The 57,671-nt window shown below is 64.2% G+C and carries 43 protein-coding genes, 1 tRNA gene and 1 riboswitch (2 of these 45 running past the window's edge); of the genes, 20 read left to right on the forward strand and 24 right to left on the reverse strand.

What is annotated here, in order from left to right; genetic code table 11:
- The 3 genes from ACDK93_RS01855 to ACDK93_RS01865 form a co-directional block, all read left to right on the forward strand.
- A protein-coding gene (locus ACDK93_RS01855) for an AMP-binding protein (protein WP_458070891.1) crosses the window boundary here: on the forward strand, positions 1–1,270 show its 3' portion. It extends 98 nt beyond the left edge of the window; the window shows 1,270 of its 1,368 coding nt (coding positions 99–1,368); the start codon falls outside the window, past its left edge; its stop codon occupies positions 1,268–1,270.
- 133 nt (positions 1,271–1,403) lie between these two features.
- Positions 1,404–2,687, forward strand: a complete 1,284-nt coding sequence (gene purD, locus ACDK93_RS01860; protein ID WP_458070892.1) for a phosphoribosylamine--glycine ligase — start codon at positions 1,404–1,406, stop codon at positions 2,685–2,687.
- Between the two features lie 228 nt (positions 2,688–2,915).
- Positions 2,916–3,788 carry a DUF1481 domain-containing protein gene (locus ACDK93_RS01865; RefSeq protein WP_458070893.1) on the forward strand — a complete coding sequence of 291 codons (873 nt, stop codon included), beginning with the start codon at positions 2,916–2,918 and terminating at the stop codon, positions 3,786–3,788.
- A 115-nt stretch (positions 3,789–3,903) separates the two neighbouring features.
- Here the strand turns inward: ACDK93_RS01865 and ACDK93_RS01870 are convergent, their stop codons facing one another.
- From ACDK93_RS01870 to mnmG, 4 genes are all read right to left on the reverse strand, one after another.
- Complete coding sequence (locus ACDK93_RS01870; RefSeq protein ID WP_458070894.1) at positions 3,904–5,769, reverse strand: autotransporter domain-containing protein; 1,866 nt, start codon at positions 5,767–5,769, stop codon at positions 3,904–3,906.
- Positions 5,770–5,881: 112 nt separating this feature from the next.
- Complete coding sequence (locus ACDK93_RS01875) at positions 5,882–8,218, reverse strand: Tex family protein (protein ID WP_458070895.1); 2,337 nt, start codon at positions 8,216–8,218, stop codon at positions 5,882–5,884.
- A gap of 172 nt (positions 8,219–8,390) precedes the next feature.
- Positions 8,391–9,164, reverse strand: coding sequence for an RDD family protein (locus ACDK93_RS01880; RefSeq protein WP_458070896.1), 774 nt, complete (start codon positions 9,162–9,164; stop codon positions 8,391–8,393).
- 80 nt (positions 9,165–9,244) lie between these two features.
- Positions 9,245–11,122 (reverse strand): tRNA uridine-5-carboxymethylaminomethyl(34) synthesis enzyme MnmG, encoded by a 1,878-nt coding sequence (gene mnmG / locus ACDK93_RS01885; protein WP_458070897.1) that lies wholly within the window; start codon positions 11,120–11,122, stop codon positions 9,245–9,247.
- Positions 11,123–11,729: 607 nt separating this feature from the next.
- Here mnmG and ACDK93_RS01890 point away from each other — a divergent pair.
- On the forward strand, positions 11,730–11,903 hold the full coding sequence (locus ACDK93_RS01890) for a hypothetical protein (RefSeq protein WP_458070898.1): 174 nt from the start codon (positions 11,730–11,732) through the stop codon (positions 11,901–11,903).
- Between the two features lie 105 nt (positions 11,904–12,008).
- Here ACDK93_RS01890 and pepN read toward each other — a convergent pair whose 3' ends face one another.
- Positions 12,009–14,681, reverse strand: a complete 2,673-nt coding sequence (pepN, locus tag ACDK93_RS01895) for an aminopeptidase N (protein WP_458070899.1) — start codon at positions 14,679–14,681, stop codon at positions 12,009–12,011.
- 73 nt (positions 14,682–14,754) lie between these two features.
- On the opposite strand from pepN, the gene ACDK93_RS01900 reads away from it, so the two are divergent.
- Together ACDK93_RS01900 and ACDK93_RS01905 are read left to right on the forward strand one after the other, a co-directional pair.
- A complete protein-coding gene (locus tag ACDK93_RS01900; RefSeq protein ID WP_458070900.1) occupies positions 14,755–15,768 on the forward strand; it encodes an aldose epimerase family protein in 1,014 nt (337 codons plus the stop codon).
- A complete protein-coding gene (locus ACDK93_RS01905; protein ID WP_458070901.1) occupies positions 15,765–16,757 on the forward strand; it encodes a pyridoxal-phosphate dependent enzyme in 993 nt (330 codons plus the stop codon). The genes ACDK93_RS01900 and ACDK93_RS01905 overlap by 4 nt, the downstream gene beginning before the upstream one ends.
- Positions 16,758–16,770: 13 nt before the next feature.
- Here ACDK93_RS01905 and ACDK93_RS01910 read toward each other — a convergent pair whose 3' ends face one another.
- Positions 16,771–17,907, reverse strand: coding sequence for a sterol desaturase family protein (locus ACDK93_RS01910; protein WP_458070902.1), 1,137 nt, complete (start codon positions 17,905–17,907; stop codon positions 16,771–16,773).
- 101 nt (positions 17,908–18,008) lie between these two features.
- Positions 18,009–18,896: a DMT family transporter gene (locus tag ACDK93_RS01915; RefSeq protein ID WP_458070903.1), complete on the reverse strand. Its 888-nt coding sequence runs from the start codon at positions 18,894–18,896 to the stop codon at positions 18,009–18,011.
- A 177-nt stretch (positions 18,897–19,073) separates the two neighbouring features.
- Between ACDK93_RS01915 and ACDK93_RS01920 the strand changes: the two genes are divergently transcribed.
- Entirely contained in the window at positions 19,074–20,789 is a 1,716-nt protein-coding gene (locus ACDK93_RS01920; RefSeq protein ID WP_458070904.1) for a sulfatase-like hydrolase/transferase, read from the forward strand.
- Positions 20,790–20,849: 60 nt separating this feature from the next.
- Here the strand turns inward: ACDK93_RS01920 and ACDK93_RS01925 are convergent, their stop codons facing one another.
- Positions 20,850–21,176: a hypothetical protein gene (locus ACDK93_RS01925; RefSeq protein ID WP_458070905.1), complete on the reverse strand. Its 327-nt coding sequence runs from the start codon at positions 21,174–21,176 to the stop codon at positions 20,850–20,852.
- A 40-nt stretch (positions 21,177–21,216) separates the two neighbouring features.
- Positions 21,217–21,537 carry a hypothetical protein gene (locus ACDK93_RS01930; RefSeq protein ID WP_458070906.1) on the reverse strand — a complete coding sequence of 107 codons (321 nt, stop codon included), beginning with the start codon at positions 21,535–21,537 and terminating at the stop codon, positions 21,217–21,219.
- A 435-nt stretch (positions 21,538–21,972) separates the two neighbouring features.
- On the opposite strand from ACDK93_RS01930, the gene ACDK93_RS01935 reads away from it, so the two are divergent.
- The 3 genes from ACDK93_RS01935 (at position 21,973) to ACDK93_RS01945 (ending at position 27,046) form a co-directional block, all read left to right on the forward strand.
- Positions 21,973–23,037 (forward strand): glycerophosphodiester phosphodiesterase, encoded by a 1,065-nt coding sequence (locus ACDK93_RS01935; protein WP_458070907.1) that lies wholly within the window; start codon positions 21,973–21,975, stop codon positions 23,035–23,037.
- Between the two features lie 100 nt (positions 23,038–23,137).
- The gene (locus ACDK93_RS01940; RefSeq protein ID WP_458070908.1) at positions 23,138–24,493 is read left to right on the forward strand and encodes an alkaline phosphatase family protein; all 1,356 of its coding nucleotides are present in this window, start codon (positions 23,138–23,140) and stop codon (positions 24,491–24,493) included.
- 258 nt (positions 24,494–24,751) lie between these two features.
- Positions 24,752–27,046, forward strand: coding sequence for a TonB-dependent receptor (locus tag ACDK93_RS01945; protein ID WP_458070909.1), 2,295 nt, complete (start codon positions 24,752–24,754; stop codon positions 27,044–27,046).
- A 116-nt stretch (positions 27,047–27,162) separates the two neighbouring features.
- On the opposite strand, the gene ACDK93_RS01950 is transcribed toward ACDK93_RS01945, so the two are convergent.
- The 3 genes from ACDK93_RS01950 to ACDK93_RS01960 form a co-directional block, all read right to left on the reverse strand.
- Complete coding sequence (locus tag ACDK93_RS01950; RefSeq protein WP_458070910.1) at positions 27,163–28,053, reverse strand: bestrophin family protein; 891 nt, start codon at positions 28,051–28,053, stop codon at positions 27,163–27,165.
- Positions 28,050–28,694, reverse strand: a complete 645-nt coding sequence (locus ACDK93_RS01955; RefSeq protein WP_458072319.1) for a carbonic anhydrase — start codon at positions 28,692–28,694, stop codon at positions 28,050–28,052. Before ACDK93_RS01955 ends, ACDK93_RS01950 begins: the two co-directional genes overlap by 4 nt.
- Positions 28,695–28,919: 225 nt before the next feature.
- The gene (locus ACDK93_RS01960) at positions 28,920–30,926 is read right to left on the reverse strand and encodes an alkaline phosphatase family protein (RefSeq protein WP_458070911.1); all 2,007 of its coding nucleotides are present in this window, start codon (positions 30,924–30,926) and stop codon (positions 28,920–28,922) included.
- A gap of 219 nt (positions 30,927–31,145) precedes the next feature.
- Between ACDK93_RS01960 and ACDK93_RS01965 the strand changes: the two genes are divergently transcribed.
- The 4 genes from ACDK93_RS01965 (at position 31,146) to ACDK93_RS01980 (ending at position 36,377) form a co-directional block, all read left to right on the forward strand.
- Positions 31,146–32,411 (forward strand): sterol desaturase family protein, encoded by a 1,266-nt coding sequence (locus ACDK93_RS01965; RefSeq protein ID WP_458070912.1) that lies wholly within the window; start codon positions 31,146–31,148, stop codon positions 32,409–32,411.
- 86 nt (positions 32,412–32,497) lie between these two features.
- Positions 32,498–34,006 carry an amino acid permease gene (locus ACDK93_RS01970; RefSeq protein ID WP_458070913.1) on the forward strand — a complete coding sequence of 503 codons (1,509 nt, stop codon included), beginning with the start codon at positions 32,498–32,500 and terminating at the stop codon, positions 34,004–34,006.
- A 147-nt stretch (positions 34,007–34,153) separates the two neighbouring features.
- Positions 34,154–36,076 carry a M61 family metallopeptidase gene (locus tag ACDK93_RS01975; RefSeq protein WP_458070914.1) on the forward strand — a complete coding sequence of 641 codons (1,923 nt, stop codon included), beginning with the start codon at positions 34,154–34,156 and terminating at the stop codon, positions 36,074–36,076.
- Positions 36,077–36,300: 224 nt separating this feature from the next.
- Positions 36,301–36,377 (forward strand) — tRNA-Arg (locus ACDK93_RS01980).
- Positions 36,378–36,454: 77 nt separating this feature from the next.
- Here ACDK93_RS01980 and ACDK93_RS01985 read toward each other — a convergent pair.
- The 3 genes from ACDK93_RS01985 to ACDK93_RS01995 form a co-directional block, all read right to left on the reverse strand.
- Positions 36,455–37,069 (reverse strand): hypothetical protein, encoded by a 615-nt coding sequence (locus tag ACDK93_RS01985; protein WP_458070915.1) that lies wholly within the window; start codon positions 37,067–37,069, stop codon positions 36,455–36,457.
- Positions 37,070–37,210: 141 nt separating this feature from the next.
- A complete protein-coding gene (gene queF, locus ACDK93_RS01990) occupies positions 37,211–38,035 on the reverse strand; it encodes an NADPH-dependent 7-cyano-7-deazaguanine reductase QueF (protein WP_458070916.1) in 825 nt (274 codons plus the stop codon).
- 75 nt (positions 38,036–38,110) lie between these two features.
- Positions 38,111–39,118, reverse strand: coding sequence for an aldo/keto reductase (locus tag ACDK93_RS01995; RefSeq protein WP_458070917.1), 1,008 nt, complete (start codon positions 39,116–39,118; stop codon positions 38,111–38,113).
- A gap of 162 nt (positions 39,119–39,280) precedes the next feature.
- Between ACDK93_RS01995 and ACDK93_RS02000 the strand changes: the two genes are divergently transcribed.
- The gene (locus ACDK93_RS02000) at positions 39,281–40,177 is read left to right on the forward strand and encodes a LysR family transcriptional regulator (RefSeq protein WP_458070918.1); all 897 of its coding nucleotides are present in this window, start codon (positions 39,281–39,283) and stop codon (positions 40,175–40,177) included.
- Between the two features lie 23 nt (positions 40,178–40,200).
- Here the strand turns inward: ACDK93_RS02000 and ACDK93_RS02005 are convergent, their stop codons facing one another.
- Positions 40,201–40,953, reverse strand: coding sequence for a glutathione S-transferase family protein (locus ACDK93_RS02005; RefSeq protein ID WP_458070919.1), 753 nt, complete (start codon positions 40,951–40,953; stop codon positions 40,201–40,203).
- A 69-nt stretch (positions 40,954–41,022) separates the two neighbouring features.
- Positions 41,023–41,412 (reverse strand): acyl-CoA thioesterase, encoded by a 390-nt coding sequence (locus ACDK93_RS02010; RefSeq protein ID WP_458070920.1) that lies wholly within the window; start codon positions 41,410–41,412, stop codon positions 41,023–41,025.
- Positions 41,413–41,606: 194 nt separating this feature from the next.
- Between ACDK93_RS02010 and ACDK93_RS02015 the strand changes: the two genes are divergently transcribed.
- Positions 41,607–43,943, forward strand: a complete 2,337-nt coding sequence (locus ACDK93_RS02015; RefSeq protein ID WP_458070921.1) for a DPP IV N-terminal domain-containing protein — start codon at positions 41,607–41,609, stop codon at positions 43,941–43,943.
- A 141-nt stretch (positions 43,944–44,084) separates the two neighbouring features.
- Here the strand turns inward: ACDK93_RS02015 and ACDK93_RS02020 are convergent, their stop codons facing one another.
- The 3 genes from ACDK93_RS02020 to glnK all read right to left on the reverse strand — a co-directional run bounded on the left by ACDK93_RS02020 (position 44,085) and on the right by glnK (position 48,616).
- A complete protein-coding gene (locus ACDK93_RS02020) occupies positions 44,085–45,110 on the reverse strand; it encodes a ribonucleotide-diphosphate reductase subunit beta (protein WP_458070922.1) in 1,026 nt (341 codons plus the stop codon).
- A gap of 78 nt (positions 45,111–45,188) precedes the next feature.
- Positions 45,189–47,747, reverse strand: a complete 2,559-nt coding sequence (locus ACDK93_RS02025) for a ribonucleoside-diphosphate reductase subunit alpha (RefSeq protein WP_458070923.1) — start codon at positions 47,745–47,747, stop codon at positions 45,189–45,191.
- Positions 47,748–47,899: 152 nt separating this feature from the next.
- A riboswitch (cobalamin riboswitch) is annotated at positions 47,900–48,090 on the reverse strand.
- A gap of 187 nt (positions 48,091–48,277) precedes the next feature.
- Positions 48,278–48,616: a P-II family nitrogen regulator gene (gene glnK, locus ACDK93_RS02030; protein WP_179478304.1), complete on the reverse strand. Its 339-nt coding sequence runs from the start codon at positions 48,614–48,616 to the stop codon at positions 48,278–48,280.
- A 217-nt stretch (positions 48,617–48,833) separates the two neighbouring features.
- Here glnK and ACDK93_RS02035 point away from each other — a divergent pair, with 217 nt between their 5' ends.
- The 3 genes from ACDK93_RS02035 (at position 48,834) to ACDK93_RS02045 (ending at position 52,660) form a co-directional block, all read left to right on the forward strand.
- Positions 48,834–49,091 (forward strand): accessory factor UbiK family protein, encoded by a 258-nt coding sequence (locus tag ACDK93_RS02035; RefSeq protein WP_458072320.1) that lies wholly within the window; start codon positions 48,834–48,836, stop codon positions 49,089–49,091.
- A gap of 160 nt (positions 49,092–49,251) precedes the next feature.
- Entirely contained in the window at positions 49,252–50,751 is a 1,500-nt protein-coding gene (locus tag ACDK93_RS02040) for a YifB family Mg chelatase-like AAA ATPase (protein ID WP_458070924.1), read from the forward strand.
- Positions 50,752–50,845: 94 nt separating this feature from the next.
- Entirely contained in the window at positions 50,846–52,660 is a 1,815-nt protein-coding gene (locus tag ACDK93_RS02045; RefSeq protein WP_458070925.1) for a cation:proton antiporter, read from the forward strand.
- Positions 52,661–52,750: 90 nt separating this feature from the next.
- Here ACDK93_RS02045 and aceA read toward each other — a convergent pair whose 3' ends face one another.
- The gene (aceA, locus tag ACDK93_RS02050; protein WP_458070926.1) at positions 52,751–54,043 is read right to left on the reverse strand and encodes an isocitrate lyase; all 1,293 of its coding nucleotides are present in this window, start codon (positions 54,041–54,043) and stop codon (positions 52,751–52,753) included.
- A 34-nt stretch (positions 54,044–54,077) separates the two neighbouring features.
- Positions 54,078–55,688, reverse strand: coding sequence for a malate synthase A (gene aceB / locus ACDK93_RS02055; RefSeq protein ID WP_458070927.1), 1,611 nt, complete (start codon positions 55,686–55,688; stop codon positions 54,078–54,080).
- Between the two features lie 122 nt (positions 55,689–55,810).
- Between aceB and ACDK93_RS02060 the strand changes: the two genes are divergently transcribed.
- Complete coding sequence (locus tag ACDK93_RS02060) at positions 55,811–56,851, forward strand: LysR family transcriptional regulator (RefSeq protein ID WP_458070928.1); 1,041 nt, start codon at positions 55,811–55,813, stop codon at positions 56,849–56,851.
- Between the two features lie 3 nt (positions 56,852–56,854).
- Here the strand turns inward: ACDK93_RS02060 and ACDK93_RS02065 are convergent, their stop codons facing one another.
- Both ACDK93_RS02065 and arfB read right to left on the reverse strand, forming a co-directional pair.
- Positions 56,855–57,442, reverse strand: coding sequence for a 1-acyl-sn-glycerol-3-phosphate acyltransferase (locus ACDK93_RS02065; RefSeq protein ID WP_458070929.1), 588 nt, complete (start codon positions 57,440–57,442; stop codon positions 56,855–56,857).
- Positions 57,439–57,671, reverse strand: the 3' portion of a protein-coding gene (gene arfB / locus ACDK93_RS02070) for an alternative ribosome rescue aminoacyl-tRNA hydrolase ArfB (RefSeq protein WP_458070931.1). Its footprint extends 190 nt past the window's final position; only the last 233 of its 423 coding nucleotides appear in the window; its start codon lies off the right edge, out of view; its stop codon occupies positions 57,439–57,441. Before arfB ends, ACDK93_RS02065 begins: the two co-directional genes overlap by 4 nt.

Raw genomic sequence — 57,671 nt, forward strand, 5'->3', positions numbered from 1 at the left:
CCAACTGATCAATGCGACGCGCTTTCTGGCGCACGTGCGCGCGGTGGCGGCGTTACTGCCGTCGGGTTCGGCGGCGGTCAATTTGTGCGAGGACCGCTACGCGTTTCTGGTGGCCTTTTGCGCCGTCGTGACCCGCGGCCAGACAAATCTGCTGCCATCGTCGCGCGCGCCGCAGGCGGTGGACGAGGTGATGCAGGCCTATCCCGGCTGCTACGCCGTGGGCGACATGGATCTCGCGCTTGCGCCGCCGCGCTATCAGCGGCTGCCAGCACTGGATGCGCTTGCATTCGACGCAGAGGGGCTCTGGCCCATGGTTGCGGCGGATCACGTCGTGGCCATTGGTTATACGTCCGGCTCTACCGGCCTGCCCAGCGCCAACAAAAAGACCTGGGCCAGCTTTCGTGCCAGCAACGCGGGCAACCTGGCGATGTTGCAGGGTGTTGTGGGCGAGCGTTTCGGGGTGGTGGCGACGGTGCCGCCGCAGCACATGTACGGCATGGAGCTGTCGGTGGTGATGCCGCTGCTCGGCGGCGCGGGCGTACATGCGGGACGACCGTTTTTCCCTGCGGACGTGGCAGCAGCCCTGGCTGAGGTGCCGGCGTCACGCGTGCTGGTGACCACGCCGGTGCACCTGCGCGCGCTGGTCGATTCGGACATCGCGCTGCCGCCGATCGCGGCGATCGTTTCGGCCACCGCGCCGATGCCGCTGGAGCTGGCGCGCGCGGCCGAGCGGCGCTTTTGCGCGCCGTTGCAGGAAATGTTCGGCTCCACCGAAACCTGCGTGTTTGCCAGCCGTCGCCCCACGGTGGACGAAGACTGGCTGCTCTACGACGGTGTCACCCTGCATCCGCAACCCGACGGTACGACGGTGGATGCGCCGCAGCTGAGTGCACCCATCGCGCTGGCCGATATCGTGAGCCTGTCCGACAACGGCAGACGCTTCCGCCTGCGCGGACGCCACGCCGACATGCTGGAGATTGCCGGCAAGCGCGCCTCGCTGGCTGACCTCACGCGCCGGCTGCTGGCGATTCCCGGTGTGCTGGATGGTGTGGTCATCCAGCTTGCCGATGGCGACACCTTGGGCGTGCATCGTATTGCCGCCCTGGCGGTGGCGCCGGGTCTGGACGAGCACCGGATTCTCGACGCCCTGCGCCACGCGATCGACCCCGTGTTTCTGCCACGACCGCTGCGGCTGGTCGCGGCATTGCCGCGCAACGAAACCGGCAAGCTGCCCCGGGCAGCCTTGCTGGAGCTGCTGCTGCGCGACTGACAACCGGCGAGCGGGCGGGCTTGAACGCCCGCCTGCTCGCAACAGCCGGCGTCCCTTTATCTCCCTGCAACAGCGTGCCCTACAATGCGCGCTCGGCCGTGGCCGGCCATTCACTCGCGTATCGGAATCAGGCATGAAAGTTCTTGTTATCGGCAACGGCGGTCGCGAACATGCGCTGGCGTGGAAGCTCAAACAGTCGCCCCGCGTCACCGAGGTGATCGTGGCGCCGGGCAATGCCGGTACCGCGCACGAGCACGGCGTACGCAACGTCGACGTGGCGGCCGGCGATATCGACGGCCTGCTGGCGCTGGCGAAGCGCGAAAAGGTTGGTTTGACGGTGGTCGGACCGGAAGTGCCGCTGGTCGCCGGCGTGGTCGACCGCTTTCGCGACGCCGGCCTGCGCATCTTCGGGCCACGCGCAATCGCCGCGCAGCTGGAAGGCTCCAAGGCCTTCGCCAAGGATTTCCTGCTCCGCCACAACATCCCGACCTCGCGCTACGCCGTGTTCACCGATGTGAACCGCGCGCTCGCTTACGTGCGCGAGCACGGCGCGCCGATCGTGATCAAGGCCGACGGGCTGGCTGCCGGGAAGGGCGTGGTGGTGGCGCTGACCCTGGCCGACGCCGAGCTGGCGCTGCACGACATGCTCGGCGCGCACAGCTTCGGCGAGGCCTCGGCGCGCGTCGTGATCGAGGAGTTTCTCGAAGGCGAGGAAGCCAGCTATATCGTGATGAGCGACGGCAGCCACGCGCTGCCGATGGCCAGCAGCCAGGACCACAAGCGTCGCGACGACAACGACCTCGGCCCGAACACCGGCGGCATGGGCGCGTATTCGCCGGCACCGGTGGTCACGCCCCAGATCGAGCAGCGCATTCTGAAGGAAGTGATCGAGCCGACCCTGCACGGCATGGCCAGTGAAGGTGCGCCGTTCATCGGCTTTCTCTATGCCGGACTGATGATCGACAAGAACGGCACGCCGAAGGTGATCGAGTTCAACGTGCGCTTTGGCGACCCGGAAACCCAGCCGATCATGCTGCGGCTGAAGTCTGATCTGGTCGATCTGATCGACGCGGCGCTGGACGGGAGGCTGGAAAACACGCAGGCGCGCTGGGACATTCGTCCCGCCATCGGTGTGGTGATGGCGGCGGGCGGCTACCCCGGCCGAGTGCGCAGCGGAGACCTGATCGCGGGCCTGGAGGCGCCGGCCAAGGCTGACGTCAAGATTTTCCACGCCGGTACAACGTTGAATGCCGACGGTCGTGTGGTGACGTCTGGCGGTCGCGTGCTGACCGTCTGCGCGCTGGGCGGTGACATTGCCGATGCCCGCGAGCGGGCCTATGCGGCGATCGACACGATCCGCTACGACGGCGCCTTTTGCCGACGTGACATCGCCTACCGCGCGCTGCACCGCCGTTGATGGTTTCTTCGCGGCGGCTGCGGCAAGGTCTGGCAACGCGTTGAAACACGGTGTAGGCAGGACGCGCGAGCATCCGCATACGCTGGCGAATGGATGCATGGCGCGCAGAATCGATTTTTAGTTGGCCGAGTTTTTCGGCTATGCTCGGAGCTTCCCCCGCGAAAAACCGATGGCGCACGGCGTCTGACGCTCTATTCGCGCCCGTTTTCCTGTTGATGAGGTTTTCCCATGCGCAAGATGGCTTTGTCGCTTATTCCGTTTGTCGCGCTGGCGCTGGCCGGCTGCAATTCCTCGTCGTCGTCGTCCGACGGTGCTCCGGCCTCTGCGAGTACGGCCGGCGCCGCCAAGGTAGCCAACGAGGTGAGCGGTACAGTCAGCCTGCGTGCGCCGGCCCAACCGCTCTCGCCCAAGGCGTCGCTGAGCATCAAGGTCGTCGACGTATCGTCCACCGCCGACGCCAGCGCGCCGCCGCTGGCTTTCAAGCTGATCACGCCGGCGACGCAGTTTCCACTTCCGTTCACGCTCAACTTCGATCCGACGAAGGTCAAGCCGAACGATATCTATGTCGTGCAGGCCGAGCTCAATGACGGTGATCGCCACTACGTCATGAAGATTCAGGCGCTGGTGCTCACCAACGGCAACAAGAACGACGGCGTCGCGATCGAGCTGTCCGCCGAGCCTACCGCCGGTGAGAAAGTGCTGGCCGCGTTTACCGACGTGCAGAAGCAGCTCGGCGCGATGAAGGTGAAGAGCGGTACCAAGCTGGACAAGGACGTGTCGCGCAGCTGGCAGGTGTTTCGCCAGGACAACGATCTGAAGTTCATCCGCGAGCTGGTCGATTACGGCGCCAAGGGTTTCACCAGCACCGACTACGCCTACAAGAACGGCAAGCCGTGGGTGGTCGTGCAGCAGACCAAGCCGAATCAGGCTGCCAAGCCGACGGCCATCGATCGCGCCGGCTGGGACGACAGCGGCAATCTGGTGCTCAAGCAGCACGAGGTCAGCGGCAACGTTCAGCCGCTCGATGACTCGGCCGCATCGAGCCTGCACAAGCAGGCAACCGATATCCTGACGCTGGCGACGGGCAGCAAGGACAAGTAGACGCCGGTTTGCTTCGCCGACGTCTGAATCGTTCGGACGTCTGGCCATCCATGGTAATAGAAGGGCCGCCCTGCAGGGCGGCCCTTTTTATTGCCCGACGAATCCGGGTCCGGGGTCAGAACTTGTAGCGCAGTCCCAGATTGAAAGCATTGTATTTCTGCGCGCTGTCGCTGAAATGCGCGTTGTATGACGCCGTGCCGCTGAGCTTGTCACTAAACTGCGCGGTCAACCCCAGATCGGCACTGCCCCAGGTCTTGTCGGGGATATAGCCGGCGATTGAAAACTCGCCGTTCATCGAGTTGAGCCCGGTGGTGACGTCGCGCGGATCGGCTTTGCTGTCGCGGTTATAGGCCACCTCGGCATACGGGATGAAGGTGGTGGTGGCAGTCTGCCACTGCCCCTGCAGGCGCCAGCCCAGCGTGCTGATCAGCGCCTTTCGGTGCTGGCTGCCGAACCACATCGCCGTGCTGTCGTTGCCGGCCTCGTGGTAACTGTCAATGCGAATGCTTTGATATTCGAGATTGGCAAACGGGCCGTTCTTCAGCGTGCCCTCGCCAAACCACCAGCCACCGGTAATGCCTGCGCCCAGATGCGAGCCGTTGGGTGCGCCGGTTTCGGTACGGTTGAGCGGGCCGAGCTCGATATAGCGTTTGACGTCGGTGAAATTCGAATTGCCCGCTTCGCCGTAGCCACCGAAGTAGCCCCCGCCGACGTGATACGTGGCGTAGGCCAATGCCGAGGTGTCGTTGAGATCGAAATGGCCACCCCCGTCGAAGTTCGCGGTCGTGCGGCTCAAGCCAAGCGCCACGCCCATCGACAGGTTGTCGTTGTGGCGCAGATCCGCGCCGACCGTCAGGTTGGTGTTGTCGCTTGCCGATTGCGGCGAATTGTAGGTGCCGTCGAAACGCTGCTGGCCGAAGTTGACCGTGGCGAACACGCGGCTGTCGGCGCCGGTGTCATCGGACTGCATCTGTGTGCGCACGGCCTTGGTCTGCGCCGTGCTGACGGTCAGTGGCGCCTCGCCGAGCAGCGAAATCTGGCCCGGTGCGCGCAGCTCGGACAGCACGTACTGGCCGAAGATTTCATGCGCGGCGGTGGTCGGGTGCACACCGTCGGCGAACAGATAGTTCTGCGCCGCGGTCGGCGTCACCAGGGTGCTGGCGTTGCAATCGTGCGAGCTCGTTGTGGTGCACGCCTGTACCGTTGTGTTGACGAAACCGAAGGCGGCCGGATTGGCCAGCACCTCGTTGAACAACGCGTAGGTGTTGACCGCGAGAATGTTTGCGCCGGTGGCGGCCAGCCCCGCGTTGAGCGTCTGGTTGTACGACGCCGAGACGTTGCTGAGAAAGGTCTGGATGCCCGGCACCAGCGCCGCGTCGGTGGCGGCGGACGGCGTCTTGCCGATGTCCGGCAGATTGAAAACCACCACGTAGTTGGCGCCCGCCTGCTTCAGCTGGGTGATCAGCGCCAGCTCTTGCGTGGCAGCGGCGTTGATATTGGCGGTGGCCTGGTCGGCCGTTTCACCGGCTCCCGGGAAAAAGGTGCCGACACCGTACTGCGTCGCATGATAGAAAATATCGTTGGCGCCACCCCAGACCATATAAAGGCTGCGCGGGTCGGCCTTGGCGCCGTTGGCCAGATAGCCGTTGACCTGCTGGGTCAGCGTCGGGATGGCCGGATCCGGGCCGTTATCGTCGGTGACCACGCCGGCGCCGCCATAGGCGTAATCGCTGCCGCCCAGGCGCGAGGGCTGCAGGTTGAAACCGTAGCCGGCGGCGATGTACTGGACGGCCACGTCGCCGGGGTTTGTGGTGAATTTCGAATACGCGTTGAGCGAGGTCGAAAAGAACTGGCCGGCGTCGCTCAGGCTGTCGCCGAACACCACGATGTTGTCGACCGGCGGTTGATTGGCCGCCTGCGCGTTGGCGGCAAACAGCATGGCGGCCGCGAGGGCCGTAACCAGATAACGGGTGCGAAGCATGGTTGAGTCCCCTCAATACGCGGCCCGGAGCAGGGCCTTAACGAGGGCGCAACAATATCGGAAACATTCTCCATACGCATGCGCAGGTGCAACATGAAAAACCTGCGCTCCGCTAGTTTTTGCGGGCCCTGGCGAACGCATCGGCAAACGCGCCACTGGCCGGTGGCGCCGCAGGCTTCGCAGGCATGCCGCCGCGCGATGCGGGGCGGGTATCGCCGTTCTTCGAATCCCGCGGCGCGCGTACGTCGTTGCCAGCACCGGGACGTACGCGGCTCTGCCCGGGCTCGTCGTCCAGCCGCATCGACAGGCCGATACGCTGACGCGGCAGGTCGACCTCCATCACCTTGACCTTGACGATGTCGCCGGCCTTGACCGCGTCACGCGGGTCCTTGACGAAGGTGTGCGACAGCGCCGAGACGTGCACCAGCCCGTCCTGATGCACGCCGATGTCGACGAAGGCGCCGAACGCGGCCACGTTGGTGACCCGGCCTTCGAGAATCATGCCGGGCTTGAGATCCTTCACGTCCTCGACGCCGTCGGCAAAGCTCGGCGCGACGAATTCGGGACGCGGATCGCGGCCTGGCTTTTCCAGCTCTTTCAGAATGTCGCGCACGGTCGGTACACCAAAGCGCTCGTCGGTGAACTGCTCGGGTTTGAGGCTGCGTAGAAACGCGCTGTCGCCGATCACGCTTTTCACTTCGCGGCCGCACTGGGCGATGATGCGCTCGACCACCGGATACGCTTCCGGATGCACGGCGCTGGCGTCGAGTGGATTGTCGCCGTGGGTGACGCGCAAGAATCCGGCGCACTGCTCGAACGCCTTGTCACCGAGCCGCGGCACTTTCAGCAGCGCCTTGCGGTTGGGGAACGGGCCGTTGGCATCGCGGTGTTTCACCACGTTTTCCGCCACCGCGGCGGAAAGGCCGGCCACACGCGAAAGCAGCGCCGCGGACGCCGTATTCACATCGACGCCGACCGCGTTGACGCAGTCCTCGACACGGGTTTCCAGCGCGCGCGCCAGCTTGATCTGGTTGACGTCGTGCTGATACTGGCCCACGCCGATCGCCTTCGGCTCGATCTTCACCAGTTCGGCAAGCGGGTCCTGCAGGCGGCGAGCGATGGATACGGCGCCGCGCAGGGTCACGTCGAGTTCCGGGAATTCCTTGGCGGCAATTTCCGACGCCGAATACACCGACGCACCGGCTTCGCTCACAACGATCTTGGCCATGTTGAGATCGGCCTGCTTCTTGATCAGCTCGCCGGCCAGCTTGTCGGTTTCGCGCGAGGCGGTGCCGTTGCCGATGGCGATCAGATCGACGCTGTGCTGCTTGCACAGTTTGGCCAGCTGCGCGATCGATTCGTTCCACTGCCTGCGCGGCTCGTGCGGATAGATCACGTCGGTCGCGAGCAGCTTGCCGGTGGCATCGACCACGGCCACCTTGACGCCGGTGCGGATGCCGGGATCCAGCCCCATTACCGTGCGGGCGCCGGCCGGCGCGGCCAGCATCAGGTCCTTGAGATTGTCGCCGAACACGCGGATCGCCTCGTCCTCGGCGCCTTCGCGCACGCGGCCGAACAGGTCCAGCGTCAGATGCAGATGCAGCTTTACCCGCCAGGTCAGCCGCACGGTTTCGCGCAGCCACGCGTCGGCGGCGCGGCCGCGGTTGTGGATATCGGCGCGCGCGGCCACGCGGCCCTCGCCTTCGGCGTGGCCTTGCTCGCTGTCGACGTCGGGGCTCAGCTCGAGTTCGATCACGCCCTCGTTGCGGGCGCGCATCAGTGCCAGCAGTCGATGCGAGGGAATCTTGCCGATCGGCTCGACGTGGTCGAAGTAGTCGCGGAATTTCGCGCCCTCGTTTTCCTTGCCGGCAACGACCTTGGCGCGGATCTGGCCCTTGGCCCACAGCCAGTCGCGCAGCTCGCCGACCAGGTAGGCGTCCTCGGCGATCGACTCCATCAAAATCGCACGGGCGCCGTCGAGCGCGGCGCGCACGTCGGGCACTCCCTTCTCGGCGTCGACAAAGGCTTCGGCAAAGGTTTCCGGGGTCTGCGTCGGATCTTCGCGCAAGCCTGTGGCCAGCGGTTCGAGGCCGGCTTCGCGGGCGATCTGCGCCTTGGTGCGGCGCTTGGGCTTGTACGGCAGGTAGAGATCTTCCAGCCGCGCCTTGCTGTCGGCTGCCAGCAAATCGTTTTTCAACGCATCGGTGAGCTTGCCCTGTTCCTCGACGTTGGCCAGGATCGACGCGCGCCGCTCTTCCAGCTCGCGCAGATAGCGCAGCCGCTCTTCCAGCAAACGCAGCTGCGTGTCGTCGAGACCGCCGGTGACCTCTTTGCGGTAGCGCGAAATGAACGGCACGGTGGCGCCGCCGTCGAGCAGTTCCACTGCCGCGCGCACCTGGTCGGGCTTGGCGGCAATATCCTGGGCAATGCGTTGTTCGATGCTGAGCATGGGGCTGGGATGTTCTCTGAAAAATCCGGCCACGCCGGAGGGGACTGTGGATGATACCAAGCCGGTCGGCAGTCAATGTTCGAACGGTTCTACTCGGTGATGTGTGCTTCGGTGTCTCAAATAAAAACGGCGTCGGACCAATTTCCGACGCCGTACGTGGAGAGCAATTGAATCAGGCGCTAATGGAATTATTGCTGCTCGTAGTCGCCGGTTTTGGTTTGAAGTCTTTGGCGCGACCGTTTAGCACGAGTGCCTTGGCCAGGAGGTCATGCAATCCCTGTTTGCGCGACGTCCATGCGACAGCGATGTAGCAAACCAGTGGAATGAACGCGGTGATTGCATTGAACATCCTCACAACATTGCGAGCCATGCTTCGACCAATACTTAGGCGGTTACCTTCTAGATCGGTAACGCGAAGGCCAAGAGCCAGTTTGCCCAAGGTAGCCTGCCACGGTGAACCCTCAAGCAGCGCGTAGTAAAGAAAACCGATGACGACGATTGCTAAGAGCGCAGGCTCAGCGGAATGAACTGATGCCGCATATTCCTTAACTGCGGCAGCGGTATCTTGTCCGCTCATTGCCGTCGCGAGCAATTTGCGAACTTCGTCCGCCAAGTTGGTATAGCTGAGTATGATTCCGCTTGGGATGAGCAGCACGAAATAATCAAGCAGCCAAGCAGCAAATCGCTTCCAGAAACCCGCATAGTCTTCCAGCGTCGCGGCCGTGGTTGACGGCAGGACGCTTGAAACCGGAGGTGCGGCGAACGATGGCGGCGCGGTGCTTGTCACCTCATCGGGAAAAAGCACCGACAGCGGCTGCCAGTCGGCCAGCCCCTCGTACCAGCCGAGGTCGTCGCGGCTGACCTGACCGCTGCGCAGCCATTGGCGGATATCGCCATCGCTGTACGGCCCGTGCCGCTCGCCGTCGCGTCCGATCCACACTTCCATCGCAGTGCCTCCCCAAAAAATAGATCAGTTATCAACGAGACATGATGCCATGCATGCGCGGCACCGAGCAGACCGACGGTTCAGGCCGCTGCGCGGCGCTTCAGGTGCACCAACAGCAGTGAAATGGCGGCAGGGGTGACGCCGCTGACGCGCGCCGCCTGGCCGACCGTGGCTGGCAGGGTGCGTTTGAGTTTCAGCAGCACCTCGGCGGACAGGCCGCGCACCTTGTCGTAGTCGAAGCCGGACGGAATCACGGTGTGCTCGTTGCGCTGCTGGCGCTCGATCTCCTCGCGCTGGCGCTGCAGATAGCCGGCGTACTTCACCTGCACCTCGACCTGCGCGGCCACGTCGTCGCGCTCGACCGCGGGGCCGAGCTCGCTGACCGAGGCGAGCTTGGCGTAATCGAGTTCGGGGCGGCGCAGCAGATCGAGCGCCGTGGTTTCGCGGCTCACCGCCACGCCCAGATCGCGCTCGATGGCCGCGCCCAGCGCGTTGGCCGGCGTCGCCCACAGCGTTTGCAGGCGACGAATTTCGGCATCGACCGCTTCACGCTTGGCGCGCATCGCATCGAAGCGCGCCTGCGGGACCACGCCGAGCGCGTGGCCGGTTTCGGTGAGGCGCAGGTCGGCGTTGTCCTCGCGCAGGTGCAGCCGGTATTCGGCGCGCGAGGTGAACATGCGGTACGGCTCGATGGTGCCGTTGCTGGTGAGGTCGTCGATCAGCACGCCGATGTAGGCCTCGTCGCGGCGCGGGTACCACGGCGCCTTGTCCTGCGTGGCCAGCGCCGCGTTCATGCCGGCGATCAGGCCTTGCGCCGCCGCTTCTTCATAGCCCGTGGTGCCGTTGATCTGGCCGGCGAAATACAGACCGCCGATGGCCTTGGTTTCCAGCCACGGCTTAAGGCCGCGCGGGTCGAAGTAGTCGTATTCGATCGCGTAGCCGGGCCGGGTGATGTGCGCGTTTTCGAAGCCCTTGATCGACTGCACCAGCGCCAGCTGCACATCGTACGGCAGCGAGGTGGAAATGCCGTTGGGATAGATCTCGAAGGTGTCCAGACCCTCCGGCTCGATGAAGATCTGGTGCGAGGACTTGTCGGCGAAGCGCACCACCTTGTCCTCGATCGAGGGGCAGTAGCGCGGGCCGACGCCTTCAATCTGGCCGGTGTACAGCGGCGAACGGTCCAGCGCGCCGCGGATCAGCTCGTGCGTGCGCTCGGACGTATGGGTGATCCAGCAGCTGATCTGCCGCGGATGCTCTTCGCGCGAGCCCAGATACGAGAACACCGGAGCCGGATCGTCGCCGGGCTGTTCTTCCAGCGCGCTGAAGTCGATGCTGCGCATGTCGATGCGCGGCGGCGTGCCGGTTTTCAGCCGATCGGCGGCAACCGGCAGCTCGCGCAGCTTTTGCGCCAGCGTGCTGGCCGGCGGGTCGCACGCGCGGCCGCCGGCGTACTGCGCCGGGCCGATATGAATCTTGCCCGCGAGAAACGTACCGGCGGTCAGCACCACGGTGGTGGCGCCGAACGACAGGCCCATCTGCGTAACCACGCCGGTGACGCGGCCGTTTTCGATGATCAGATCATCCACCGCCTGCTGGAACAGTTCGAGATTCGGCTGGGTCTCCACGATGCGGCGGATCGCGGCCTTGTACAGCGAGCGATCGGCCTGGCAGCGCGTGGCGCGCACGGCCGGCCCCTTCGAGGCGTTGAGCGTGCGCCACTGGATACCGGCGCGGTCGGCGGCATGCGCCATCGCGCCACCGAGCGCGTCGATCTCCTTGACGAGATGGCCCTTGCCGATGCCGCCGATGGCCGGGTTGCAGCTCATCTGGCCGATGGTTTCGATGTTGTGGCTCAGCAGCAGCGTGCGCGCGCCCGTCCGCGCGGCGGCCAGCGCCGCCTCGGTACCGGCATGGCCACCGCCGATCACGATAACGTCGTAGTGGATGGGATGACGCATCGGACTGCCCCGGGGGTGCAAAAGGTGACAAAACAGGCGCTATTTTAGCGGCATCCCGTGGAACGCGTTCTTGTTGCGCTGTGTGGCACGCTTTCTGCTAAACGCGAGTAGCACTTTCACGGGCAGACGCTGCGCGATTCGCGCGCTGAGATCGAGCGGACAGGGGCTCGATTGAGTACCGGGAAAGGTAGCAAGACGGCACCCTTCGGGGTGCCGTCGTCTTTTGCGGTGCCGCCAACGGCACTGCTCAAACCCTGGGCATCGGCCAAAAACAAAGCCCCGCGGCATGGGCAGCGGGGCTTTGTTCGAATAAATCTGGCGCCGGGCGGTCTCAGGAACAGGGGGAATCCAGGAAGACCGTATTGCCAGGCGCCAGAAAAGAAAACGTTGGTGTCGACTGAGCGATATCTCAGACCGAGCCCAGATTCTTGACTTAAACGCGTGAACCCGAAGTGACTGGATGGCGGGTTTACGCCGGGGCGCGACAGCAGCTGACGCGCAGCGTCAGCTGTGTGATCGGGCTCCCTGCACAACTGTGACCGCAATCACGTATTGGCATGGCCGTTGCATCGGCATTCCCACCAACTGAGGGGGACTCACGATGGACATGAACTTCGAAACGCTCTATCCGCGTCACGATCTGCTGATCGAACTGGGCCGGCTCGAAATGGCGATGGAAAGCCTGGGCGGTCGCGATGAAAGCGAACGCGGCTCGCTGCAGCCGCGGCTGGAATCGCGCATGAGTGCGCTGCTCGAGGCGCTGCGCGACCTGTCCGTTTAATCAAGGCGGCTTGCTGACCAAGGCGACTTGCGCGCGGCGAGTTCACGGCGCGCCCTGAGCACGGATTGCGGTCGCGCCCGTTGACACGCGACCGCCCGTTACGGATCAGTGCCGGAAGACGTTATCGATGATTTCCGTCAGGTTGCGTGACAGGGAATCCCGGCGGGCAAGCGCTGAAATGGCCGCATGCGCAGCCTCGCGCCGCGTCGGCTCCAGTCGCTGCCAGCCGTTGAAGGCCGTGGCAATACGTGCGGCCAGCTGGGGATTAAGCGCATCGAGCTGGATCAGCCGGTCGGCCAGCAGGCGATAGCCTGCGCCATCGGCGCGGTGAAAACCGCTTGGATTACCCCGCACGAAGCTGCCCAGCAGCGCATGCACGCGGTTGGGGTTCTTCAGCGTGAACAACGGGTCGTTTTCCAACGCCCGTACGCGCACCAGGGCATCCGCCGCGGTGGACTGGGACTGGACCGCAAACCATTTGTCCATGGCCAGCGCATTGTCGGCGTAACGCTGGCGATAGTGCTGCAGCGCGTCGGCTGCCTGCGCCGGTTCGCCCCGCAGCAGCACGCTCAGCGCAGCCAGTCGGTCGGTCATGGCCGGCGCGCTGTCGTACTGGGTAAGCGCCAGCGGATACGCGGTAGCACCGTCGACTAGCTCCAGCAGCTCCAGCACGCGGCGCTTGAGCCGGCGCTGCGCCTGGCTGGCCGGATCGAGCTGTGCGCTGGTACGTGCTGCCAGGTCACGGTAGCGCTGCGCCAGGGTGTCTGCACCGATGCGTGCGGCCAGCCGCTTTTGCAGATCCTGCCGCAGTTGATGGATGCGCTGCGGGTCGACCACGCTTTCGCGCTCGGCCAGCTCAACCTCGCCCAGCGGCGTCAGCAGATCGGCGAGCAGCGCATCGTCGATGTCGTTGCTCGCAAAAAGTGTCGCGAGCGTATCGCACCACGCCTGCACGGCATCGCCGGCATTGCCATCGCGCAGATCGTCGAAGGCGCGCGCGGCGAGCTGCTGGCCGGCTTCCCAACGATTGAAGCCATCGACGTCGTGGCCGAGCAGCAGCGCCAGTTGCGCCGGCGTGTAGTCGCATTCCAGGATGACCGGCGCGGAAAATCCGCGCAGCAGCGACGGCACCGGCACCGATTCGACGCCGTTGAAGGTAAACGTCTGCTTGGGCCTGTCGAGAATCACCACGCGTTCCGTCGCCGAGCCATCGCCATCGCTATTGACGTTGGCCGTCTGGCCGTCCAGATGCAGCGTCAGCATCTTGCCGCTATCGGCGAACAGCGCGAGCTTCACCGGAATCGGCAGCGGCTCGCCGTTGTTCTCATCGGCGCCTTTGGCGGCATGCTGGGATAGCGTGAGAGCATAGGTTTTCTGCGCGGCATCGTAATGGCCGTGCGCCTTGAGTCGCGGCGTGCCCGCCCTGGCATACCAGGCGAGATTCGCCATCAGGTCGATGCCGTTCGCGTCGCCGAGCGCCGCGAGAAAATCTTCCAGCGTGGCCGCGGCGCCGTCGTTACGCTCGAAGTAGAGGTCCATACCGCGCCGGAAGCCGTCCTTGCCCAGCCGTGCCGACAGCATGCGCACCAGCTCGGAACCCTTCTCGTAGACGGTGGCGGTGTAGAAGTTGTTGATCTCGCTGTACTGCGCCGGACGTACCGGGTGCGCCAGCAGACCGGCATCCTCGGGAAACTGGGCGCGGCGCAGCAGGGAAACATCCTCGATGCGCTTCAGCGGCGCGGAGTTCATGTCGGCAGAAAAACTCTGCTCGCGAAATACCGTGAGGCCTTCTTTCAGCGACAGCTGGAACCAGTCGCGGCAGGTGACACGATTGCCGCTCCAGTTGTGGAAATACTCGTGCGCCACCACTGCCTCGACGTGCCGATACTCATCGTCTGTCGAGCTGTCCGGGTCGGCCAGCAGGTATTTCGCGTTGAAGATGTTGAGGCCCTTGTTCTCCATCGCGCCCATATTGAAATCGTGGGTGGCAACGATATGAAACACGCCAAGATCGTAGTTGCGGCCGTAGGTTTCCTCATCCCAGCGCATGGCGCGCTCCAGCGAATCCATCGCGTAATCGCACTGGTGGATCGCATCGGCCTCGGCCCAGATGTTCAGCGTCACCGCGCGCTGGTCGGCGGTGACGTAGTCGCGCGAAATCTTTTCCAGCTTGCCCGCGACCAGGGCGAACAGGTAGCTCGGCTTGCGGTACGGATCGACGAAACGCGCCCAGTGCCAGCCGCCCTCGAGTTCGCCGCTGCCATCGGCATTGCCGCCGGCCAGCAGTACGGGAAAGCGCTTTTTATCGGCGCGCAGCGTGACTGTGTAAAGCGACTGTACGTCCGGTCGGTCGGGGAAGAATGTCATATGACGAAAGCCTTCGGCTTCGCACTGGGTAAGCAGGAAACCGCTGTCGCGCTTGCCGGAAAAAAACAGCCCTTCCATTGTGGTGTTCGCCGCCGGCTTCAGCCGCACGCGCGTCTGCAGCACGCTACCGTCGCGTGCGTCGTCGACTTCCAGTACGCCGTCCGCATAGCGATAGGCGGATTCCGGCAACGGCCTTTCGTCCAGTGCGATCGAGAGCAGTTCGAGGTTTTCGCCGTCCAGCCGCAGCGGCGTGGATTGCCCGGGATCGCGGCGCAACAGCAGGCGCGACGACACGTCGGTGCTGTCGATGCCGAGATCGAACTCCAGTTCGACGGTTTCAACCTGCCAGGCGGGTGCGCGATAGTCGCTGAGACGAATCAGCGCGGACGTTTTTTCGGAAGTGGTGTTCATGTAAACAACAGGGGGCGTGGGCCGCGCAGGGTACCATGCAGCCCATCAACGGCTGACAACACCGGGAAACCTCATGACGCGATACACCGTCGAAAAAGCCCTGCTGGGCGATCAACCCATCGTCGTGCTGACCGATCACGAAGACCGGCGCAAGCTCCGTGTGGCCTGCCACGGCGCCGCCTTGCTCAGCTTCGAGGTGCCTGTAGGTGCCGTAATGCACGACATCGCCGACGGCTACCGCGACGCGCACGAAGTGGCGACCCGTCCGGGTTCACGCTTCGCCATCATGGTGCCGTTCGCCGGCCGCATCGGCGACGCGCGCTATACCTTCAAAGGTCAGCCGCAGGATCTGCAGCCAGGTGTTACTGGTGCCGAGCGTGCTGCACGGCACGGTTTCGTGCGCAATACCGATTTCGCCATTGCTGAACTTGCGGCCGATAACGCTGGCGCTCACGTCACGCTGGCGACGTCGGCGATCCGGCCGCAGCCGGGTTATCCGCACGCGATCGATCTGGCCGTGACGTTCACGCTGGATGCGGGTGGCCTCACGCTCGACGTCAGCATGCGCAACGTGGGTGACACCGAAGCGCCGTGCTTCTACGGCTGGCACCCGTATTTCCGGGTCGGCGACAACGCGCTCGCTGGGACGACGGCGGACGGTTGGCAGCTGCAAATTCCCGCGCAGACGCTGATTCGAACGGATGCCGATCTCATCGCGCTGCCGGGTGCGGCGGCTTACGCACCGCTGGACGATGCGCCGACGTTCGACTTCCGCGAAGCGCGTGCCATCGGCAGCACCATTCTCGATCACGAGTACACCGATCTGCACGCCGAAGCGGACGGCTACATCCGCACACGGCTGCGCGATCCCGCCACGGGCCTGGCGATTGCCGTGTGGCAGGAGCGCGGCGTGATGCACGCCTTTACCGCCGACACGGCCGCGCGCGATGCGCGACGTGCGGTCGCGCTCGAGCCGATGGAGTGCATGGCCGATGCCTTCAACCGGCCCGAATGGCAGGACGCCATCCGCCTTGCGCCGGGTGCCGAGCGACGCTTTCGCTGCGGCGTGGAAGTGCTGCTGCCATGAGTGCGGTACTGGCGAGCAAGGGTTTGGCCAGTGATGCGCTGCCCACCTATGCGCAGATTCTCGACGCCGCCGCGCGCATTGCGCCGTACGCGCAGGTAACGCCCGTGCTGCGCAGCGCGGCGCTCGACGCACTGAGCGGCGCCAAGCTGCATTTCAAATGCGAGAACCTGCAGCGCGGCGGCGCGTTCAAATTTCGCGGCGCGTGCAATGCGGTGTGGGCGTTGAGCGAGGAGCAGGCGGCCCGCGGTGTCGTCACGCACTCCTCAGGCAACCACGGCAATGCGCTGGCGCTGGCGGCGGGTACGCGCGGCATTGCCGCGCATGTGGTGGTGCCGGAAGGCGCCGTGCAGGCCAAGGTCGATGCTATCGAACGCGCCGGCGCGACGCTGCACCGCTGCGCGCCCACGCAGACCGCGCGTGAAGCGATGGCCGACGAGATTCAGCACGCTACCGGCGCGGTGCTGGTGCACCCTTACGCCGATACGCAGGTCATGGCGGGGCAGGGCACGGTCGCGCTGGAGCTGTGCAGGCAGGCGCCGGGCCTGGACGCGTTGATCACCCCGGTGGGCGGTGGGGGCCTGGCCAGCGGCGTGGCCATCGCCGCCCATGGCATTGATCCGTCGCTCAGCCTGTTTGGCGCCGAGCCCAGCGGCGCTGACGATGCGGCGCAGTCCATCGCGCGCGGCGCACGCGTGACGGCGTTCGCGCCGAATACCGTCTGCGACGGGCTCAGGGCGTTGATAGGCCAGAGCAATCTGGCAGCGCTGAGCACGCACGATGTGCAGATCATCACCGTCAGCGATACGGAGACGATCGCCGCCATGCAGCTGCTGTGGTCGGAGCTGCGCATCATTGTGGAAGTGTCTTGCGCCACGGTGCTGGCCGCCATGCTGCAGCAGCCGGCGCGTTTCGCCGGGCGTCGCGTTGGCGTGGTGTTGACCGGCGGTAACGTCGACCTGCAGGCACTGCCCTGGACTATGGGCAGCTAATCCGGGTCCGCAATCAGGCGGCCTCTGCCTCGGTCGTCGGGCGACCCTGTCCCGGTTCGCCCGCGGCCCTGGACACGGTGGACGATTTCACGTGCTCCGCGTGCAGCCCATGCAGCTCCGCCGGGCTCAGCGTTTTGAGCGGGATCGGGGTGTAATCTTCGGCGAAGGACACTTCGCCCGGCTTCCAGCCCGACTTGCGCCGCACCGCGCCCAGAAAGCGCTTGGTCGACACCCAGTGCAGGCCAAGCAGGCTGTAGTTGTTGTCGGCATCCACGATGGGGTCGCCCACGCCGGTCGGTCGCGTCGGCTCCCCGTAAAGCGCGGTGCGAAACACCACGTCCCAGATCGAAAACACCTGCCCATAGTTGCAGTTGTGCAGGTTCGGCCGCTCGGGATCGACCAGCATGTGATGCAGGCGATGAAACTTCGGGTCGACGAACACCTTTTCAAACAGACGTCCAAAGCCGAGCCGCACGTTGGTGTGTGAAAAGTTCTGCGCCAGCTCGCCCAGCAGCATCAGCCAGGCGAATTCATCCGGCTCCACGCCGATCAGCAGGCCGACCACCGCCAGCACCATCGACTGGATGAAGCCGTCGATCAGGTTGCCGCGGTCGTTGGTCCAGCAGCTCATCTGACGCTGGCTGTGATGCATGCTGTGCAGCGCCCACCACCAGGGCAGCGCGTGCTGGGTGCGGTGCATCCAGTAGTAGACGAAATCGTAGATCGCGTAGTAGAAGAGAAACAGCAGCAGCGGGTGATGGTCGAACCACGGAATAAGGTGCGATATGGCCAGCGGCGATCCGGTGCTGTCGCTGGCATTGGCGTTGCTGTCGCCAAACAGATGGCTAAACGGCGTCAGCACCAGATAGGTAAACAGCGGAAAAATCCCGAGCAGCATCAGGATCGTATAGTTTCGATCGACCAGGGTCAGCTTGCGGTCGGCCCACTGTTCGGCCGGGAACCAGGTTTCCAGCGGGCGGAAAATCAGCCCGATGATGGCCACCTGCAGCGTCGCAATCATCAACGCGGCAGCAATTTCGTCCGGATTGCCGGCCAGGCCGTTGATATGCAGCAAAGTCAGAAACGGCGTCACCGCGTGGTGGCTTAGCCACGCAATCCCGTTTGACCACAGTTGAGAGAGATCAGGCATAAGAATTTTTCGCTAGCGTCTGCGTTTCATCATATCGCCGCTGCCGCTTTTGCACGCTGAATATCGGCGCAGGTTTGTGTGGATGGGCGGGGGTGAGGCGATCAGCCGCGGCTGCGGGTGCCAACGCCGCTGACCGCCGCCAGACCCGCCACGATGAAGGCGATGCCGACCCACTCCATCAGCGACGGTTGCTCGTGCAGGATGCTCCACGCCAGCAATACGCTGACGATCGGTACGCCCAGGCTCGACAGGCTGGCGACCGTGGTTGGCAGACGCTGCAGCACGATCGACCACAGCCACCACGCGATGCTGGACGCGATGACCACGCTGTAGGCCAGGCCGGCGATCAGCGCGCCGGTCCAGACCATCGGACGCTGCGGCACCAGCAGGGCCACGATGCCCAGCGCGATGCCGCCGGCCAGCATCTGCCATGCCGTGAGGTTGAGCACCGACTGCTTGTGCCGCAGGAACATGCGCTTGGTCAGCACCGTGCCCACCGCCCAGCAGATGCCGGCGGCAAGCCCCAGCACGGTACTCGCCACGCTGCCCATCGCCTGCCATGGCTCGATGATGCAGAGCAGGCCCAGTGCTGCCAGCACCAGTCCGATAACGTGCCGTCGCGTGGGTCTGTCGCCGAGCATCAGCCACGCCAGCAATACCGCCCAGAACGGCATGGTGTAAGCCAGCAGCGCCACGTGGCCGGCGCCACCGGTGCGCAGCGCCCACTGCCCCAGTCCCTGAAACGCGGCGGTCTGGAACACGCCGATGCCGATGGTCAGCAGCAGAGGCGGCGGACGCAGGGGCTGGCGCGCGATCACAAGCACGATGAAAAGTAAGGCCGCGCCAAGCAGGTAGCGCAGCGCCGCAAAATCGAACGGTCCGGCGTAGGCGAGCACCTGCTTCATCACGATCCAGCTGTAAGCCCAGATCAGGATGGTGGCGAGCATCGCGAATACGGCGCCGCGTTGGGAGGATGACGAGGTGGGCATGGTGCATCGTTGGCAGAGAACGGGCAGTCTAGCCGCTCGCCGACCCGCTCGGCCCCTTCCCACGCAACGGCTCAGCCCAACGCCAGTGGAACGGCGGTGACCGGCAAGCTTCCGCCGCCTTCACAAATCCGTAAGATGGCGCCGCGGTGACAATCGGGTCCCGGGGATTTTCCAGCCATGCGACGACTGTCGTTACGTTTCACCCGGGCCGGCTTGGTGTCGCTCGCGGCGGTGCTGTTGTTCGCCGTCTGCATCTTTGCCACCGCCATGCAGGAGCCGAAGGCACTGCAGCAGTGCTTCATCGTTACGCTGATGGTGTGCACCTTTGGTGCGCTGCTGTTCGCGTTCGCGCGCTTCGCTACCGCCCTGGTGGTGTGCAGCGCGCTGTTCGCCGCGATCAAGTTTCTGGCGGTGCTGAAAATCAAGTACCTCGAAGAATCGCTGATGCCGTCGGACTTCATCTATTACGCCGGCACCAGCCTGCTCGACACGCTGAGGCATTACCCGCATCTGTACCTTCTCAGTATTGGTATCTGTGTGGTGGTGCCGCCGCTGCTTTGGCTGGTGTGGCGCTGGGACTGGCGGCTGTTCGTCGGTCGCCGGTCGCTCGCCAGACTCGGCCTGCGTACGGGCGGCATGGGGGTCTGCGTGCTGGCCTTTCTGGTCTGCATGCTGCCGGGCGGGCCGTTTGCCCAGGTGCACAACCGCGGCGTGTGGGAAAAATTATCCGACGACGCGCAGCTGACCAATTTTTTCATCAACTTCGACGACGCGCGTGTGCATCTGCCGGCGATGTCGAGCGATGCGCTGGCCGAACAGCAGTGGGGATCGACCGCGCAGGGCGAGCCTGGCAGCGCGCATCCGCCGTACCCCGACATCGTGCAGGTGCTGGAGGAAAGCACCTTCGATCCCTCGATCTTTACCGCCTGTGGCGCACCGGAATGTCGTCTGTCGATGTTCCAGAGCGATGCGCGCACGCGCGGCACCGGCGTGCTGCGCACGCATACCTTTGGCGGCGGCACCTGGGTTAGCGAGTTCGCCACGCTGACCGGCATGCCGCAGGATATTTTCGGCCCCGGCGGCATGTACGCGCCCTACGTGCTGGCCCCGCATGTGCGCGATGCGCTGGCCATGCAGCTGCGCCGGCTGGGGTATCTCACCATCGCGATCTATCCGACCGAAGGCAGTTTCATCAACGGCCGCAACGCCTACCGTTCGTATGGTTTCGATCACCTGTACGACGTCAACGAGCTGAAGCTGGACGAGTGGGAGGAGACCGACAAGCAGATGTTCGACGCGGCCAAGCGCGTCTACGATCAGGTGAAGAAGCCGGGCCAGCCGGTTTTCATCATGATCCTCACCATCAACCAGCATGGTCCGCATGACGATCTGGCGCTGGCGCAGCTGCCGCCGCCGTTCAACCGAGGCCTGCTGACCGGACTGTCGCCGGCGGCGACGATCAACTTCAGCGCGTATCTGTCGCGCCTGCACGATTCCGACGTGGCCATGCGCGGCCTCGAGCACGACTTTCTGGACCGCCCGCAGCCGACCCTGCTGGTGCACTTCGGCGATCACCAGCCGTCGTTCGAAGGCATGATCCGCCCGATGGCGCGCACGCTGCCGCCGGCGCTGCGGCCGTACCGGGACTTTCTGACCTATTACATACTGAAGACCAATTACGCCGGCGATGCCTTGCCGAGTTATCCGATGATGGATATCGCGTTTTTGCCGAGCATGGTGCTGCAGGCCGCCGGCTTGCCGAAAGATCCGTACTTTTCCGCGCTGCACGAGCTGCGCACGCGCTGCAACGGGTTATACGACGACTGCAGGATACCGGGGCTGATCGACTCGTATCACGCCTGGACGTTTGGACGGCTGCACGTCTATCAGTAATGTCTCACAGCAATCATGGCGAGTCGCGCCAACCCGCGCTGCCACAGGCTTCGCTTGCCGCTAGCCTGCCAGCGATTCCGCCATCTCCTGGTCTTCAAACCACACCACCGTGCCCGAACGGCGCAGCTGGTAGGGCAGGGCATTGCCGCGCAGTTCGATATATCGCACGGCCTTCGCGGCGATGGACAGGCTTTCCTGGCCAACGGAGTCCTCCCGCGGCCTCTGCGTGTCAAAGACCCTGCGGCCGTCGGCTTCGCAAAACTGCATTGCGTAGAGCTCGATTTCCGAGCGCGCGGCGTGGTCGGCGATATCCAGCGCGAGCGAGTGCAGCGTCATGTGGTCACCGATCGCGTTGTCGGTCTTGGCGTCATCGTGGCGGTTTGGCATGGCGTTCTTCCGGAAAAATCGAGTCAGTATGTGCCGGACTTCACCTTGGATTATCGCAAAACCGGGTGATTTCGGTGCTGCAACGCCCAATCCCTGCCGATGCCGTCAAAGTCGGTTGGGTAAAAGTGCGAAAGAAATTACGATTCAGGTTTACTCCCAATGCAGCCAGTTCGGCAATATCTTTATGCAGCGATCCCCATGGTTCCATGCCGAACGATTGCACGATACGCCCCCGGATTCCCTCCCAATGCACGTTTGCTGCCGTCATGACGGCGCGACCTTGGCGGGTCAACGCCACCGATTTGGTGCGGCTTTCGCCCGCCCAGCCGCGTTTGACCGTGATCCAGCCCGCGTCGGCCATCGGTGCATCGTGTCATGGAGCGAGGTGCGTTCCATGAACAGCGACGCGGCAAGCAGCAGAGAGTATGGGTAGCTGGGCGCAGCTGAAGCCGGCACCGGCCCGTGCCGCACCGTAAGCCGGCTGACCGACCGCGATGCCCTGAGCACGGAGAAGCAGGCGCAGGGCATCGCCGCCACCGACAGACCATTCAACCAAACCGGTTATTTACATCTCGGCAGCGAGGCAAGCGCACCGGGCATGTTTTTGCCGCGGTGTGCCGATGAGCAGGGCATCATTTACGACCAGCCAGCCATGGTTGGACGCGCAAGCCGTCAACAAACCTCCATAAACGCCTGCCAGGCTAGGCGGCATTGTCGAATGCACGGCGACGGTTATCGGAGTAGCGCCATGAGTCGCTTATGCTTGACCGCTCTTGCCCTCGCCGGGATGTTGTCCATGCCTGTTTCCGTGAGCGCCGCTGAAACGCCCATCGCGGCCAGGGTGCTGGTCATCGGCCATCGCGGCGCCAGCGCGCTGCGGCCCGAGCACACGCTGGCGTCATACGGCAAGGCGATTGCCGACGGTGCGGATTTCGTCGAGCCCGATCTGGTGATGACCAGGGACGGCGTGCCGGTGGCGCGGCATGAAAATGAGATTGGCGGCACTACCGACGTCGCATCGCACCCCGAATTCGCTGCGCGAAAAACCACCAAACGCGTCGACGGCGAGGATGTCACCGGCTGGTTCACCGAAGATTTCGCCCTGGCCGAGTTGAAAACGTTGCGCGCACGCGAGCGCCTGCCGGAGCTGCGCAGTACCAAATATGACGGTGAATTCCAGATTCCCACGCTGGACGAAATCATCGATTTTGTCGCGGCCGAGTCGGCGGTGGTGGGTCATCCGGTCGGCATCATCCCCGAGATCAAGCATGGCACTTATTTCCAGGAGCTCGGCCTGCCGATGGAAGACAAGGTGCTGGCAATACTTGCCGCGCATACGTATACGCAAACGGCGCCGGTGGAAATCCAGTCCTTCGAAATCGCCAACCTGCGCTACCTGCGCGGCAAGCTCGGCGGCAAGGGCGCGCACAATAGCCGCCCGAACATCCGCTTGCTGCAGCTGCTGAGCGATGCCAATGAGCAAACGTACGACGAGGTGGTTGCAGGCGGCAAGCTGACCTTTGCGGACATGATGAAGCCGGCCGGCTTGCGCGCTATCGCCACCTACGCCGATGCGATCGGCCCGAACATCCGTTCGATCATTCCGTTGGCTACCGACGGCACGCTGGGCCGACCCACCGCGCTGGTGCACGACGCTCATGCGGCCGGGCTGGAGCTGCATCCGTATACGTTCCGTCCGGAGAACTTTTTCCAGGCAAAGAATTTCTGGCAGGGCAGCGATCCGAAAATCTTCAACGCCAGCGGCTCGATCGCAGAGATCCGCGCCTATCTGGATGCGGGCATCGATGCGTTTTTCACCGACGATCCGGCGCTCGGACGCCAGGCTCTGGATGGTCGTTGAGCCGTCCATGCGCAACGCCTAAACGAAGGCTGGGTGTCACAAGAATGCATTAGTCGCAGGCCAGCATGTGCAGCCTCTTTGTCATCTTGCGAATCGTCCCATGCGCTTTCTGCTGTCTTCCCTGTTCCTTGGCGCCCTCTCGCTTGCGGCGATCGAGCCCTCCGTCGCGCAGTCGGGCGCATCCCAACCGGTGCTGCTGATTTCGATCGACGGCCTGCGTCCGGCCGACGTGCTGGACGCGCAAAAGCGCGGCCTGCACCTTCCGAACCTGCAGGCCTTTCTGAAAAAGGGCAGCTACGCCCACGACGTGCGCGGCGTGCTGCCGACGCTGACCTATCCCAGCCACACCACGCTGATCACCGGCGTGTCGCCCTACGTCCACGGCATCGGCAGCAACCTCACCTTCGATCCCACCAATCAGAACCAGCAGGGCTGGGACTGGTACGCCGCCGACATCCGCGTGCCAACCCTTTGGGACGCCGCGCACGCCGCCGGCCTGAGCACGGCCAACGTGCACTGGCCGGTCAGTGTCGGCGCGAACGTCGACTGGAATCTGCCGCAGATCTGGCGCACAGGCATGCCCGATGACCGCAAGCTGGTCGCCGCGCTGTCCACGCCTGGCCTGCTTCCCTCGCTGGAAAAAGATCTCGGCCCTTACGCCGACGGCATCGACGAAAGTCTGGCCGGCGATCAGAACCGGACCAGGTTTGCGATACACCTGCTGGAAACGCGCAAGCCGCAATTCATGACCGCCTACGTCACTGCGCTGGATACCGAGCAGCACGCCACCGGCCCGGATACGCCAGCCTCGCGCAAGACGCTCGAAGGTATCGACGTGCTCATCGGCGATCTGGTTGCCGCCGCGCAGCGCGTGCATCCGGACGGCGCGATTGCCATCGTCTCCGACCACGGGTTTGCGCCGGTGAAGCAGGACATCAACTTCTATGCGCCCTTCATCAAGGCCGGACTGGTCACGATCAAGGACGGCAAGATCACCGACTGGCAGGCTGCGGTGTGGAATGACGGCGGCAGCGCGGCGATCGTGCTGAAAGACCCCAACAATGCCGAGGTGAAAGCCAGGGTCGCCGCGCTCTTGAAGCAGTTGCGGGATGATCCGCAGTACCACATCGATCGCGTGCTTGATCACGACCAGCTGGTGGCGCAGGGCGGCACCGACAAGGCCAGCTGGTTCGTGACGATGAAGGTCGGCTACGAATTGGGCATTACGCCGGATGCGCCGCTGCCTGCATCGCCGCATTTTCTGGGCATGCACGGTTACGATCCGGCAGATCCCGAAATGCGCTCCACCTTTCTCATCGAAGGCCCGGGTATTGCGGCCGGCAAGAATCTCGGTTCGATCGACATGCGCGATATCGCGCCGACACTGGCACACCTGATGGGCGCCAGTTTGCCGACGGCGCAGGGACATGCGCTGCCTGTAGCGGCGGTTAAGTAAGCGAACGAAGCCCGCGCGCGTGTTCTTTTGCTCGCGCGAGGGGCCGGCGGCTCGGCGCTGCGCCATGCATGTTTGCTCGATATGGTCGGGCTTTCAAATCGTGTGACGGCGGCATAAATCTGCAATGTCGGTGTAAAGCCGCCTACACACGCCGCCCGCAAGCTTGTGCGCACTGGCCGCTAGGGACGGCCGATCTTTTTCCTTCACCACCAACTATCTCGTGATCGCTCCTCTGCGGGCGCCGCGGAAAGGATATGTATGTCTACTCGCACGTTAATCGTCCGTCGCACCGGTCTCGCCGTGGCGCTGCTCGTTGGTTTATACGGCCCGTCGGCGATGGCCGCCGGCGCCGATGACGTACCCGCGGCAGCGGCAGCGCCCGATGCCACCAAAACCAAGACGCTGGATTCGGTGTCGGTGATCGGCCAGGGCGAAACCCGCCAGGTGCAACGCATCACGCCGACCGACCTGAAGATTCTGCCGCCGGGCACCAGCCCCTTGAAAGTGCTGGCGAGCAAACCGGGCGTGCATTTCGAATCGGCCGATCCGTTCGGCAATTACGAATGGTCCACGCGCATCAGCCTGCGCGGCTTCAACCAGAACCGCCTCGGCTTCACGCTGGACGGCATCCCGCTGGGCGACATGAGCTACGGCAACCAGAACGGCCTGCACATCAGCCGCGCGCTGATCGCCGAAAACCTCGGTGGTGCGGAGCTTGCCGAAGGCATCGGCTCGCTGGGTACGGCATCGACCAGCGATCTGGGCGGCACGATCCAGTTCTATTCCTCCGATCCTACGCCCGAACCGGGCATCACCGTGGAGCAGGGCTTCGGCAGCGACAGCGCCCACCGCACGTATGCGCGTCTGGATACCGGCGATCACAACGGTTTTGCGATGTATCTGTCCGGCGCCTACAGCGATATCGACAAATGGAAGGGTGACGGCGCGCAGGAGCAGAAGCAGTTCAACGGCAAGGCGGTCTACAACTGGGGTGACAACCAGGTCGGCGCGCTGGTCACCACCTCCAGCCGCGACGAGACGGATTATCAGGATCTCTCGCTTTCGCTGGAAAGGCGTCTGGGATGGAACTGGGACAACTACGCGCCGGACTGGCAGCGCGCGGTGAATGCGGCCAAGGGCATCTACACCGGTGGCGTGACCACTGTCGACGATGCCTATTACGACGCGCGCGGCCTGCGTGACGACACCGTCGCGAGCGTTTTCGGCAACTTTGCCGTGGCCGACGGCGTCAATCTGAAAGCCACCACGTACTATCACAACGATCGCGGCCAGGGTCACTGGTTCACGCCGTACCAGGCGTCGTATCCGGGCACGCCGCAGGAAACGCCAATCTCGATCCGCACTACCGAATACGGAATCGATCGCGCCGGCGTCACCGCCGCACTGACCTGGGATATCGGCATCAACCATATCGAAGGCGGCTTCTGGTACGAAGACAGCAATCTCAACGTGTCGCGCAACTACTACTACATTACCGGCCCGGTCGACGACACCTACTTCCTCAACGATCCGAACCTGCGCCTGTTCAAGCAGCATTTCGAGACCACCACCCGACAGTTCTATGTCCAGGACAGCATCAAGCTGCTCGACGATGCGCTGGCGATCGACTTCGGTTTCAAATCTCCCGATACCACGCTCAAGGGTGTGGCGGAGCCGGGCACCGTGACATATGGCACCACCGGCAGCTATGCCAATGGCGAGCTCACCGCCAAGAAAACCTTCTTGCCACAGATCGGTGCCAGCTATCAGCTTGGCGGCGGCAACGAATTGTTCGGCTCGTATGCCAAGAACATCGCCGCCTTCCAGGGCGGCATCACCGGTCCGCTGGCCACGACCCAGGTCGCCTACGACCTGTTCGGCAAGACGCTGAAGCCCGAGCAGTCGCGCACGGTGGAAGGTGGCTTCCGTCATTCGGACGATTTCTATCAGGCGTCGCTGGCGCTCTACGATGTCAAGTTCGACAACCGTCTGGTGGCTATCTCGAAATGCGCCGGCATTGTCGGTTGCCCCGCGGCGTACGCCAACGTGGGTTCGGTCAGCAGCCGTGGCGCCGAGCTCGCCATCAATTTCAAGCTTGATCCCGAGCTGCACTGGAGCAACTCGCTGTCGTACAACCGCTCGCGTTACGAAGACAACTACTACGACGGCACCGTGCTGGTGGAGAGCAAGGGCAAGACGGTCGTCGACAGCCCGAAGCAGCTGTTCTTCTCCGAACTGGCATGGACACCGGGCCCGTGGGACCTGCGCCTGTCGGCCAACTACACCGGCAAGCGCTATTACACCTATACCAACGACGCCTCGGTACCGTCGTTCTGGCTGATGAACGCGGAAGCCGCCTACGACTTCGGCAAGCTCGGCAGCGTGGTGCAGGATCTCAAGCTCGCCCTCAACGTCACCAACCTGCTGGACAAGCGCTACTTCGCCACCATCGGCTCCAACGGCTTTGTGGATAGCGATCCCAACGGCACTTTCCAGACCCTGCTGCCGGGCGCACCACGTGCGACCATGCTCACCGCCACCGTGAGGTTCTGATCGCACATGTCCGCGTAGAGCAAAACCGGCCTGGTGAAATCCGGGCCGGTTCTTTCTTGGATAAAGCTTCTGCAACAGCGAATAATCGCTGCGACATTCTTGCGAAAGTCAGCCTTTTACCAGAGCACGCCGTTTTCAACGTCTACCGGTTTCAACTGATGCGCTTCGTCCAGGCCATCGCGAAGGACGATTTCGATCGATCGCGTCAGGCTGGTCATTGGTACGTCGTTTTCGGTATTGGCGAACGGCGCCTGCATGTCGTTGCCGATCTGCAGCAGGGCAAGAAAAAGGAAGCCGGCGACGGTGGAGCCGAGCGGAGTGTAGATGCCGAGCGAGCCGACCAGACCCAGTGGCAGCAGCAGGCAGAAACCGTGGGTGAACACGACGGGGTAGGTCGCGTACTGTCTCGGGAATGGCGTGTTGTTGATCCGCTCCATGCCGCCCTGGGCGTTGGAGAAATCGCTCAGCGTGCGGGCAAGCGTCGCGAGCTTCATGCTGTCCAGGTCTGACATTTCGCCGATGATCTGCGCGCTGCGATCGAGTATGGCGTTAGGCACGTTGGTGACCGCGCGCAGCTGCTCCAGTTCATCGGCCGGAAGGCGCTGCTGCAGCTCGCCCCACGGCGATTGCCGGCGCAGATGCAGGCGAAGCGCGTGCACGTAGGCGATGTGGCGCCGTACGAGGTCGGCGCGAACAGTGCTGCTGCCCGACGGCAGCAGCATCTTCAGTTCGCGGGCGAAGGTGCGCGAGGCGTTGACCATCGCGCCCCACAAGGTGCGCGCTTCCCACCAGCGCGCGTACGCCGTGGTGTTGCGAAAAGCCAGAAACACGGCAATCGCCGAGCCGATCAACGACAGCGGCAGCGCCGGCACGTCGAACTTGTAGGGCGTGGCGAGATAGCCAGCGGTCACCGCCACATCCCAGAAAAACAGCAGCGCCAGTGGACGTCCCACGTAATGCAGGACCTGCAGAACCTGTCGGGGGCGGACGCGACCGGGAACGATCATCGGTGGTCGCGTTGCTCGATTCGCGCCGTGGCTTCCGCCAGCGACTGAAACTGCCCTTCCGCCTCATCGAATATGCGCACCTGGCCATGCTCGATATCGTAGACCCAGCCCTGCAGCTCGAGCCGGCCATCGGCGATGCCGGCCGCGACCGAGGGATGCGTTCGCAGGTGCGTCAATTGCAGCTTGATATTCTCTTCCACCAGCGCCTGTACCGTGTCGGCAGGCTCCAGCTGGCGCGTGAAAACCACGCTGCGCGCCGCCTCAGCGTTGCGCAGCCACGCTTCGACCGTGGGCATGTTGAGTGACGCCGTGCCGTTGCACAGGCCCTTCATGGCGCCGCAGTCGGTATGCCCGCAGACCACGATCAGCTTCACGCCGAGCGCGAGCACCGCATACTCGACGACGGCAGAAACACCGCCGAGCATTTCGCCATAGCCCGGCACGATATTGCCGATGTTGCGGCAGACGAAGAGTTCGCCCGGCTGCGTCTGGGTGATCATCTCGGGAACGACGCGTGAATCGGCGCAGGTGATGAATAGCGTGTGCGGCGCCTGGCCCCTGGCCAGACTGCTGAACAGCGCTTCGTTTTCGGGAAACACGTGGTGGCTGAATTCATCCACGCCACGCAGCAGGCTCGACAGGCCCGCGTTCGGCTGCTCTTTTTCGGTTTCACTCATGGCCATGGGCTCTCGCTGAGGTGGAATGCACGTTTCTTCATCCGTTCCATCGCAAGGCCTCGGCTATGCGATGGAACGGTGCCGGCGCGTTGCAAGCGGACGCCAGGGTGGCCGCCGCATCAAACACGCTCCGGTGGGAACACTGGGTGGACGATCGAAAAGATCGCGCAGCACCCCGCCAATAATACGTCAATGCCGCTCGGGGCTGGCCTGATCGAAATATGTCCAGGTCTTGCCGTCCATCTGCAGCTGCTTCATCTGCAGCACGAAATCGAACTGGCTGGCGGGCAGCGGCGAGCCGTCGACGCGCTGCATCGTCAGGCCAGTCGCCGGCTCTGCCGGCCGCAGGGACGTCGGTATCACCTTGTAGGCCCCGACAGGCTGGGCGAGCGTGCCGGTAAGCGACTCGTGCATCACGCGACCCTGCGCTGTGGGAAGTTTCAGCTGCATCAGCGCCGCGATGGTCGGGGCGAGATCGACGTTGCCGCTCGGCAGCGTGTCCTGAAAGCCCTGGCGAAAGTCCGGGCCGGCCGCGAGCAAGGTGTTGTGGACGTCTATACGGCTGAAGCTGCCGTGCTCCCCGCGCTCGTTCGACTGGCTGGCGTATTCGGTACCGGGAAAGCCCTGGATTTTTGCGTTCGCGTCCCAGGCGTAGCTGATGATGATGTCCGGCCCGCGCGCGGCGTTTTCCAGATGCACGTTCTCGGCCGGCAGCGTGCCGGGGATGTTGCCGTAGCGCTTGGCCACAAACACCGCGGCCACGTATTCACGCGACTGAAGAAAACGCACCGCGCGCGTGACCAGGGCCACGTTGTGCTCGGGCTGGTAGAGGTACTCGGTGCCGCCGTTCGATGCGATCACGAGGGCATCTTTGGGCAGCTCGTCCGGCAGCTTGTAGCTCGGCGTGGTATAGGGGCCGGGTTTGCCGCAGAGGCGGCCGTCGTCGTCGAAGCGGGTCGGGTGCAGCTGTAAGCCGTCTGCTTTCAGGCCGCTCATCACGGGTGCGTACACGCAGCCGCTGCCGTCGAAGGCGGTGAAGCCGCCCTTGGTCAGCTCGTCGGCCAGACGCACGCCGCCGGATACGGAGTAGCCCCAGTCGTTGTCAATGGTGGTGACGCGGCCATCGTTGATCTGGCGCAGCGGAAACAGGTCGCGCGGCCCGGCGATATTGCTGTGTGCGTGGTCGGATACCACGACGATGTCGGTGGTCTGATCCATGCCCAGCGCCTTGAGCTTCTCCTCGAGCTGGCCGAGCAGGGCATCCTGCGCTTTCAGCGCCAGATGAAACTCCGGCGAACCCACGCCGTACTGGTGTTCGGTGGTATCCGGGTTGCGCAGCCACACGATGCTGAGATCCGGGCGGTGCTGCGCCAGCACCTGCTCGAGGTACACCTTCATCATCCAGGCGTTGGCCGCGGCCGGCGTGGTGTCGGCGCCGGCGGTGGCATCGGAGCTGGCGCCGTCCTTCAGGGTCAGCATCTTGCCCTGCTCGGTCGGCGAGTCGTTTTCCTCGCTGAGGTTCAGCTGGTTTGCCGGGTAGGTGTTGGCCGTATTTTTCGGCAGCGCGACGCCGGCCTTTTGCAGCTCTTTGGCGAAGGCCAGCGGCAGCGCAGTGTTTTCGTCAAGCAGCAGGCCGCTGTTCGAGGCGTCGCCGTTGGCGAGTTTGTAGTCCTGCAGAAACGCCGGGCCGGACTTGCCGATCAGCGCGGTTTTCAGGCCCGCCTTGCGGGCCGTGGCGAACAGCGTGGGCAGTTCCAGCAGGGCGTGGCCATCATGCGCGTCGAGGTCGCGCAGGATGGCGTAGTCCTCGGTGAAGATCGGCGACTGGAAATCCACCGCCTGTCCTTTTGCATCCGAGCCCCTGGCACCCGGCGCCCAGAAGTGGTTGCCGTAGAAGCCGATCGGGCCGGGAAAGGCGCCGGTGGCGAAGCTCGACGCGTTGGCCATGGTAAAGGTGGGGTAAGTCGAGTGGTTGTCCTCGAACACGCTGCCGCGCGCGCCCAGCGCCAGCAGATTCGGTGTGTCCTCGGCGCTGATCGCATCCGGACGCATGCCGTCCCAGACGAACACGATGACGCGGTGTGGTGGCATCGCGCCATGAGCGGGCGGAGCAGCTAGGGCCGGTGCCAACGGTATGGCGGCGAACAACAGGCAGCCGGCCAGCAGGCGCAGCGGACGCAGGGTGGAACGGAACATGAAGGACCTCGTGGATTCGGCAAGACAACCAGACATGCTGCGCAATACCTATTGCAGTTTGGTGGCAACGGGAGCGCGGGGAGACCTGTGGCGCTGCAACACGTACGGCGGCACGCACGGGACTATCATTATCACCGATGATCGATAGCGGACGGATTGCCGCCCGCGTCGCCATCGCGTGCTGGATTTTTCCCGACAGAAGAGGCGGAACACAACCCAATGACGCCCGAACGCATCATGGCCTGGGCCATTCCGGCCTTCTTTGTACTGATCGCGATCGAATGTATCGTGGCGCGCCTTCGCGGGCACCGGGCGTATCGCAGCAACGATGCCATCAACAGTCTCGGCCTTGGGGTGATTTCGCAGATCATTGGCGTATTCACCAAGCTGCTGAGCGTGGGCATGTACGCATGGTGTGCGCAGCATCTGGCGCTGTTGCGTCTGCCGGCTAACAGCCTCGCCGTTTGGCTCAGCGCGCTGCTCATCTACGACTTTCTGTATTACTGGCTGCACCGCATGGGGCACGAGGTCAACGTGCTGTGGGCGGCGCACGTGGTGCACCACCAGAGTGAGGATTACAACCTCACCACCGCGTTGCGCCAGACCGGCAGCGGCGTGCTGCTAGGCTGGCTGTTCTACCTGCCGATGGCGCTGCTGGGTTATCCGGTGGAAGTGTTCGTGATCGTGGCGCTGATCGACCTGCTGTACCAGTTCTGGGTGCATACCGGGGAGATCGGCAAGCTCGGCTGGTTCGATCGGGTGTTTTGCTCGCCGTCGAATCATCGAGCGCATCACGCGGTCAACGATCGCTACCTCGACAAGAATTACGGCGGCATTTTGATTCTTTGGGACCGGCTGTTCGGTACGTTTACTGAAGAGGACGACCGCGAGCCGACGGTGTTCGGCACGCGTTCGCCCCTGCAGAGCTGGAACCCGCTGTGGGCCAATGCCGAGGTCTATTGGGCGATGGCGCAGGACGCGTGGCACGCCGAGCGCTGGCGCGACAAGCTTCAGTTGTGGTTTCGTCCGCCAGGCTGGCGACCGGCCGACGTGGCGGCGCGCTTTCCCAAGCCGCCCTTCGATATCGATCACCCGCGCTATGACCCGCCGATGTCGCGCGGCCTTACCGCGTATCTGATCGTGCAGTTTGCCTTGCTGCTGGGCATGTCGATGCATTTTCTCGCGCTGGTGCCCACCGGCTCGCTGCCGCTTCTCCTGGGTTATGCGGCTTATCTGGTCGCCAGCCTGTGCGTGCTGGGCATGCTGATGGAAGGTCGGATTTCAGGGCTTTGGCTCGAAGGTGCGCGGGTCGCGGCAACGGCGCTGGTGCCGGCGCTGAGCGGAAGATGGTTCGGTATCGTCCATTTGGACGGCTATATGGTTGCGGCGATCGCCTCCATATTCGGGCTCAGCGGACTCGTCTTGCCATGGCTACGCGGTAGCCATCTGGTCCCATCGGTTCACCCTGGCGCCACAGCGGTCTGATCGGCACGTTGACGCGCGTGTCGGAAGCCATGCGGCAACGGCGGCGCGATTCGCTATGATCGCCGTTCGTTTCCGGGGACTACCACATGCGTTTTCTTAGCAGACTGCTGCGCCACAAGTCGGTAGAACAGTTGCAGGCTGAAGTCGGCCAGCGCGGCGATTTCCGCCGTGTATTGGGGCTGTGGCAGCTCACCGCGATCGGTATCGGCGGCATTATCGGCGTCGGCATCTTCGTGCTGGCCGGCCAGCAGGCGGCGGTCAACGCCGGCCCGGCCGTGGCGCTGAGCTTCATCATCGCGGGTCTGGGCAGTGCGTGCGCGGCGCTGTGCTATGCCGAATTCGCCGGGCTGATTCCCGTGACCGGCAGCGCTTACACCTACGGTTATGCGGTGCTGGGCGAGTTCGTCGCCTGGATCATCGGCTGGGATCTGCTGCTGGAATATGCGCTGGTGGTGGCGGTGGTGGCAATCGGCTGGTCCGGCTATGTGCAGGTGCTGCTGGCCTCGGCCGGCGTGCATCTGCCCGAATGGGCGCAGCAGAGCATGAGCGCGCAGACGATGCAGTTCTATCTCCAGCAGATGTTCGGCACGCACGGCGCGCAGGCGATTGCCGCACCGAGCGACGGACACCGCTTCAACGTGATTGCCGCTGCCGTATCGATCGGCGTGGCGATTTTGCTGACACTGCGCACCGAGTGGGGCGCGCGCTTCAACACTTTTGTGGTGGCGATCAAGGTGATCGGCGTGCTGCTGGTGGTGGGCGTGGGCGTGTTCTATATCCACACCGCGAACTGGCATCCGTTCATTCCGGCTCGGGTCATGGACGCCACAACGGGGCTCGGCCACTTCGGCTGGCAGGGCGTGCTGACCGGGGCCAGCGTGGTGTTCTTCGCCGTGTTCGGTTACGACACGCTGACCACCGCCGCGGAAGAAGCAAAAAATCCGCAGCGCGACCTGCCGCGCGCGGTGCTGCTGTCGCTGGCCATAGCCATGGTGCTGTATATCGCCGTGTCGCTGGTGCTTACCGGCATCGTGCCGTACAGCCATCTCGGCGGCGATGCGTCGGTGTCCGACGCGTTCGAGTCGATCGGTCTGCACTGGCTCAGCATTATCATTGCCATTGCCGCCGTCATCGGCGTGACCAGCGTGCTGTTCGCTTTCATGTTGGGCGCGGCGCGCATCTGGTTTGCGCTGGCGCGCGATGGCCTGCTGCCGGCCTGGTTCGCCAAGATCAGCCCGCGCTTCGGCACGCCGGCGCGGCCGACCATCATCCTCGGCCTGTTTACCGCCATCGTCGCCGGGCTGCTGCCGATCGGTGAAGTGGCCGAACTGGTGAACATCGGCACGCTCAGCGCGTTCATCATCATCTGCGCCTCGATCATGGTGCTGCGCGTGCGCCGGCCCGAGCTAAAGCGCAACTTCCGCACCCCGGCGGTCTGGTTCACCGCGCCGCTGGGCATCGTGTTTTCCGCGGTGCTGATCTACGGCCTGCCTTGGATCACCTACGAGCGCTTCGTGATCTGGATGGCGATCGGCTGCGTAATTTATTTCGCTTATGGCATGCGCCACAGCAAGCTGGAGCAGGTCGGCATCTGACCGACGTTCGTGGGGCGAGAACCTGCCTTCATTCGTGACCTTCGGCATGGGTGAAGCGCCGCGGCCGGGCGCTAGCATCAAGGGCTTGAGTCCTCGTCGCGGCAGCCCTGCCGGTACTGGGATCTTGCCCTGCCTCCGGAGAACGCATTGAAAGTCACCCGTCTCGCTTCCGCCATCGCCGCTGCCGCTCTCGGCCTGCCGTCGTTCGCCGCCTTCGCCGACATGGCGAACCCGCCGCCGATTCCGCCGCCGCAGAACGTGCCGTACGCCCCAGGCACGATCAAGATCGACGTCGATGGCACGGACGTGGCGCACCGGATTTTCCGCGTGCACGAGACCATTCCGGTGGCGGCTGGCCCACTGACCCTGCTTTATCCGCAGTGGATTCCCGGCAACCACTCGCCGACCGGCCCGATCGACAAGATCGCCGGACTGGTGGTGAAGGCCAACGGCCAGACGCTGAACTGGACGCGCGACCAGTACAACGTGTACGCGTTTCATATCGAGGTGCCGCAGGGTGTGAGCGCGCTTGAGGTGAACTTCGAATACCTCACGCCGCAGAGCCCGCGCGAAGGCCGCGTGGTGATGACACCGGAAATGCTCGACGCGCAGTGGAGCGCCAGTACGCTGTATCCGGCAGGTTATTTCGCGCGCCAGATCAACACCGAGGCCAGCCTCAAGCTGCCGGCCGGCTGGCAGGCGGGCACCGCGCTAGAGGTCGCTTCCAAGGACGGCGACACCATCCACTTCAAGCCGATCAACTACGACGACCTGGTCGATTCGCCGGTGTTCGCGGGCAAGTATTTCAAGCGCGTCGATCTCGATCCGGGCGCGGCCACGCCGGTGCATGTAGACATTGTGGCCGACGAGGCAAAGTACCTGGAGATCAAGCCCGAGCAGCTGAAGGCGCACCTTGAACTGGTGCAGCAGATGTACAAGCTCTACGGCGCGCACCACTACAACCACTACGATTTCCTGCTGTCGCTGAGCGACAAGATGGGCGGTGAAGGCCTCGAACACCACCGCTCCAGCGAGGACGGTGTGGGCACCGGTTACTTCACCGAGTGGGACAAGAACTGGAGCGAGCGCGACCTGCTGTCGCACGAGTTCAACCACTCGTGGGACGGCAAATATCGACGCGGCGTCGATCTGGCCACGCCGAATTTCAACGTGCCGATGGGCGACAGCCTGCTGTGGGTCTACGAAGGCCAGACCGAGTTCTGGGGCCAGATGATGGCCACCCGCTCGGGCCTGTGGACGATGGACCAGGGCCACGACATGCTCGCCTACATGGCAGCCACCTACGACAAGGGCCGCCCGGGTCTGGCCAGCTGGCGCAACGTGCAGGACACCACCAACGACCCGACCATGTCGCAGCGCGCGCCGCTGCCCTACCGCAATTACCAGGGCAGCGAGGACTATTACGTCGCCGGCGAAATGATCTGGCTCGACGTCGACGGCAAGCTGCGCGAGCTGACCGGCAACAAGCGCAGCATCGACGATTTCGCCAAGGCCTTCTTCGGCGTCAATCCCGGCGCCTGGGATGTCGACACCTACACCTTCGATGATGTGGTCAAGACGCTCAATGGCGTCGCACCGTTCGACTGGGCGACCTACCTGCGCACGCGTCTGGACGGCAACGGTTCGCTGACCGGCGGCCTCGCTTCGCACGGCTGGAAGTTGGTGTATACCGACAAGCCATCGGCGGCGGTGAAATCGATGGAGGAGCGTCGTCATTCCGCCGACCTCACCTATTCGATCGGCCTGTCGATCGGCAAGGGCGGCGACATCAGTGACGTGCTGTGGGACGGCCCGGCGTTCAAGGCCGGCATCTCTCCCGGCATGACGGTGATCGCCGTGAACGGCCACGATTACAACCCCGACGCGCTCAAGGATGCCGTCACCGCCTCGGCCAAGGACACCAGCCAGCCGGTGGAACTGCTGGTGAAAAACTTCGACGAGTACAAGACGGTGCGCATCGATTACCACGGTGGCCTGATGTATCCGCACCTGGAGCGAGATACCAGCAAGCCGGATCGTCTGACCGAGCTGATGAAAGCCAAGAAATAACGCGGCGCCTCTGGCGGCAAGGCCGCCCTGTCTGGCCGCTGACACTGGCGACCAGACAGGGCCATGGACATCGACGGCCAGTCGCCTTGTCGGAATGGCTCCCTTTCTCGCGCGCGCGGAATGCTGCCTCCTGCCGCGCCATCCAACCCCAGTGGCAACTCGGCTATACTGCGCTCCCCGCAGGAAAGGCCTTTACGGTTGATCCGCCCGGTCGCTTCATCAACGCGCTCGTAGCTCAGCTGGATAGAGTACCGCCCTCCGAAGGCGGTGGTCGTGGGTTCGAATCCCGCCGAGCGCACCATGATTCTCTGGCGTTGTTCGAGCCACAAAAAAGGCGCCTCGAAAGGCGCCTTTTTTATTTTTGCCGGAAGCTTCCGATCAACGCTTGCCGATCTGGAAATCCTGGTCGGCGACGGTTTTGCCGTCCAGCGAGATTTCGACCTTGTACTTGCCTTCCGGCCAAAGGTCCGGGTTCTGCACCTTGAACGTGGTGATGGCCGGGCCATCGGTGGCGATCGACTGGGTGATATTGCTGACCAGCACGCCGGCGCCTTCGGTATAGGTCCATTTGGCGTTGAGCTTGGCGCCGCTGGTGCTGCCGTCGGTGGCGACGCTGGCGTAGATCGTCTTGTCAGTGGTGGCGAAGATGGTGCCGGGCTTGGTCACCTGGTGGTCGTTATTGACCGCGTTGCCCAGAGTGAGTTTGGAGAACGTCAGCGGCGCGCTGGCGGCAGCCGGCGCAGTTGCAGGCGCTGCCGCTGCCGTGGTCGCTGCGGCCGCAGGTGCCGTGGCGGCTGCCGTACTGGCGGCGGCAGGCTTCACGGCCGTGCTGGCCGTCGCGGGCGTCGTGGCGGCCGGCGCAGGCGCCGGTGCCGCGGTGCTGGCGGCCGCCGGAGCCGGGGCGGGCGCGTCGCTTTTACCGCAGGCGCTGAGCAGGAGCATGCTGGCGAATGTGGCGCTAATCAGCGTGGCGGAACGCGGTGAACATGACATGGTGAGGCTCCAGGGTTGATGACGTGATGACTGGCGGGCCATGGTGACGCGCCCAGTGCGGCCAGTCCAGACGAGCTATTTGGCGCAGCACGCGAGATTACCGGCCTCGATATGAAGCGCCGATTACCGAAACATACGGTTCTACTGGCGGGCACCGCGTGAATTTGCGGGGTTGGCCGGAATGCTGCTGCGAAACGGGTTGATATCCAGGCCGCCGCGGCGGGTATAGCGGGCATAGACACTCAGCCGCTCGGGCGCGCAGCGCGCCATCACATCGACATAGATGCGCTCCACGCACTGTTCGTGGAACTCGTTGTGATTGCGGAACGAGACCAGATAGCGCAGCAGGCCGGCATGATCGATGGGCGATCCGCGATAGGCGATCTGCACGCTGCCCCAGTCTGGCTGGCCGGTGACCGGGCAGTTCGAGCGCAGCAGATGCGAGACCACGGTTTCTTCCCCGGCTGGCGCGTTGGCGTCGACCTGAAGAAAGTCCGCCTCAGGCGGCCCGTAGTGATCAATGTCGATGCGCTGGTCATCGAGCAAATGGCCGTCCAGATCCACAATGCATTGGCTGGCGGCTTTGGCATCGCTGAGCAGCACTTGGATATCCGCGCCAGCCGCGTGTGAAAGATCGCGCGTCAGAGTGACCGCAAGCGTTGCCGCATCGGCCACGCGCTCCTGCGCAAAGCCGTTCAAGTACAGCTTGAACGACTTCGACTCGATGATGTTGGGCGATGTCGCCGGCACGCGGAACTCGGCCATCGCCACCACCGGCTTGCCGCGCGCGTCGAGCCACGAGAGTTCATAGGCGTTCCAGATATCGACGCCGTGAAACGGCAGCGCGTCGCCCACGCCGATTTCCGCACGCTTCTCGGCGCGCGGTATCGGAAACAGCAGGCTGGGGTCGTAGCGGTCGGCGTAGACGGTGCTCTGGCCGAGCTGGGACTGTTCGGGCGTGTTCATGCCGCCCAGTTTAACGGCTTTGCCGGCGGCACCTGATGGATGGCGACGCCGGCAAAGCCAATCGATCGATGAGGGTTACACGTTGACCATGTGCATCATCGATTCGGCGTAGCGCGTGCCGACCGCGGCATCGGGCGGAAACACCGCTTCGATCGCCTTCAGCTCGGCCGGGCTGAGCGTGACGTCGAGCGCGCCGAGGTTTTCGTCCAGACGCGAGCGACGCTTGGTGCCGGGGATCGCCACGATGTCGTCGCCCTGCGCCAATACCCAGGCCAGCGCCAGCTGCGCCGGCGTGCAGCCCTTGTCGTTGGCGAGCTTCTGCACCTGATCGACCAGCGCCAGGTTGTGCCTGAAGTTGTCGCCCTGGAAGCGCGGGTTGTGGCGGCGATAGTCGTCGGCGTCAAAATCGTCCGGCGAGTGGATCGTGCCAGTAAGAAAGCCGCGGCCGAGCGGCGAATACGCCACCAGGCTGACGCCCAGCTTGCGACAGGCGTCGAGCATGCCGTTGGTTTGCGGGTCGCGCGTCCACAGCGAGAACTCACTCTGCAGCGCGGTGATCGGGTGCACCGCGCAGGCGCGCTCAATCGTGGCGCCCGAGGCTTCGGACAGGCCGAGGTAACGCACCTTGCCCGCGCTGACCAGCTCGGCCATGGCGCCCACGGTGTCTTCGATCGGCACGCTGGTGTCGACGCGGTGCTGGTAGTACAGGTCGATGGTGTCCACGCCCAGCCGCTTCAGGCTGCCCTCGCAGGCCTTGCGCACGTAGTCGGGGTGGCCGCTGACGCCGCGCTTGGTCGGGTCGTTCGGGTCGCGCACGATGCCGAACTTGGTCGCGATGAAGGCATCGTCGCGACGGCCCTTGATCGCCTTGCCGACCAGTTCCTCGTTGAGAAACGGGCCGTACATGTCGGCGGTGTCGAGCAGGTTGAGGCCCTGGTCGAGCGCATGCTGGATGGTGGCGATCGATTCGACATCGTCGCGGCCGCTGTAGAAATCGCTCATGCCCATGCAGCCGAGGCCGAGGGCGGAAACCCTGGGGGCCGCTTTTCCGCCGATATCTTTGCCGAGAGTGCGCTTTTGCATGGTGATGTCCTTGGATGGGGGAGGGTGTTGGCCGTGGAAGGTGCGTGGAGCCCGATCGCCCGCGCGACCACGGATCTCGAAGCATTGTCCTCAGTAGCCTCCATTGGATAAAGGCGGGTAAATTGGCATCTCTATCCAACCAAAATTAACAATGAGGCGGCGATGGATCGTTTCGACACCATGCGCGTATTCACCCGCATCGTGGATCTGGCCAGCTTCTCCCGCGCGGGCGATGAGCTGGGCATTCCCCGCGCCACGGTCAGCCACGCCTTGCGTCAGCTCGAGGCACGTCTCGGTACCCAGCTGCTGATCCGCACCACGCGCAGCGTGCGCACCACGCCCGACGGTCAGGCGTACTACACGCGATGCCAGCGCCTGCTGGCGGATCTGGAGGAGACCGAATCGGTCTTCAGCCACACGGCGGCGCAGCCGCGCGGCACGCTGCGCATCGATCTATCGGGGCCGCTGGGTACGGCGGTGATCGTGCCGGCGCTGGCGGACTTTCGCGCGCGCTACCCGCTGCTCGAACTCGATATCGGTGCCAGCGATCGCTACGTCGATCTCGTGCATGAAGGCGTGGACTGCGTGGTGCGCGGCGGCGAACAGGCCGATTCGGGCCTGATCGCGCGCCGCCTCGCGGTGCTGTCGCAGGTGACCTGCGTCAGTGCGGGCTACGTCGAACAGCACGGCATGCCGCAGGCGCTCGACGAGCTGACGGCGCATCAGGCGGTGGTCTGGCGGTCGCCGACCAGCGGCCGCGCGCAGCCGCTGGATTTCATGGTGGATGGCGAGCTGCGCATCGTCGATGTGCCTGGTGCAGTAACGGTGAATGCCGGCGACATCTACGCGGCCAGCTGCCGCGCCGGCTTTGGCATGATCCAACTGCCGCGCTACAACGTGGCGGCCGATCTGGCAGCCGGCCGTCTGCTCGAGGTGCTGCCGCAGTATCCGCCGCCGCCGATGCCGGTGTCGGTGATGTATCCGGCGCAGCGCCAGCTGTCGCCACGCGTGCGGGTGTTCGTCGACTGGCTGGTCGAGCTGATGGCCGATCTGCGCTAGGTTTTCAATCGACGCGCAAGCCGTCAGTCGATGGCGATCACGCCGCGCCGCGGCGGCGCGTCGCCGCAGGTGGTGTCGGTCAGCGGTGCGTTCATGGCTTTTAGCACGGCGCGCTGCTCCGGCACCGGCGTGCGCAGCGCGCGATCCTCGAACGTGGCCAACTTGGCAAACACCGGCAGCGCCAGCGTGTGCGCCACCAGGCCGGCGCAGCGCGGCCAACGCGTGGCATCGATGGTGTAGCGCACGAAGCCCGCCATGCGGAAAAAGCTGGCGATGCTGATATCAGCGATCGACGGCTCGCCGAAAATAAAACCGTCTGCGGGCAGCTGGGTTTCCAGGTAATCCAGCGCGGCGGGAAGGTCAACCTTGCGCGCCTGTCGAACCACGTCTTCGTTGGTTGTCTCGCCGAAAAGATTCGGCTTGATGCCGAGCTGGTAGAACAGTTTGCCTGCGATCGCATCGCCCAGCGCCACGTCGGCGTATTCCTCCAGCCAGCGCGCCCGCGCGCGGTCGGCGATATCCACCGGATAAAGCGACACTTGCGGGCGCCGATCCTCCAGGTACTGGCAGATCACGCTGGAGTCGTTGAGCAGCAGATCGCCGTCGCGCATGACTGGAATGCGGCGCAGCGGGCTGAGCTGCGAAAATTCGTCGTTGCCGACGAACGGCGGGATCGGATCGATGCGGTAATCGATGCCTTTCAGCTCCAGAAACACCAGCACCTTGCGCACGTACGGCGAGATGTAGCTGCCGACAATAGTCAGTGGCTCGGACATAGCCGCGCTCCGCAGATAAAGCAATCCCCAGCGTGGCCGTCGCGCGCGGCCCGCGTCAAGCGCCCCGGATTATTCTGCGGTCGGCAGCGGCGGGATGGCGGTTGGCGAGCCGTTGGAATCCAGCGCGATCATCACGAAGCGGCCGGTGGTGCAAACCCGGCGATCGCCGCTGAGCGGATCCTCGGCGGTCATTTCCACTTCCACCGTCATCGAGCTGCGCCCGACCTTGACCACGCTGGCCACCAGCTCGACCAGCTGACCGCTGCGCACCGGCACGCGAAAGTTCACCTCTTCGGATCGCGCCGTTACCACCGTGCGCCGCGCATAGCGCGAGGCCACGATAAACGCGGCCTTGTCCATCCATGCCAGCGCCTGACCGCCGAACAGCGTGCCGAGGTGATTGGTGTGGTCGGGGAATACCATTTCCATCAGGCGGGCTTCGTTGGGAACCTTGGTCATGACATCCTGCGGGTTGAGTGAACGGGCGCGCTTCCACGCTATCAACATTGTAGTTTGTTGCGACTGCAGCAAACGAGCGCTGGCATGGACCTATGGCAGGGGTAGCCGACCGGATAACGCGCTAGCATCGTCCGATTGAGTGGCGGCGACCGGCGATCGGTGGCCGCCTGTCCAGGTTATCTCCGGGAGGTTGCATGCATTCGATAGTCCGCACGTCGTGCCGAGCTGGCGCAGTGATGTTGATCATGGTGTCGTCAGGGGTGGCGGCCGAGAACCGTACGCTGACCGCCAGCGACTATGCACAGGCCGAACGCTTCCTGCGATACAACACGGTGCCGCTGGTCGACCACTCGGTGCAGAAGGTCAGCTGGCTGGACGACAGCCACTTCTGGTATCGCGATCACGACAGCGCGGGCGATCATTTTGTGCAGATGGATGCCGTCAGCGGCAAGGTCACGCCGCTGTTCGATCAGGTGAAGCTGTCCGCTGCGCTCGGCAAAGCCACAGGCAAGCCGATCGATGACAAGAAGCTGCCGATCAGCGGGTACAGCGTGGCTGCGGACGGCCGCGCGGATATCACGATTCACGACAAGCACTATCTGTGCAATGTCAAAATCGGCGGCGCCTGTGCTGCGGTGGAACCTGGCAAGAACACCGGCAGCGAGCCGGGCGTGCTGTCGCCGGACAAGAGGTCCGAAGCGTTCATCCGCAACTGGAATTTGTGGCTGCGCGACGTCGCCAGCGGCAAGGAAACCCAGCTCACTACCGACGGCGTGGAGAATTTCGGCTACGCCACCGACAACGCCGGCTGGAAGCACACCGACAACGCGATCCTGGAGTGGTCGCCCGACTCGACCAAGATCGCGACCTTCCAGCAGGATCAGCGCAAGACCGGCGACATGTATCTGGTCACCACCAATGTCGGCCATCCGAAGCTGCTGTCGTGGAAGTACCCACTGGTCGGCGACAAAGACGTCACCATGATCGAGCGCGTCATCATCGACGTGCCCGGCCATAAAACCGTGCGCCTGCAAATGCCGCCGGACCAGCACCGCTCCACCCTGTGCGACGACGTCAGCTGCGGTCCGGACGGTGGCTGGGACGATGTGAAGTGGGCGCCCGACGGCAAGACGCTCGCCTTCGTGTCCACCTCGCGCTACCACCAGCACGAGTGGTTCCGCATTGCCAATGCGACCACCGGCAAGGTGCGCACCGTGTTCGAGGAAACCGCCAAGACCTACTACGAAAGCGGCATGGGCATGGCCAACTGGGCGTATCTGCCGGCCACGCACGAGGCGGTGTGGTTCTCCGAGCGCAGCAACTGGGGTCAGCTGTATCTGTACGACCTCGACACCGGCAAGCTCAAGCACGCCATTACCACGGGCGAGGGCAATGTCACCGAGATGCTCAAGGTTGATCCGGCCACGCGCACCGTGTGGTTTCGTGGCGTCGGCCGCACGCCGGGCGTCAATCCGTATTACCAGCAGTTCTGGAAGGTCGGCCTCGACGGCGGCCAGCCGACGCTGCTGACGCCCGAAGCAGCCGACCATACGGTCGATCTGTCGCCGGACCACAAGCTGTTCGTGGATGCGTGGTCGACCCCGACCGAGCCACCGGTGACCGTGCTGCGCAGCGCCGACGATGGCCATACCGTCGCCAGCATCGCCAAGGCCGACATCTCGCGCCTGAAAGCCGCCGGCTGGGTGCCGCCGGTGCCGATCATCGTCAAGGCGCGCGATGGCAAGACGGATCTGTACGGCATGATGTTCAAGCCGTCGCACTTCGATCCGTCGAAGAAGTACCCCGTCGTCGACTACATCTATCCCGGCCCGCAGATCGGCTCGGTCGATGGGCGCAGTTTTCTGCCAAGCCACGGTGACAACCAGGCGCTGGCCGAACTCGGTTTCATTGTGGTGGCCATCGACGGCATGGGTACGCCGTGGCGTTCGAAGTCCTTTCATGACACCTGGTTTGCCAACATGGGCGACAACACGCTGCCCGATCAGGTCGCGGGCATCACCGACCTGGCCAAGCGCTATCCGTGGATCGACCTCGATCGCGTCGGTATCTGGGGCCATTCCGGCGGTGGCAATGCGTCTACCGATGCGATGTTCCGCTATCCGGATTTCTTCAAGGTCGGCTGGTCCGAAAGCGGCAACCACGACAACCGCAACTACGAGGACGACTGGGCCGAGAAATACCAGGGCGAGCAGATCGTCGGCGCGGACGGCAAGAGCAATTACGACGACCAAGCCAATCAGAACCACGCGGCCAACCTCAAGGGTCACCTGATGCTGGTGCACGGCACGCTGGACGACAACGTGCCGCCTTACGAGAGCCTGCTGGTGGTCGACGCATTGATCAAGGCCAACAAGGACTTCGACATGCTGATGATTCCCAACGTGCATCACGGCTACGGTGCGGCGACGGCATACGCAACGCGTCGACGCTGGGACTATTTCGTGCGCAACCTCGCGGGCAACACGCCGCCGACCGAGTATCAGCTCAAGTGGCCAGCGCCCACCCTGTGATGCAACCGGGCCTCTTGCGGAACACCATTGGGCAAGAGGTCCGAGGGTGAAACTTCCGGCGAACCAGTCGGGTTGTCTGCTTGAACGGCCCATCGGTAATCCACTATCGATGGGCCAAGTGAGACACATCCGCGAGCGGGTTCAGAACGCCATGTCGAACGCCACTTCACCCTGTACGCCAACCTGGTAGGCGGAGACGCGGCGCTCGAAGAAGTTGGTCACTTCCTGCACGTCCTGCAGGTCCATGAAGTCGAACGGGTTCCTGGCGCCGTATTTCTTCGGCATGTCGAGCTGGGCGAAGCGCTGATCGGCGCAGTATTCGAGGTACTGGCGCATGTCTTTCGCCGACAGGCCGACCACGCCGCCGGACAGCACGTCATCGGCAAACTGCGTTTCGCAGGCGATGGCGTCTTCCATCATCTCCTCGACCTGGGCGCGCATGGCGTCGTCGAACAGCTCCGGCTCCTCGTCGCGCACCGTTCGCACTACGTCGAAGGCAAACGCCATGTGGCCGCTCTCGTCACGGAACACCCAGTTGGTGCCGGCCGCCAGACCGTGCAGCAGGCCGCGCGAGCGCAGGTAATAGACGTAGGCGAAGGCGGCATAGAAGAACAGGCCTTCGATGCAGGCGGCAAAGCAGATCATGTTGAGCAGAAACTGGCGCCGATGCTCGCGCGTTTCCAGCCGCTGCAGATGCTGAATCGAGTCGATCCACTTGAAGCAGAACTCGCCCTTCTGGCGGATCGACGGAATCGTCTCGATCGCTGCGAACGCCGCGTTGCGCTCGGCCGGATCGGGGATGTAGGTGTCGAGCAGGGTGAGATAGAACTGCACGTGCAGCGACTCTTCGTACAGCTGGCGCGACAGGTACATGCGCGCCTCGGGCGCATTGATGTGCTGGTAGAGATTGAGCACCACATTGTTCGACACGATGGTGTCGCCGGTGGCGAAAAACGCCACCAGCCGCTGGATCAGGTGACGGTCGGCCGGCGACATCTTCGTGCGCAGGTCGGAGGTATCCATGGAGAAATCCACTTCCTCCACCGTCCACGTGTTCTTGATCGCGTTGCGATACATCTCGTAAAAACCGGGATAACGCATCGGCCGCAGCGTCAGCTCAAAACCGGGGTCGAGAATCTGCGCGTGGCGTGGGGGGTGGGCTGACATGGATGGCTTCCTCTGAATAACGATGGTTGACGCGACGTCGCGACGATCCGGCGTGGTGACGCCGGATCGCGCTCGCGCTTATTGGCAGGCTTCGCAGTACTCGGGATTTTCCAGCGAGCAGAACACCGCGGCGTTGGCCTGCGCCTGACCGTCCACGCCCGGCTCGGGCGCGCTGGTCCGGCTGGCGGTGACCGTGGTCTTGGTGATCTTGGTCGCCGGTCGCGAACGCAGGTAGTAGGTGGTCTTGATGCCGGCCTTCCAGGCGTACATGTACATCGAGCTGAGCTGGCCGATGTTGGGGTTTTCCATGAACAGGTTCAGTGACTGGCTCTGGTCGATGAAGGCGCCGCGCGCGGCGGCCAGTTCGATCAGCGCCTTTTGCGGCAGCTCCCACACGGTGCGATATATCGCGCGCAGGCGTTCGGGGATCGCGGGGATGTTCTGGATCGAGCCTTCGGCCAGCTTGATCGCGTCGCGCACCTCCGGCGTCCACAATCCCAGCGCCTTCAGCTCGTCGGCCAGATAGCGATTCACCTGCAGGAAATCACCCGACAGCGTCTCGCGCTTGAACAGGTTGCTGACCTGCGGCTCGATGCACTCGTAGCAGCCGGCGATCGAGGCGATCGTTGCGGTCGGCGCGATGGCGATCAGCAGCGAATTGCGCAGGCCGTGCTGCTTGATGCGCTCGCGCAGCGCGTCCCAGCGCGCGCTGTCGTGGGTTTGCGCCTGCGGCCAGTAGTCGAACTGCAGCTCGCCGTCGGCGGCGCGGCTCTCGGCAAAGCCCGGGTGCGCGCCGACCTGCGCCGCCACCTCGTTCGACATCGACAGCGCGTGGAAATAGATCTCCTCGGCGATGCGCGTGGAGAGCGCCAGCGCCTCGGGGGAATCGAACGGCAGGCGCAGCTTGAAGAACACGTCCTGCAGGCCCATCACGCCAAGCCCGACCGGACGCCACTTGATGTTGGCGGTGCGCGCGGTGTCGATCGGATAGAAGTTCAGATCGATCACGCGATCGAGCTGTCGCACGGCGGTGCGCACGGTAGAGGCGAGCTGTTCGAAATCGAACGCGTGGCCGCCGTCGGCCGCGCGCACCACGTGCCGCGCCAGGTTCACCGAGCCCAGATTGCACACCGCCGTTTCGGTGGCCGAGCTGACTTCCAGAATCTCGGTGCACAGGTTGGACAGGTGGATCACGTTGTCCGCTTTGGCCGTCTGATTGCTGGTGGCGTTGCAGCGATCCTTGAAGGTCATCCAGCCGTTGCCGGTCTGCGCCAGGGTGCGCATCATGCGCGCGTAAAGCTCGCGCGCCTTCACCTTCTTGACCGCAAGACCTTCGGCTTCGGCCTTGGCGTAATGCTGCTCGAATACCGCGCCCCAGCTGTCGACCAGATGCGGCACGACCTTGGGATCGAACAGCGACCAGTCGCCGTCGGTCTCGACCCGGCGCATGAATTCGTCGGGAATCCAGTTGGCAATGTTGAGATTGTGTGCGCGGCGCGCATCGTCGCCGGTGTTGTCGCGCAGCTCGAGAAAATCCTCGATGTCGGCGTGCCAGGATTCCAGGTACACGCAGGCCGCGCCCTTGCGCTTGCCGCCCTGGTTCACCGCGGCGACCGAGGCGTCCAGCGTTTTCAGCCAGGGCAGCAAGCCGTTGGAATGGCCGTTGGTGCCCTTGATCAGCGAGCCGCGCGAGCGCACGCGGGTGTAGGCCAGGCCGATACCGCCGGCGAACTTGCTGAGCTTGGCCACGTCGGCATATTTGTCGTAGATCGATTCCAGCGAATCGACCGGCGAGTCGAGCAGGTAGCACGAGCTGAGCTGCTCGTGATTGGTGCCGGCGTTGAACAGGGTGGGCGAGCTGGCGATGTATTCCAGCGAGGAGAGCAGGCGATAAAGCTCGAGCGTTTCGCCGATCTCGTTGCCGCCCAGCGCGCAGGCGATACGCATGAAGAAATGCTGCGGCGTCTCGATCACCAGGCGCTTCTGTGGATGGCGCAGCAGGTAGCGGTCGTACACCGTGCGCAGGCCGAAGTACTCGAAGCGGCGCGTGGCCAGCGGATTGATCGCATCGTTGAGCTTGCGCGCGTTCAGCGCCACAAAGTCGCGCAGGCGTTCATTGAGGATGCCCAGTTCCGCACCGCGCACGATCGACTGCGAAAAGCTCTGGATCTCCTGGCCACTCACTTCCTTGTCGATATAGGCACCGAGCAGGCGCGCGGCGAGCTGGCCATATTCGGGCTCTTCGGCGGTCAGTGCGGCGGCGGTTCGGATCGACAGCTGGTCGAGTTCCTGCGTGGTGGCGCCGTCGTACAGGCCGCCGATGGTTTTCAGCGCCACGCGCAGCGGATCGACGCCGTGCAGGCCTTCGGCGCTGCGGGTCACCGCGCGCACGATCTTGTTGACGTCGACGATCTCCTGGCCGCCGTTGCGCTTGGTCACGCGCATCTGGCCCGGGTTGTGTGGCGGCGTCAGCGCGAACGCTTCGTCCGAGCCCGCGGCGCCAGCGCCGGTGGTCGGCGCCGTGCTGGCATGTTCGACTGCCGTCGATTCGATGATCGGCGTTTCTTCGACGGGAACGTTAAAAGCATCGACGCGGGCGACGCTGCGCTCGCTGACGGCGTTTTCGAGAGGTTGCATGGCGGTGACTCCGGGCATGAAAAATCAAACACCCGCTCCCGCGCGCAGGGCCTGAAGCAGCGAGTTCCTTGGACGGTCGCGAAAGGAACGCCACGCGGCGTTTTCCCCTCGACGCACCTCCCCACGGAAGTCGTCACCACGCACCGGGGCACGTTCGCCCCGATGTGCCGGCAGGTCTTCGGACTTGCGGACGTGGATCTTGCGATCCGCCTAGTTGCCCCCGCTTCCCAGCCGCAGACGGCCAGTGCATGTAGAGGCGTTCGTTTCCGCTTTACCGCTGCGGGGCAGTTCCGGATTTACACCGGATTCCCTTTTAAGCCCGACCGACACATCGTCTGGACGGGTACCGACGGACACAACATATCGGGTGAGCCGGGCGTGGTCAACCCAACAAGTTGTGGATGGTTCTGGGGATAAGTGGCGTGCGGCCAGCGCGCGGGCGGCCTGCGAACCGGCACAAACTTATTTATGCGGCGATCGTGATCGACGGCAGATAGAGGCTCAAGCCGGGTGGTGTCGCTGGAGCTGAATCAGAGCGCGTCGTGATCCATTTCGCCGGTGCGGATGCGGATGACGCGCTCCAGCGAGGTGACGAAGATCTTGCCGTCGCCGACCTTGCCGGTGCTGGCGGAATGCTGGATCGCTTCGAGCACGCGCTCGAGCTGATCATCGGTGATCGCCAGCTCCATCTTGATCTTGGGCAGAAAATCGACCACGTATTCGGCGCCGCGGTAGAGCTCCGTATGGCCTTTCTGCCGGCCGAAGCCTTTGACTTCGGATACCGTCACGCCCTGCACGCCGACCTCGGCCAGGGCCTCGCGTACATCGTCCAGCTTGAACGGCTTGATGATCGCCACAACCAGTTTCATGGTGTTTCCCCGTCAGATGCATTGGCCAAGAGCATTCGGCCCTGAAACACGGCAGGCGGGCTGGATGCGACGTGGCATTCTGCCTGTCAGCCCGCCGCTTGTCGCCTGTATCACGACGCCTGTAGGACAATCCCTACACTTTCTGGCGGAGCATCCCGATGGCAGACCCGATTTCCGTTCACCTAATATCTACCCCGACGAGCTTGAGGCGCTATCCATGATGGATAAGCAGGTTATCGACAAGATTGCCGCGCGACTTGTGTCGTTGGTACCGCCAGGATTGGCTGATGCGCAACAGGATTTGCGGGCTAACTTCCAGGATGTTTTGGCGCAGGGATTGCGCCGCCTCGATCTAGTCACCCGCGAGGAATTCGACGTCCAGAGCCAGGTGCTTGCCCGCACCCGCGCGAAGGTCGACGAGCTCGAGCGACGTGTGGCCGAACTTGAGGCCGCCATCGCCACCCGAGGGACTTAGCAACAACCAATCTCCCGGGAGCCGCCCCCGATCCGTCACCCTCACCCCGAGAACGATCGGGGGCGGTTAGTTTTTTGCTGAATCTGGAGTCGCTCGATCATGTCAGCCGGGAGCGACCCCTCACTGCGCCAGCGACCTGTCATCGCATGATCCTGGTCGCATGAGCCTTGCCGTTACCCTCAGCCGCGCCCAGGAAGGTATTTCTGCGCCGCAAGTGGTGGTGGAAGTGCATCTTTCCGGCGGTCTGCCCTCCACCAATATCGTGGGTCTCCCCGAGGCCGCCGTGCGCGAGGCGCGCGACCGGGTCCGCGTGGCGATCCAGAACACCGCCTTCGAATACCCCAATCGCCGGGTGACGGTGAATCTCGCCCCGGCCGAACTGCCCAAGGACGGCGGCCGTTTCGATCTGGCCATCGCGCTGGGCATTCTGGCGGCCAGCGGCCAGGTGCCGCGCGAAAAGCTGGACGAATGCGAATTTCTCGGCGAGCTGGCGCTGACCGGCGGCCTGCGCAGCGTTTCCGGCGTGTTGCCGGCGCTGCTGCGGGCACGGGCTCGCGGTCGCAGCGTGGTCGTGCCGCTGGAGAACGCCGCCGAAGCCGCGCTGGTGCCGGACGTGGACGTGCGGGTCGCCGATACGCTGGCCGAAGTCTGCGGCTGGCTGCGCGGCGCGCAGGAGCTTTCCGCGCCGATCGGCACGCCGAGCAACGGCGGCGCGTATGACGGGCCCGATCTGCTCGACGTGCGCGGCCAGCAGCAGGCGCGCCGGGCGCTGGAGATCACGGCGGCCGGTGGCCATCATCTGCTGCTCATCGGCCCGCCCGGCACCGGCAAGACCATGCTGGCCGAGCGCCTGCCGGGCATCCTGCCGCCGCTGTCCGAGTCCGAGGCGCTGGAAACCTGCGCCGTGCTGTCGGTGGCCGGGCAGCAGACCGATCTGCTGCAGTGGCGCCGCCGCCCGTTTCGGGCGCCGCATCACACGGCGTCGGCGGTGGCGCTGGTCGGCGGTGGTTCGTATCCGCGGCCGGGTGAAATTTCGCTGGCGCACAACGGCGTGCTGTTTCTGGACGAGCTGCCGGAATTCAGCCGGCACGTGCTGGAGGTGCTGCGCGAGCCGATGGAGTCTGGGCATATCGTGATCTCGCGCGCGGCCCGGCAGTCGACCTTTCCCGCGCAGTTCCAGATGGTGGCGGCGATGAACCCGTGTCCGTGCGGTTATGTCGGCGATCCGCGCCAGCGCTGCCACTGCACGCCCGATCAGATCCTGCGCTACCGCTCGCGCATTTCCGGTCCGCTACTCGATCGAATAGATATTTGCGTCGAGGTGCCGCAGGTGCCGCTGGCCGACCTCGGCGGCCCGCGCAGCGGACAGGACGAGGATTCCGCCACGGTGCGCGAGCGCGTCTTTCGCGCGCGGCGGCAGTCACTGGCGCGTGCCGGCCGGCCGAATGCCGAAATCAGCACGCGTGAACTGGAACGGGATTGCGCGCTGGGTCCGGCCGAGCGCCGCTGGTTCGAAACGGCGCTGGAGCGGCTAGGCCTGTCGGCTCGCGCGTATCACCGGGTGCTGCGGGTCGCGCGCACGATCGCCGATCTGGACGGCGGCGTGGCCCTGCTGGAACGCGAACATCTGGCCGAGGCGCTGCAGTACCGCCGGTTTTAGCGTCACAAGGCCCGATGCGGGCCGGCGCATTCACTGGACGCATCCGCCGGTGCATGGTCCGATAAGCGTCTGCTGCTTATCCCAAGGACATTGAATGACTATCGAGCTCGGCCTGGTGCTTGCCGGGATGCTGATGATCGGCTTTCTGGCGCAGTGGCTCGCCTGGCGGGTAAAGCTGCCGGCGATCCTGTTTCTGCTGCTGGCCGGCATTTTGCTGGGGCCGGTCACCGGCCTGGTCAACCCGGACAAGCTGCTCGGCAGCCTGCTGTTTCCCATCGTGTCGCTGGCGGTGGCGCTGATCCTGTTCGAGGGCAGCCTGAGCCTGCGTTTTCACGAGCTGCCGGGCATCGGTCACGTGGTGCGTGGGCTGGTCAGCTACGGCGCGGTGACGTCGCTGCTGCTGCTGGCGCTGGCCGCGCACATCGTGGCCGGCCTGAGCTGGTCGATCGCGCTGCTGTTCGGCGCGCTGGCCTGTGTGACCGGGCCGACGGTGATCGCGCCGATGCTGCGCACGGTGCGGCCGAACGCGCGCATCGGCAACACGCTGCGCTGGGAGGGCATCGTGATCGATCCGCTGGGCGCGCTGTTTGCCGTGCTGATCTACGAGGCGATCGTGTCGCACCAGGAAGGTCACACGATTGGCATCTTTCTGGCGACCGTCGGTTGCGGCATCGTGATCGGCGCGCTGGCCGCGTTCGTCATGGCCTTTCTGCTGCGCCGGCAGGCGATTCCCGAATACCTGCAGAACTTCGCCGTGCTGGCGGCGGTGCTGCTGGCTTTCAGCGTGTCCAATACGCTCACGCACGAATCGGGCCTGCTGGCGGTGACGATCATGGGCATTGCGCTGGGCAACGCGCGGGGCGTGCACATCGAGGACATTCTCGATTTCAAGGAAAACCTCACCACCGTGCTGGTGTCGGTGCTGTTTATTCTGCTGGCTGCCCGACTGCACTGGCCGCTGCCACCCGGTATGCTTGGCGCGGGCATCGCGCTGTTTGTGATTGCGCAGCTGGTGGTGCGGCCGATCACCGTGGTCGTTTCCAGCATGGGCAGTGGGCTGAGCTGGCGCGAGCGCGCGCTGATCGGCTGGGTCGCGCCGCGCGGCATCGTGGCAGCGTCGGTGTCGGCGTTGTTCGCGCTGCGCCTCAACGCGCTGGGCGTGGCTGGCGGCGACGCGCTGGTGCCGCTGGTGTTCACACTCATCATCGGCACCGTGGTGCTGCAGAGTGCGACCGCGCGGCCGCTGGCGCTATGGCTGAAGGTCGCCGAGCCCGAGCCGCGCGGCGTGCTGATTTTTGGCTCCGACATAGTCGCGCGCACCATCGGTACGGCGATTGCCGAGGCCGGCTTCCGCGTGGTGCTGGCCGACGACGACTGGAACCAGATTCGCCAGGCGCGCATGGATGGCCTCAACACGTTCTACGGCAATCCGGCCTCGACGCACGCCGAACGCAATCTCGATCTCACCGGCATCGGTCGGCTGCTGGCCATGTCGACCCACCGCGAGCGCAATTCGCTTGCCTGCGTGCACTACCGGCAGGAGTTCGGGCGCGAGAAAATCTATCGTCTGCGCAACCTCAGTCCGCAGGAAAATACCGATCGCGCCGCGCTGCCCGGCAGCCTGCTGGCGCCGCCGCTGTTCGACGAGCAGATGACCCACGCCCGCTTCGCCGAGATGCTCGATCAGGGCTGGCGGGTGAAGTCGACCAAACTCAGCGCCACCTTCGACTGGCCGCATTTCATCGAGCAATACGGCTCGCATACCGTGCTGATGTTCGGCGTCGAGGACAAGGGCTCGCTGCAGGTCGCCTCGACCAAGCGCGAGCTGGAGCCGAAAGCGGGCTGGACGGTCATTGCCCTGGTGCCGCCGCTTGCGGAGCCGGTGAGCGACGAACTCGTCGCCGCCTGAGTCGCGGAGACACGCAACGAAAAACGCCTCCACCGCGCGGGCAGTGGAGGCGTTTTGTTTCACGTCACAACTGGTGCGTATCGGCCTAAATCACGCCGCTTCGTGGTGGAACTGCGCTTCTTCGGTCGAGCCGGTCAGCGCCGTGGTCGATGACTGACCCTGCTGGATCGCCTGGGTCACCTGATCGAAGTAACCGGTGCCCACCTCGCGCTGATGCTTCACCGCCGTGAAGCCGCGATCGGCCGCCGCAAACTCCTTCTCCTGCAGCTCGACGAAGGCGCTCATCTGGCGGCGCGCGTAGCCGTGCGCCAGATCGAACATGCCGTAGTTGAGGCTGTGGAAGCCGGCCAGGGTGATGAACTGGAACTTGTAGCCCATCTTGCCCAGTTCGATCTGATAGCTGGCGATGGTTTCATCGTCCAGGTTCTTCTTCCAGTTGAAGCTCGGCGAGCAGTTGTAGGCCAGCATCTTGCCCGGGAACTTGGCGTGGATGGCTTCGGCAAACTTCCGCGCGTCGTCCAGATTCGGCTTGCTGGTTTCGCACCAGATCAGGTCCGCGAACGGCGCATAGGCCAGGCCTCGGCTGATGGCCTGGTCGAGGCCCGGACGCACGCGATAAAAGCCTTCGACCGTGCGCTCGCCAGTAATGAATGCCTTGTCGTTGGCATCGACATCGGAGGTCAGCAGATCGGCCGCGTCGGCGTCGGTGCGCGCCACCAGCAGGGTCGGCACGCCGCAGACGTCCGCGGCCAGACGCGCGGCGTTAAGCTTGTCGACGGCCTCGCGCGTCGGCACCAGCACCTTGCCGCCCATATGGCCGCACTTCTTCACCGAAGCCAGCTGGTCTTCGAAATGCACGCCGGCGGCGCCGGCTTCGATCATCGCCTTCATCAGCTCGAACGCGTTCAGCACGCCGCCGAAGCCGGCTTCGGCATCGGCCACGATCGGCACCAACCAGTCGGTATCGTCCTTGCCTTCCGCGTGATGCAGCTGATCGGCGCGCAGCAGAGTGTTGTTGATCTTCTTCACCACCAGCGGCACCGAGTTGGCCGGGTACAGCGACTGGTCGGGGTACATTTCGCCGGCGACATTGGCGTCGGCGGCGACCTGCCAGCCGCTCAGATAGATCGCCTTGAGGCCGGCCTTGACCTGCTGCATGGCCTGATTGCCGGTCAGTGCGCCCAGCGCATTGACGAAATCCTCTTTGTGCAGCGAGTCCCACAGGCGCTCGGCGCCGCGGCGGGCCAGCGTGTGCTCGACGCCGATGGTGCCGCGCAGGCGCACCACGTCTTCGGCGGAGTAGTTGCGCTCGATGCCGGCCCAGCGGGGGTTGGTTTTCCAGTCCTGCGAGATCTGTTCAGCGGTTGGCAGTGTGTTGCTCATGACGTGCTCCATACAAAGGTGAGACGAGGACGGCTCAGGCGAGCTGTTCGTAGGCGGGCAGGGTGAGGAAATCGCCGAGCTGGTCGGCATGCGTCAGGGTGGAAATCAGGGCGGCGGCCGCTGTCGCATGAGCCGCGCCGGGGAAGTCGCTCTCGCTCACACGGTGCGTGTGGGCGGCGAGGATCTGGTCGAACAGCGCGAAGTCGATCGGCGCGTGATCGGGAAACTCCAGGCCGCCGTGATGCAGCCATTGCCACAGCTGGGCACGGGCGATCTCGGCGGTGGCGGCGTCTTCCATCAGGTTGTGGATCGGCACGCAGCCGAGGCCATCCATCCACGCGGCGGTATAGCGCAGACACACTTCGACGTTGTTCTCGAATCCCTCGCGGCTGATCGTGCCCAGGCACGGCTCGATCAGCTGATCGCGGGTGACCTGGACGTCACTGCGCAGCACGTCGAGCTGGTTGGGCGTCGGCATGTGTTCGTCGAAGATTTCCTGCGCCACCGGCACCAGCGCCGGGTGTGCGACCCAGGTGCCATCGTGGCCCGCCTTCACTTCGCGCAGCTTGTCCGCGCGCACCTTGGCCATCGCCGCCTCGTTGGCGGCATCGTCACCCTTGATCGGAATCTGTGCGGCCATGCCACCCATCGCGAACGCGCCGCGGCGATGGCAGGTCTTGATCAGCAGCTCCGAATAGTTCTTCAGGAACGGCACCGTCATCAGCACCTGGCCGCGCTCCGGCAGCAGGCGGTCGCGATGGCCGCGCAGGGTTTTCAGATACGAAAAAATGTAATCCCAGCGGCCGCAGTTGAGCCCGACCACGCGGCCGCGCAGCGCGTGCAGAATCTCGTCCATCTGGAACACGGCCGGCAGCGTCTCGATCAGCACGGTGGCCTTCATGGTGCCCGTCGGCAGGTTCAACTCGGCCTCGGCCACGGCCATGACGTCGTCCCACAGCGCGGCTTCTTCCATCGCCTCGAGCTTGGGCAGATAAAAATAAGGACCGAGGTCGCGCTGATGCAGCGCCTTGGCGTTGTGAAAAACGTACAGGCCGAAGTCGACCAGCGCGCCGGCCATGATTTCGCCGTCGACGATGACGTGGCGCTCCGGCAGGTGCCAGCCGCGCGGACGCACCACCAGCACGGCCGGCTTGTCCTTGACCGTGTACTGCTTGCCTTCCGGCGAGGTGAACCCGATCGTGCCGTTGATCGCGTCGCGCAGATTGATCTGGCCGACCAGCTGGTTGGCGAAGGTTGGCGAGGAGGAATCCTCGAAATCGGCCATGAACACTTTGGCGCCGGAGTTCAGCGCGTTGATGATCATCTTGCGCTCGACCGGGCCGGTGATCTCCACCCGGCGATCCTGCAGGGCCGCCGGAATCGGCGCCACGCGCCAGTCGCCGTCACGGATGGCCCGGGTGTCCTTGCGGAAATCCGGCAGGCCGCCGGCGTCATAGCCGGCCTGGCGCTCGCGCCGGGCGGCAAGCAGGGCCTGGCGACGGCTGTTGAAGCCACGATGCAGCCTGGTCAGAAACGCCAGTGCCGCCGGCGTCAGTACGCTTTCGTAACCGGCCCAGTCTGCGTGAACGGCGATGGCGCCTGTATCAGCCTCACGGATATCGATATTTTCCTTGGGTACTGCCATGACCGCACCTCGTGTTCGTGGGACGCTCAAGCTAGGCTAAAGCGTAGTGTTTGACAAAGTGAATGTTTCAATCATAAGTATTGGTATTATTAATACATACGCTAACGTATTGAAGAAACGCCATGAAAAAGATCGCTGTAGCCATGAATGAAGGGAAAACCATACGCAAACGCACGGTAAAAAAGGCGGGTCCTGGCGAGTCCGTCAGCGAGCAGGGTGCCGAACGCTACTACTACAAGGGCAATCGCCATAAGCAGCTCAAAGCCTTTGTCGCGATGGTGAAACTGGGCTCGCTGACCCGCGCGGCCGAATCTCTCTACCTCTCCCAGCCGACGATTACCCTTCAATTACAGGCGCTTGAACGTGAACTCGGTGCGAGCCTGGTCGAGCGTCGCCGCCGCCGCATCAACCTCACCGATGCGGGCGAAGCCCTGTACGAGTTGGCGCGTCCGCTGGTCGAGGGCTGGGACACGTTGGACCGCGATTTCCAGACCCGGATCAAAGGCCTGCAGGGCGGCCGACTGACCATTGCAGCCGGCACCTCGACCATCCAGTACCTGCTGCCCGAGCTGGTGCGGCGCTACCGCGATCGCTACCCGGCCGTGCATCTGCAGCTGGCCAACGTCACCGGCAAGGACGGCCTGGCGATGCTGCGCGCCGACGAGGCGGATTTCGCCGTGGGCTCGATGCTCGACGTTCCCAACGATATTGCCTGGGAGCCGGTACATCACTACGACCCCATGCTGATCATGCCGCTCGACCATCCGCTGGCCGCCAAGGAGAAAATTGCGCTGGAGGATCTGTCGGCCTACGGCCTCATCCTGCCGCCTCAGCGGCTGTCGACCTATCGGCTGGTCGATCTGGTGTTCCAGCAGCGCCAGGTGCCGTATCACGTGGCGATCGAAGTCGGCGGCTGGGATGTGATCAAGGAGTACGTGGCAATGGGGCTGGGCATCTCCATCGTCACCGGCATCTGCATCACCAAGGCCGACGCAAGCCGTCTGGCGGTCCGCAACATGAAGCAGTATTTCCCGCAGCGCAGCTACGGCGTGGTGATCCGCAAGGGTAAATTCCTCAGCACCGAGGCGCGCGCTTTCGTCGATCTGATTCGTCCGGGCCTGCTGACCCGCGACTACGACGAGTCGGGGCATTCGCAGCGCTGAGGTCTACTCCGTGTCGCGGTACTTGCCGTGATAGCCGCGGAACAGCGCACGGATCGCGAGCATGTCGGCGTCGAGGTCGCCGGCGGGATAAAACGGCTTGCCCAGAGTGAACGTCTTGCTCGGATAGTCGAAAAACACTGGCAGCACCGGCACCTTCGCCGCATAGGCAATGCGCAGGAAGCCGGTTTTCCAGTGCGTTACCGGCTTGCGCGTGCCTTCGGGGGTAATGCCCAGCCACATGCGCGGCTTGCGGGCAAAGCGTGCAGTCATCTGGCCAACCACGTCGGTCGCCGCGCGACGGTCGATGGCAATACAGCCGATCGGGCGAAGAATCAGGCCAAGCGGGCTTCGCAGCACCTCTCGCTTGATCATGATGTTGACGTCCACGCCGAGCGCCACCTTCATCAGCAGCCCCCACACGCCATCCCAATAGCTGGAGTGGGGTGCGCCGATGACGATCAGCTTGGGCAGATCCGGAAACTCGCCGAGCAAACGCCAGCCGCCGAGGCGAAGCAGCCCTCGGCACAGCCACGGCCAGAAGCGGCTGTTGATACGCGGTGCCTGCGGCGGTAGCGGCGGTACCGCGCTCACTCGGGCGACCACTGGCGCGAGCGGTTCTGCTTGGTCTTGCCGCGCTGCTGCTTGCCGACCAGGCGGCGTTCCTTCGAGGCACGGGTGGGTTTGGTCGCCAGACGCTTTTTCGGCGGTACCAGCACGTCGCGGATGATCTCGACCAGCCGCTCGCGCACGTCGTCGCGGTTGCGGCCCTGATCGCGAAAGCGACGGCCCTGGATCACCAGCACACCTTCGCTGGTCAGGC

It is taken from the genome of Rhodanobacter sp. BL-MT-08, assembly GCF_054161255.1.

Excerpts from the sequence above, each read along its gene's own strand:
- purD (WP_458070892.1), top strand. The coding sequence starts at position 1,404 with ATGAAAGTTCTTGTTATCGGCAACGGCGGTCGCGAACATGCGCTGGCG.
- ACDK93_RS01865 (WP_458070893.1), top strand. The coding sequence starts at position 2,916 with ATGCGCAAGATGGCTTTGTCGCTTATTCCGTTTGTCGCGCTGGCGCTG.
- ACDK93_RS01870 (WP_458070894.1), bottom strand. The coding sequence starts at position 5,769 with ATGCTTCGCACCCGTTATCTGGTTACGGCCCTCGCGGCCGCCATGCTG.
- ACDK93_RS01875 (WP_458070895.1), bottom strand. The coding sequence starts at position 8,218 with ATGCTCAGCATCGAACAACGCATTGCCCAGGATATTGCCGCCAAGCCC.
- ACDK93_RS01880 (WP_458070896.1), bottom strand. The coding sequence starts at position 9,164 with ATGGAAGTGTGGATCGGACGCGACGGCGAGCGGCACGGGCCGTACAGC.
- mnmG (WP_458070897.1), bottom strand. The coding sequence starts at position 11,122 with ATGCGTCATCCCATCCACTACGACGTTATCGTGATCGGCGGTGGCCAT.
- ACDK93_RS01890 (WP_458070898.1), top strand. The coding sequence starts at position 11,730 with ATGAACTTCGAAACGCTCTATCCGCGTCACGATCTGCTGATCGAACTG.
- pepN (WP_458070899.1), bottom strand. The coding sequence starts at position 14,681 with ATGAACACCACTTCCGAAAAAACGTCCGCGCTGATTCGTCTCAGCGAC.
- ACDK93_RS01900 (WP_458070900.1), top strand. The coding sequence starts at position 14,755 with ATGACGCGATACACCGTCGAAAAAGCCCTGCTGGGCGATCAACCCATC.
- ACDK93_RS01905 (WP_458070901.1), top strand. The coding sequence starts at position 15,765 with ATGAGTGCGGTACTGGCGAGCAAGGGTTTGGCCAGTGATGCGCTGCCC.
- ACDK93_RS01910 (WP_458070902.1), bottom strand. The coding sequence starts at position 17,907 with ATGCCTGATCTCTCTCAACTGTGGTCAAACGGGATTGCGTGGCTAAGC.
- ACDK93_RS01915 (WP_458070903.1), bottom strand. The coding sequence starts at position 18,896 with ATGCCCACCTCGTCATCCTCCCAACGCGGCGCCGTATTCGCGATGCTC.
- ACDK93_RS01920 (WP_458070904.1), top strand. The coding sequence starts at position 19,074 with ATGCGACGACTGTCGTTACGTTTCACCCGGGCCGGCTTGGTGTCGCTC.
- ACDK93_RS01925 (WP_458070905.1), bottom strand. The coding sequence starts at position 21,176 with ATGCCAAACCGCCACGATGACGCCAAGACCGACAACGCGATCGGTGAC.
- ACDK93_RS01930 (WP_458070906.1), bottom strand. The coding sequence starts at position 21,537 with ATGGCCGACGCGGGCTGGATCACGGTCAAACGCGGCTGGGCGGGCGAA.
- ACDK93_RS01935 (WP_458070907.1), top strand. The coding sequence starts at position 21,973 with ATGCCTGTTTCCGTGAGCGCCGCTGAAACGCCCATCGCGGCCAGGGTG.
- ACDK93_RS01940 (WP_458070908.1), top strand. The coding sequence starts at position 23,138 with ATGCGCTTTCTGCTGTCTTCCCTGTTCCTTGGCGCCCTCTCGCTTGCG.
- ACDK93_RS01945 (WP_458070909.1), top strand. The coding sequence starts at position 24,752 with ATGTCTACTCGCACGTTAATCGTCCGTCGCACCGGTCTCGCCGTGGCG.
- ACDK93_RS01950 (WP_458070910.1), bottom strand. The coding sequence starts at position 28,053 with ATGATCGTTCCCGGTCGCGTCCGCCCCCGACAGGTTCTGCAGGTCCTG.
- ACDK93_RS01960 (WP_458070911.1), bottom strand. The coding sequence starts at position 30,926 with ATGTTCCGTTCCACCCTGCGTCCGCTGCGCCTGCTGGCCGGCTGCCTG.
- ACDK93_RS01965 (WP_458070912.1), top strand. The coding sequence starts at position 31,146 with ATGACGCCCGAACGCATCATGGCCTGGGCCATTCCGGCCTTCTTTGTA.
- ACDK93_RS01970 (WP_458070913.1), top strand. The coding sequence starts at position 32,498 with ATGCGTTTTCTTAGCAGACTGCTGCGCCACAAGTCGGTAGAACAGTTG.
- ACDK93_RS01985 (WP_458070915.1), bottom strand. The coding sequence starts at position 37,069 with ATGTCATGTTCACCGCGTTCCGCCACGCTGATTAGCGCCACATTCGCC.
- queF (WP_458070916.1), bottom strand. The coding sequence starts at position 38,035 with ATGAACACGCCCGAACAGTCCCAGCTCGGCCAGAGCACCGTCTACGCC.
- ACDK93_RS01995 (WP_458070917.1), bottom strand. The coding sequence starts at position 39,118 with ATGCAAAAGCGCACTCTCGGCAAAGATATCGGCGGAAAAGCGGCCCCC.
- ACDK93_RS02000 (WP_458070918.1), top strand. The coding sequence starts at position 39,281 with ATGGATCGTTTCGACACCATGCGCGTATTCACCCGCATCGTGGATCTG.
- ACDK93_RS02005 (WP_458070919.1), bottom strand. The coding sequence starts at position 40,953 with ATGTCCGAGCCACTGACTATTGTCGGCAGCTACATCTCGCCGTACGTG.
- ACDK93_RS02010 (WP_458070920.1), bottom strand. The coding sequence starts at position 41,412 with ATGACCAAGGTTCCCAACGAAGCCCGCCTGATGGAAATGGTATTCCCC.
- ACDK93_RS02015 (WP_458070921.1), top strand. The coding sequence starts at position 41,607 with ATGCATTCGATAGTCCGCACGTCGTGCCGAGCTGGCGCAGTGATGTTG.
- ACDK93_RS02020 (WP_458070922.1), bottom strand. The coding sequence starts at position 45,110 with ATGTCAGCCCACCCCCCACGCCACGCGCAGATTCTCGACCCCGGTTTT.
- ACDK93_RS02025 (WP_458070923.1), bottom strand. The coding sequence starts at position 47,747 with ATGCAACCTCTCGAAAACGCCGTCAGCGAGCGCAGCGTCGCCCGCGTC.
- glnK (WP_179478304.1), bottom strand. The coding sequence starts at position 48,616 with ATGAAACTGGTTGTGGCGATCATCAAGCCGTTCAAGCTGGACGATGTA.
- ACDK93_RS02035 (WP_458072320.1), top strand. The coding sequence starts at position 48,834 with ATGATGGATAAGCAGGTTATCGACAAGATTGCCGCGCGACTTGTGTCG.
- ACDK93_RS02040 (WP_458070924.1), top strand. The coding sequence starts at position 49,252 with ATGAGCCTTGCCGTTACCCTCAGCCGCGCCCAGGAAGGTATTTCTGCG.
- ACDK93_RS02045 (WP_458070925.1), top strand. The coding sequence starts at position 50,846 with ATGACTATCGAGCTCGGCCTGGTGCTTGCCGGGATGCTGATGATCGGC.
- aceA (WP_458070926.1), bottom strand. The coding sequence starts at position 54,043 with ATGAGCAACACACTGCCAACCGCTGAACAGATCTCGCAGGACTGGAAA.
- aceB (WP_458070927.1), bottom strand. The coding sequence starts at position 55,688 with ATGGCAGTACCCAAGGAAAATATCGATATCCGTGAGGCTGATACAGGC.
- ACDK93_RS02060 (WP_458070928.1), top strand. The coding sequence starts at position 55,811 with ATGAAAAAGATCGCTGTAGCCATGAATGAAGGGAAAACCATACGCAAA.